This is a genomic window from Deltaproteobacteria bacterium (genome assembly GCA_012522415.1).
In the GTDB taxonomy this organism is placed as follows: Bacteria; Desulfobacterota; Syntrophia; order Syntrophales; family JAAYKM01; genus JAAYKM01.
In genome coordinates this window covers 1-57,671 of sequence record JAAYKM010000032.1, presented here as the reverse complement: position 1 = coordinate 57,671, position 57,671 = coordinate 1, and the positions used below count along the sequence as shown (strand labels likewise).

Annotated in this window: 59 protein-coding genes and 1 pseudogene (1 of these 60 running past the window's edge); 16 read left to right on the top strand and 44 right to left on the bottom strand. The window is 51.6% G+C overall.

The features are described from left to right. Together GX147_02850 and hisI are read right to left on the bottom strand one after the other, a co-directional pair. On the bottom strand, positions 1-30 hold the 5' end (the start) of the coding sequence (locus GX147_02850; GenBank protein NLN59648.1) for an ATP phosphoribosyltransferase. 849 nt of this gene lie to the left of the window's left edge; the window shows 30 of its 879 coding nt (coding positions 1-30); its start codon is at positions 28-30; its stop codon lies beyond the left edge, outside the window. Next, on the bottom strand, positions 27-401 hold the full coding sequence (gene hisI, locus GX147_02845; protein NLN59647.1) for a phosphoribosyl-AMP cyclohydrolase: 375 nt from the start codon (positions 399-401) through the stop codon (positions 27-29). The genes GX147_02850 and hisI overlap by 4 nt, the downstream gene beginning before the upstream one ends. 830 nt (positions 402-1,231) lie before the next feature. On the opposite strand from hisI, the gene GX147_02840 reads away from it, so the two are divergent. The 4 genes from GX147_02840 (at position 1,232) to GX147_02825 (ending at position 6,310) form a co-directional block, all read left to right on the top strand. Further along, positions 1,232-2,269: a TRAP transporter substrate-binding protein gene (locus tag GX147_02840; protein ID NLN59646.1), complete on the top strand. Its 1,038-nt coding sequence runs from the start codon at positions 1,232-1,234 to the stop codon at positions 2,267-2,269. A gap of 80 nt (positions 2,270-2,349) precedes the next feature. Continuing rightward, on the top strand, positions 2,350-2,832 hold the full coding sequence (locus GX147_02835) for a TRAP transporter small permease (protein ID NLN59645.1): 483 nt from the start codon (positions 2,350-2,352) through the stop codon (positions 2,830-2,832). After that, a complete protein-coding gene (locus GX147_02830; protein ID NLN59644.1) occupies positions 2,829-4,130 on the top strand; it encodes a TRAP transporter large permease in 1,302 nt (433 codons plus the stop codon). Before GX147_02835 ends, GX147_02830 begins: the two co-directional genes overlap by 4 nt. Before the next feature lie 74 nt (positions 4,131-4,204). Beyond that, positions 4,205-6,310: an acetate--CoA ligase family protein gene (locus GX147_02825; GenBank protein ID NLN59643.1), complete on the top strand. Its 2,106-nt coding sequence runs from the start codon at positions 4,205-4,207 to the stop codon at positions 6,308-6,310. Here the strand turns inward: GX147_02825 and GX147_02820 are convergent, their stop codons facing one another. The 18 genes and pseudogenes from GX147_02820 to GX147_02735 all read right to left on the bottom strand — a co-directional run bounded on the left by GX147_02820 (position 6,311) and on the right by GX147_02735 (position 21,774). Further along, entirely contained in the window at positions 6,311-6,523 is a 213-nt protein-coding gene (locus tag GX147_02820; protein NLN59642.1) for a hypothetical protein, read from the bottom strand. Next, positions 6,513-6,668: a hypothetical protein gene (locus GX147_02815; protein ID NLN59641.1), complete on the bottom strand. Its 156-nt coding sequence runs from the start codon at positions 6,666-6,668 to the stop codon at positions 6,513-6,515. Before GX147_02815 ends, GX147_02820 begins: the two co-directional genes overlap by 11 nt. Before the next feature lie 23 nt (positions 6,669-6,691). Next, a complete protein-coding gene (locus GX147_02810) occupies positions 6,692-6,880 on the bottom strand; it encodes a hypothetical protein (protein ID NLN59640.1) in 189 nt (62 codons plus the stop codon). Between the two features lie 165 nt (positions 6,881-7,045). Further along, entirely contained in the window at positions 7,046-7,531 is a 486-nt protein-coding gene (lspA, locus tag GX147_02805; GenBank protein ID NLN59639.1) for a signal peptidase II, read from the bottom strand. A gap of 3 nt (positions 7,532-7,534) precedes the next feature. After that, positions 7,535-10,336, bottom strand: a complete 2,802-nt coding sequence (ileS, locus tag GX147_02800) for an isoleucine--tRNA ligase (GenBank protein ID NLN59638.1) — start codon at positions 10,334-10,336, stop codon at positions 7,535-7,537. 135 nt (positions 10,337-10,471) lie between these two features. Beyond that, positions 10,472-12,106, bottom strand: a pseudogene (gene groL / locus GX147_02795) (chaperonin GroEL). A 24-nt stretch (positions 12,107-12,130) separates the two neighbouring features. Then, on the bottom strand, positions 12,131-12,424 hold the full coding sequence (locus GX147_02790; GenBank protein ID NLN59637.1) for a co-chaperone GroES: 294 nt from the start codon (positions 12,422-12,424) through the stop codon (positions 12,131-12,133). Between the two features lie 326 nt (positions 12,425-12,750). After that, positions 12,751-13,188: a SoxR reducing system RseC family protein gene (locus GX147_02785; GenBank protein NLN59636.1), complete on the bottom strand. Its 438-nt coding sequence runs from the start codon at positions 13,186-13,188 to the stop codon at positions 12,751-12,753. A 119-nt stretch (positions 13,189-13,307) separates the two neighbouring features. Further along, positions 13,308-13,748, bottom strand: coding sequence for a (deoxy)nucleoside triphosphate pyrophosphohydrolase (locus tag GX147_02780; protein ID NLN59635.1), 441 nt, complete (start codon positions 13,746-13,748; stop codon positions 13,308-13,310). Beyond that, a complete protein-coding gene (locus tag GX147_02775) occupies positions 13,738-14,349 on the bottom strand; it encodes a hypothetical protein (GenBank protein ID NLN59634.1) in 612 nt (203 codons plus the stop codon). Before GX147_02775 ends, GX147_02780 begins: the two co-directional genes overlap by 11 nt. Before the next feature lie 126 nt (positions 14,350-14,475). Continuing rightward, on the bottom strand, positions 14,476-15,195 hold the full coding sequence (locus GX147_02770) for a DUF4197 domain-containing protein (GenBank protein ID NLN59633.1): 720 nt from the start codon (positions 15,193-15,195) through the stop codon (positions 14,476-14,478). A 231-nt stretch (positions 15,196-15,426) separates the two neighbouring features. Next, entirely contained in the window at positions 15,427-16,752 is a 1,326-nt protein-coding gene (locus tag GX147_02765; protein ID NLN59632.1) for a transglycosylase, read from the bottom strand. Further along, on the bottom strand, positions 16,749-17,207 hold the full coding sequence (locus tag GX147_02760; protein ID NLN59631.1) for an N-acetyltransferase: 459 nt from the start codon (positions 17,205-17,207) through the stop codon (positions 16,749-16,751). Before GX147_02760 ends, GX147_02765 begins: the two co-directional genes overlap by 4 nt. 200 nt (positions 17,208-17,407) lie before the next feature. Next, a complete protein-coding gene (gene recN, locus GX147_02755; protein NLN59630.1) occupies positions 17,408-19,102 on the bottom strand; it encodes a DNA repair protein RecN in 1,695 nt (564 codons plus the stop codon). Next, positions 19,096-19,986, bottom strand: a complete 891-nt coding sequence (locus GX147_02750) for an NAD(+)/NADH kinase (GenBank protein NLN59629.1) — start codon at positions 19,984-19,986, stop codon at positions 19,096-19,098. The genes recN and GX147_02750 overlap by 7 nt, the downstream gene beginning before the upstream one ends. 57 nt (positions 19,987-20,043) lie before the next feature. Beyond that, positions 20,044-20,736 carry a 7-cyano-7-deazaguanine synthase QueC gene (gene queC, locus GX147_02745; GenBank protein ID NLN59628.1) on the bottom strand — a complete coding sequence of 231 codons (693 nt, stop codon included), beginning with the start codon at positions 20,734-20,736 and terminating at the stop codon, positions 20,044-20,046. Between the two features lie 9 nt (positions 20,737-20,745). Further along, complete coding sequence (locus GX147_02740) at positions 20,746-21,393, bottom strand: radical SAM protein (GenBank protein ID NLN59627.1); 648 nt, start codon at positions 21,391-21,393, stop codon at positions 20,746-20,748. Further along, entirely contained in the window at positions 21,394-21,774 is a 381-nt protein-coding gene (locus GX147_02735; GenBank protein ID NLN59626.1) for a 6-carboxytetrahydropterin synthase, read from the bottom strand. Positions 21,775-21,949: 175 nt separating this feature from the next. Between GX147_02735 and GX147_02730 the strand changes: the two genes are divergently transcribed. Both GX147_02730 and GX147_02725 read left to right on the top strand, forming a co-directional pair. Further along, positions 21,950-22,894: a D-alanyl-D-alanine carboxypeptidase gene (locus GX147_02730; GenBank protein NLN59625.1), complete on the top strand. Its 945-nt coding sequence runs from the start codon at positions 21,950-21,952 to the stop codon at positions 22,892-22,894. Positions 22,895-22,955: 61 nt separating this feature from the next. Then, positions 22,956-24,047: a recombination-associated protein RdgC gene (locus tag GX147_02725; protein NLN59624.1), complete on the top strand. Its 1,092-nt coding sequence runs from the start codon at positions 22,956-22,958 to the stop codon at positions 24,045-24,047. Positions 24,048-24,091: 44 nt separating this feature from the next. Here GX147_02725 and GX147_02720 read toward each other — a convergent pair whose 3' ends face one another. After that, a complete protein-coding gene (locus GX147_02720) occupies positions 24,092-26,227 on the bottom strand; it encodes a PAS domain S-box protein (protein NLN59623.1) in 2,136 nt (711 codons plus the stop codon). 481 nt (positions 26,228-26,708) lie between these two features. Between GX147_02720 and GX147_02715 the strand changes: the two genes are divergently transcribed. Together GX147_02715 and GX147_02710 are read left to right on the top strand one after the other, a co-directional pair. Beyond that, entirely contained in the window at positions 26,709-27,143 is a 435-nt protein-coding gene (locus GX147_02715; protein NLN59622.1) for a peptidylprolyl isomerase, read from the top strand. Positions 27,144-27,248: 105 nt separating this feature from the next. Then, a complete protein-coding gene (locus GX147_02710; GenBank protein ID NLN59621.1) occupies positions 27,249-28,415 on the top strand; it encodes a metallophosphoesterase in 1,167 nt (388 codons plus the stop codon). A 17-nt stretch (positions 28,416-28,432) separates the two neighbouring features. On the opposite strand, the gene GX147_02705 is transcribed toward GX147_02710, so the two are convergent. From GX147_02705 to GX147_02685, 5 genes are all read right to left on the bottom strand, one after another. Next, on the bottom strand, positions 28,433-29,461 hold the full coding sequence (locus GX147_02705; GenBank protein ID NLN59620.1) for an adenylate/guanylate cyclase domain-containing response regulator: 1,029 nt from the start codon (positions 29,459-29,461) through the stop codon (positions 28,433-28,435). Beyond that, on the bottom strand, positions 29,458-31,677 hold the full coding sequence (locus GX147_02700; GenBank protein NLN59619.1) for a hypothetical protein: 2,220 nt from the start codon (positions 31,675-31,677) through the stop codon (positions 29,458-29,460). The genes GX147_02705 and GX147_02700 overlap by 4 nt, the downstream gene beginning before the upstream one ends. 108 nt (positions 31,678-31,785) lie before the next feature. Next, a complete protein-coding gene (locus GX147_02695; protein ID NLN59618.1) occupies positions 31,786-32,346 on the bottom strand; it encodes an arginine decarboxylase, pyruvoyl-dependent in 561 nt (186 codons plus the stop codon). Positions 32,347-32,522: 176 nt separating this feature from the next. Further along, positions 32,523-33,347 carry a UDP-2,3-diacylglucosamine diphosphatase gene (locus tag GX147_02690; protein NLN59617.1) on the bottom strand — a complete coding sequence of 275 codons (825 nt, stop codon included), beginning with the start codon at positions 33,345-33,347 and terminating at the stop codon, positions 32,523-32,525. A gap of 129 nt (positions 33,348-33,476) precedes the next feature. Further along, positions 33,477-34,463, bottom strand: coding sequence for a LysM peptidoglycan-binding domain-containing protein (locus tag GX147_02685; protein ID NLN59616.1), 987 nt, complete (start codon positions 34,461-34,463; stop codon positions 33,477-33,479). A 240-nt stretch (positions 34,464-34,703) separates the two neighbouring features. On the opposite strand from GX147_02685, the gene GX147_02680 reads away from it, so the two are divergent. The 4 genes from GX147_02680 (at position 34,704) to GX147_02665 (ending at position 37,409) form a co-directional block, all read left to right on the top strand. Continuing rightward, positions 34,704-35,708 (top strand): KpsF/GutQ family sugar-phosphate isomerase, encoded by a 1,005-nt coding sequence (locus tag GX147_02680; GenBank protein NLN59615.1) that lies wholly within the window; start codon positions 34,704-34,706, stop codon positions 35,706-35,708. A 12-nt stretch (positions 35,709-35,720) separates the two neighbouring features. Then, positions 35,721-36,176 carry an iron-sulfur cluster assembly scaffold protein gene (locus GX147_02675; GenBank protein NLN59614.1) on the top strand — a complete coding sequence of 152 codons (456 nt, stop codon included), beginning with the start codon at positions 35,721-35,723 and terminating at the stop codon, positions 36,174-36,176. Between the two features lie 198 nt (positions 36,177-36,374). Then, entirely contained in the window at positions 36,375-36,929 is a 555-nt protein-coding gene (locus tag GX147_02670; protein NLN59613.1) for a hypothetical protein, read from the top strand. A 15-nt stretch (positions 36,930-36,944) separates the two neighbouring features. Then, complete coding sequence (locus GX147_02665; protein ID NLN59612.1) at positions 36,945-37,409, top strand: PaaI family thioesterase; 465 nt, start codon at positions 36,945-36,947, stop codon at positions 37,407-37,409. Positions 37,410-37,574: 165 nt separating this feature from the next. On the opposite strand, the gene GX147_02660 is transcribed toward GX147_02665, so the two are convergent. Genes GX147_02660 through GX147_02635 form a run of 6 tightly spaced genes read right to left on the bottom strand, consistent with a single transcriptional unit; the run spans position 37,575 to position 42,640 of the window. Next, positions 37,575-37,937 carry a hypothetical protein gene (locus GX147_02660; protein NLN59611.1) on the bottom strand — a complete coding sequence of 121 codons (363 nt, stop codon included), beginning with the start codon at positions 37,935-37,937 and terminating at the stop codon, positions 37,575-37,577. Between the two features lie 45 nt (positions 37,938-37,982). After that, positions 37,983-38,564, bottom strand: coding sequence for a hypothetical protein (locus GX147_02655; GenBank protein NLN59610.1), 582 nt, complete (start codon positions 38,562-38,564; stop codon positions 37,983-37,985). Next, positions 38,561-40,855 carry a molybdopterin-dependent oxidoreductase gene (locus tag GX147_02650; GenBank protein ID NLN59609.1) on the bottom strand — a complete coding sequence of 765 codons (2,295 nt, stop codon included), beginning with the start codon at positions 40,853-40,855 and terminating at the stop codon, positions 38,561-38,563. The genes GX147_02655 and GX147_02650 overlap by 4 nt, the downstream gene beginning before the upstream one ends. Next, positions 40,842-41,324 carry a (2Fe-2S)-binding protein gene (locus GX147_02645; GenBank protein ID NLN59608.1) on the bottom strand — a complete coding sequence of 161 codons (483 nt, stop codon included), beginning with the start codon at positions 41,322-41,324 and terminating at the stop codon, positions 40,842-40,844. Before GX147_02645 ends, GX147_02650 begins: the two co-directional genes overlap by 14 nt. Before the next feature lie 10 nt (positions 41,325-41,334). After that, on the bottom strand, positions 41,335-42,051 hold the full coding sequence (locus GX147_02640) for a YggS family pyridoxal phosphate-dependent enzyme (GenBank protein ID NLN59607.1): 717 nt from the start codon (positions 42,049-42,051) through the stop codon (positions 41,335-41,337). Continuing rightward, a complete protein-coding gene (locus tag GX147_02635; protein ID NLN59606.1) occupies positions 42,023-42,640 on the bottom strand; it encodes a septum formation inhibitor Maf in 618 nt (205 codons plus the stop codon). The genes GX147_02640 and GX147_02635 overlap by 29 nt, the downstream gene beginning before the upstream one ends. A 723-nt stretch (positions 42,641-43,363) precedes the next feature. Between GX147_02635 and GX147_02630 the strand changes: the two genes are divergently transcribed. Further along, positions 43,364-43,948: a YIP1 family protein gene (locus GX147_02630; protein NLN59605.1), complete on the top strand. Its 585-nt coding sequence runs from the start codon at positions 43,364-43,366 to the stop codon at positions 43,946-43,948. A 123-nt stretch (positions 43,949-44,071) separates the two neighbouring features. Here GX147_02630 and sfsA read toward each other — a convergent pair whose 3' ends face one another. From sfsA to mtaB, 4 genes are all read right to left on the bottom strand, one after another. After that, the gene (gene sfsA, locus GX147_02625) at positions 44,072-45,238 is read right to left on the bottom strand and encodes a DNA/RNA nuclease SfsA (GenBank protein NLN59604.1); all 1,167 of its coding nucleotides are present in this window, start codon (positions 45,236-45,238) and stop codon (positions 44,072-44,074) included. A 137-nt stretch (positions 45,239-45,375) separates the two neighbouring features. Beyond that, positions 45,376-47,061, bottom strand: coding sequence for an energy-dependent translational throttle protein EttA (gene ettA, locus GX147_02620; protein NLN59603.1), 1,686 nt, complete (start codon positions 47,059-47,061; stop codon positions 45,376-45,378). Positions 47,062-47,117: 56 nt separating this feature from the next. Beyond that, positions 47,118-47,816 carry a ribonuclease III gene (gene rnc / locus GX147_02615; protein NLN59602.1) on the bottom strand — a complete coding sequence of 233 codons (699 nt, stop codon included), beginning with the start codon at positions 47,814-47,816 and terminating at the stop codon, positions 47,118-47,120. A 16-nt stretch (positions 47,817-47,832) separates the two neighbouring features. Continuing rightward, on the bottom strand, positions 47,833-49,170 hold the full coding sequence (gene mtaB / locus GX147_02610; GenBank protein ID NLN59601.1) for a tRNA (N(6)-L-threonylcarbamoyladenosine(37)-C(2))-methylthiotransferase MtaB: 1,338 nt from the start codon (positions 49,168-49,170) through the stop codon (positions 47,833-47,835). Between the two features lie 294 nt (positions 49,171-49,464). Here mtaB and GX147_02605 point away from each other — a divergent pair, with 294 nt between their 5' ends. After that, entirely contained in the window at positions 49,465-49,815 is a 351-nt protein-coding gene (locus GX147_02605; GenBank protein NLN59600.1) for a hypothetical protein, read from the top strand. Positions 49,816-49,819: 4 nt separating this feature from the next. Here the strand turns inward: GX147_02605 and GX147_02600 are convergent, their stop codons facing one another. Further along, the gene (locus GX147_02600) at positions 49,820-50,230 is read right to left on the bottom strand and encodes a 4Fe-4S binding protein (protein ID NLN59599.1); all 411 of its coding nucleotides are present in this window, start codon (positions 50,228-50,230) and stop codon (positions 49,820-49,822) included. Positions 50,231-50,455: 225 nt separating this feature from the next. Continuing rightward, positions 50,456-50,956, bottom strand: a complete 501-nt coding sequence (locus GX147_02595) for a hypothetical protein (GenBank protein NLN59598.1) — start codon at positions 50,954-50,956, stop codon at positions 50,456-50,458. A gap of 809 nt (positions 50,957-51,765) precedes the next feature. Here GX147_02595 and GX147_02590 point away from each other — a divergent pair. Then, positions 51,766-51,993, top strand: a complete 228-nt coding sequence (locus tag GX147_02590; GenBank protein ID NLN59597.1) for a DUF4911 domain-containing protein — start codon at positions 51,766-51,768, stop codon at positions 51,991-51,993. Between the two features lie 87 nt (positions 51,994-52,080). After that, complete coding sequence (locus tag GX147_02585; GenBank protein ID NLN59596.1) at positions 52,081-52,899, top strand: hypothetical protein; 819 nt, start codon at positions 52,081-52,083, stop codon at positions 52,897-52,899. Here the strand turns inward: GX147_02585 and GX147_02580 are convergent. From GX147_02580 to GX147_02555, 6 genes are all read right to left on the bottom strand, one after another. Then, on the bottom strand, positions 52,867-53,064 hold the full coding sequence (locus GX147_02580; GenBank protein NLN59595.1) for a 50S ribosomal protein L28: 198 nt from the start codon (positions 53,062-53,064) through the stop codon (positions 52,867-52,869). The two genes, GX147_02585 and GX147_02580, sit on opposite strands and share 33 nt — an antisense overlap. Positions 53,065-53,129: 65 nt before the next feature. Then, positions 53,130-54,428, bottom strand: coding sequence for an ATP-dependent 6-phosphofructokinase (locus tag GX147_02575; protein ID NLN59594.1), 1,299 nt, complete (start codon positions 54,426-54,428; stop codon positions 53,130-53,132). A gap of 558 nt (positions 54,429-54,986) precedes the next feature. Then, entirely contained in the window at positions 54,987-56,015 is a 1,029-nt protein-coding gene (locus GX147_02570) for a hypothetical protein (protein ID NLN59593.1), read from the bottom strand. 89 nt (positions 56,016-56,104) lie between these two features. Continuing rightward, entirely contained in the window at positions 56,105-56,560 is a 456-nt protein-coding gene (locus GX147_02565) for a hypothetical protein (GenBank protein NLN59592.1), read from the bottom strand. Positions 56,561-56,634: 74 nt separating this feature from the next. Continuing rightward, positions 56,635-56,931, bottom strand: coding sequence for a hypothetical protein (locus GX147_02560; GenBank protein ID NLN59591.1), 297 nt, complete (start codon positions 56,929-56,931; stop codon positions 56,635-56,637). 30 nt (positions 56,932-56,961) lie between these two features. After that, positions 56,962-57,510, bottom strand: coding sequence for a hypothetical protein (locus GX147_02555; GenBank protein ID NLN59590.1), 549 nt, complete (start codon positions 57,508-57,510; stop codon positions 56,962-56,964). Positions 57,511-57,671 lie beyond the last annotated feature (161 nt).

The window sequence follows — 57,671 nt, the reverse complement described above, 5'->3', positions numbered from 1 at the left end:
AAGACCAATCCTTAGTACATGATTATTCATTTGTATACATCTCCCGGGTCAAAGACAGGTTCCCCGATGATTTCCATATCGCCGCCGACTATCCTCCGGTAAAAGCAGGAACGATAACCGGTATGGCAGGCAGCCCCACCGATCTGATTCACGCGAAGAAGAATCGTGTCATCGTCACAATCAATATAGACGGATTTGACAATCTGGACATGACCCGATGTTTCTCCCTTTAGCCACAAGGAATTTCGGGACCGGCTCCAGAAGGTCGCTTTTCCCGACTCCAAGGTTTTAAGCCAGGCTTCCCGGTTCATATAGGCAAGCATCAGCACGTCGCCTGTTTCATCATCCTGGACAACTACAGGCACCAGCCCGTTTCCTTTTTTAAAATCAGGCTCAATCATCCGAATATCCTCTTTGGGTCGCTTTTCTTGGGTGAAGTGTCCGCTTTTTTTCCGGATCGAACAAACTGGCGCATCGTAGTTGAACATTTCGTTTTAATCAAGTCTTTTTTCTGATCCATCCACGCATTTCATCAATCATCTCCCGAGATTAAACAAAGGATTGATATTGCAAAGGGCCTTCAACTGTGCTACCTGTTCTAAAAAATTATCTCTGAATCTGCGGTTATTTACGAGATACAAATCTCGCAACCAAGCACGCTGAGGTAAAATCATGGCTTGGTTCGTCGGGGGGATTATTTCCACCATTCTGGGTTTGCTTGGCTTCGTGTTGTGGTTCGACGATTTTCTTGTCCTGTTGAGAGGGGGGAATCCCGTTTCTGCTTCTTGCCGGAGGTGTTTTAGTCGCCTGTATCGGCTTCGGTGATCTGCAGAACAGACTTGATCGGAAACAGGAACGGCAGGCAATGGCCGTCCGCAAAGCCCGGGAAGACGCGGAAGCCGCCAAGGTTGAGGCGGAACGCTATCGGAAGGAACTGGAGAAGTTGAAGGAGAGGGGCCAGACACAGTCGGGAAATATTTCTTGACACACAAAGTAAAATACAATAATCCTCGCTCAACTTGGAGTCATACGGGAATTTGTTCGATATCGATGGATAATTTCACTGTACATATGTTTTTTCTGCCTTGCCATATTCTGTTACTCACTTATCTGTATCGGCGCCTGCTTGTCCCCATTCTGGGATGAGCAGGCTTTCCAAGTTTCATCCCGATTCAATTATTCATAGACTCCACCACAACTGTTTTTTAAAAAATAAGGGAGGATCAGTACCATGAGAAAAAACCTGTTGGTAACCGTTTGTCTTGTTTTCATTTTCGCCATGGTTGTGTCACCTTTTCTCTTCACCACCACCGTCAACGCGAAAACCTACAATTTGACATACAGCATCTTCTTCCCGGCCAGTCATGGCCAGGCCAAGGCAGGAGAAGCCTGGGCCAAAGAGGTGGAAAAAAGAACCCGGGGACGTGTGAAGATCACCGTGTTCTCCTCCGGCACCCTAACACAGGCTGATCAATGTTATGACGGCGTTGTCAAAGGTATTTCCGATATCGGCATGTCCTGTTTTGCCTATACTCGTGGTCGTTTCCCCCTGATGGAGGTGTTAGATCTTCCAATGGGTTACCCGAACGGTAAAGTGGCAACCTATGTTGCCAATGATTTTTATAAACAGTTCACCCCTCGGGAACTGGATGATGTTCAGGTAATGTATCTCCATGCCCACGGCCCAGGTCTCTTGCACACAACGAAGCCGGTCAAAACGCTTGAGGATATGAAAGGTCTCAAAATTCGTTCCACAGGGTTGAGTTCGAAGGTTATCAGCAGCCTCGGCGGTGTACCCGTGGCCATGCCCCAGGGTTCCACCTATGAGTCCCTTCAGAAGGGCGTTGTCGGCGGCACCATCGGCCCCATTGAGGTCCTCAAGGGTTGGAAACAGGCGGAGGTCATAAAAAACACCACCAACTGCACGGGTATCGGTTACACCACCGCCATGTTTGTTGTTATGAACAAGACAAAATGGCGTTCCCTTCCGAAAGACATCCAACAGATCATCCATGATGTCAACCGGGAATGGATTCACGTGCACGCGAAAACCTGGGATGATCTCGATGCAGAAGGCAGGGCCTTTACGCTGAGTCTGGGAAATAAAATCATTCCCCTGTCCCCCGCGGAAAATCAGCGCTGGAAGAATGCGGTTATCCCGGTTATTGCTGAATTTACGACCGCTGCCGACGCAAAGGGCCTTCCAGGCACCAAGGCGGTAAAGGAAACAGCGAAGCTCATTATAAAGCGCTCCAAATCAGTTCAATAGCCACACCGGGAATAGATGGCGGGGATGGATGGGTAGGCTTCACATTGCCGCCATCCGTGTTTTAAACCGGAAATGGAATCATGTTGAAACTAGAGAGATTGGTCCACCAAGCAGCCAGAAGCATTTCGATGTTCTCCGGCATCGTGGTCATGATGATGATGCTTCTGACCTGTGCCGACGTAATCCTGCGTTTCTTTGGGCACCCCATTCCCGGCACCTATGAGCTGGTTGGATTTTTCGGGGCTCTGGTCATTTCCTTCGCCATGGCCTATACATCGGTGGAGCGGAGCCATATCGCCGTTGAAATATTCTTTGAACGTCTTCCCCGAAGCGTGCAGGTCTTTCTTGAGGGTGCGGTGACGTCCGTCTCACTGGCCCTGTTCGTCATCATTACCCGACAGTGCCAAATCTATGCCCAGGACATGAAGCATAGCGGAGAGGTTTCTCTCACCCTCGGCATACCGGTTTATCCGGTTGTTGCCGGTATCGCCGTGGGCTGCGCCTTTCTCTGTCTGGCTTTGCTCTTCGACATCGCCAAATCACTTGGAAGGCTCTTCAAATGACTCCGACCGAAGCAGGAATCGCAGGTTTTATCGTTCTGATCATCCTGATGTTTTTGAAGATGCCCGTCGGATTTGTTATGGCTCTGGTCGGATTTGCCGGTTTCGGGATGCTGGTTTCCTGGGATGCGTCCATGAATCTTGTCGCCAGAGATTTTTTCTCCGTATTCAGTTCCTACAATCTGACGGTGATTCCCCTGTTTGTTTTTATGGGCCAATGTGCCTTCCACTCCGGAATCAGCACAAGACTATTCAACGCCGCCCATAAATTCATCGGTCACTTTCCGGGAGGACTTGCCATTGCCACTGTCGGAGCCTGCGCGGGCTTTTCCGCCATTTGCGGCTCCACCAGTGCGACCGCCGCCACCATGGCCTCCGTCACCCTCCCGGAAATGAAAAAATACAACTACGATCCCTCTCTGGCGACCGGGGTCGTTGCCGCAGCCGGAAGCTTGGGGATCCTCATCCCGCCGAGTACCATCTTTATCGTTTACAGCATCATGACGGAACAATCGATCGGCAAGTTATTCATGTCTGGTGTGTTGCCGGGGATCCTTCTGTCATTCATGTTCACCTTGACGATTATCCTGTGGAACCTACTGAAACCGGGTGTGGGGCCACGGGGTCCTAAATCCACGTTGACGGAGAAAATCGCTTCGCTTTCCGGCCTGATTGAAACGCTGATCCTGTTTTTTCTTGTCATGGGCGGGCTTTTCATCGGCCTTTTCACGCCCACCGAGGCCGCCGCTATCGGCGCTTTGGGAACGCTCGTCATTGCGGTCGTCGGACGAAATCTTTCCTGGGATGGGTTTTTGAAAACCCTGGACGATACCGTACGCATCACCTGCATGATCATGGTTATTGTCGCCGGAGCAACGATTTTCGGTCATTTTCTCGCTGTAACCCGCATTCCAACCGATATCGGCGTGTGGGTCGGAGGCCTTCCCCTGCCCCCCTTTGCGATCATGGCCATGATTATCTTGATCTATGTCCTTCTCGGCTGTCTCATGGATTCCCTGGCCATGGTCATGTTGACGGTCCCGGTTTTTTTCCCGGTTGTAACAACACTGGGTTACGATCCCATCTGGTTCGGTGTCATCATTGTGCTGGTGGCTGAAATCGGTGTCATCACCCCCCCCATAGGGATCAACGTGTATGTTGTGGCCGGGGTTGCCCGGGATGTCCCCCTCCATATCATATTCAGGGGCACCATATGGATGATGGCGGCCCTGTTCTCAACTGTTCTCCTGGTCATGATTTTCCCCCAACTCGCCCTTTACCTGCCCAGCCTGATGAAATAGCCCACTCCTTATTGAACAAATAACGGCAAATTATGGTAACATGCCGTAAACGGGTTCCTACCGAAGGATTCGTCATGGAATTTTTTTTTCATCCCAAAAGTATTGTTATCGTTGGTGCTACCCCCAACAAGTCCAAGGGAGGCTATGCCATTCTGCAGAACCTGCAGAATACATTCCAAGGCCCCATCTACCCCGTGAATCCTCGGTACAAAAGTATTGGAAACCTGGTCTGTTATCCATCCGTATATGATGTACCCGGTAAACCGGACCTGGCCATTCTCTTCATTCCCGCAAACCAGACCCCGGATGCAGCCAAGGCCTGTGTTGCCAAGGGTATCCCCGGAGTGATCATCGAATCCGGCGGTTTTTCAGAAATAGGCGGGGACGGGGAAATTAGCCAGACCCGGCTTTCAATGCTGACCGGACAGACAGACACCCGTATTTGGGGCCCCAATTGCATGGGTCTTGTTGACGGGAAAAACGGCTTTGTTTTCTCCTTCACGGATCCTTTGTCCTTGAGTGGTCTGCTTGAGCCGGGCCCCGTGTCTTTGGTCGTACAAAGCGGTATGCTGTCAGCGGGGTTTATCGTCGATCTCCTGTCTCACAAAATATCCGGATTCAATAAAGTCTGCTCCATCGGCAACAGGGTCGATATCAACGAATGCGATCTGCTCGAATACCTGCTTCAGGACAACGATACCCGTGTCATCGGCTTTTATCTGGAATCCTTCGTGAATCTGAAGCGCTTCATCGAAATTTATCGACTCCACCGTAGGGCCAAGCCCGTGGTCATTTTAAAAGGAGGGAAAAGCGAAACCGGCAGGCAGGCGGCGATGAGTCACACGGCCAGTATGGCGGGCAACCATCATATTCTGGCGGATGTCCTGGGGCAGGCTGGAATCCTTGAGGCCCGTGATTTCCATCAAATGGTCGATCTTTGCAGGACCCTGGGAATGGTCTTGCCCCGGCCACACAAATCGGAACAGCCCGGTATCGCCATTCTCACTTTCAGTGGTGCCTCAGGAATTGTTGCGGCCGATTTTCTCGATGGTTTCGGCATCAAAGTGGCCGAATTGGATCGGGCAACCACGGTAAAATTGTCGACTATTTTCCCGGCATGGATGCCACCGGCCAATCCCGTTGACCTTTGGCCGGCTATGGAGCAGCACAGCGGGCAAGGTCTCGACATCTATTCCCTTGCCCTGGATGCCGTCCTTGCCGATACAGGGGTTGACGCTTGCATGGTTCATACCTTTGCCGGGTTTTCCCGGGTCCGACTGAACCTCTCCAATACGGCAGAACTCTCCCGTAAATGGGGAAAACCGGTTTTTATCTGGGCCCTTGGGGAGCGGGATGAAATCTTGAATTTTCAGGTTGAGGCAAGGAAGCTGGGAATACCCGTCTACCATGAACTGTACCGGGCTACGGAATGTATGGTCACGGCGCTCAAGCTGGAGGATACATCGACACACTGGATGGACATGGAAGCCGAAGACTCGTCGAATTTTGCATGGACGGAAGAGATTATCCTCCCCGAGGATGGCGCTATTTTGGATGAACATGTCTCAAAAAAAATTTTGATGAAAGCGGGCCTCCCGACGGTAGAAGAACATCCAGCGCTTTCCGTTGCCGCATGCCTGGAGGCCACGGCCCGCATGGGCTATCCGGTAATTTTAAAGGGGTTGCAACCGGGATGCATCCATAAAACCGAAGCCGGTCTCGTGAGGGCCGATCTGCATGACAAACCCCAATTGATTGCCGCTTTTCATGAACTGAAGAACAGAATGCCTCCGGGAAGCGCCGTTCTGATACAAAGACAGATCAAGGGAACATTGGAACTGATCATGGGTTATATGCGCGATCCGCAGCACGGGCCCTGCGTAATGGTCGGGTTGGGGGGGATTTTCGCTGAAACGGTCAAAGATACCGCTTTCGCGCTGGCCCCCCTGACCGTTCAAAAGGCCGCCTCCCTGATCGGAAGCCTTAAATACGGTCATCTCCTCAATGGATTCCGGGGGCATCCCCCGGCCCCGATCGAAGTGCTTGCCCGCTATCTGGTTATACTGGGACGACTCGGCAATGCATTCCCGTCCATTCGGGAAATCGATATCAATCCACTGATTCTCTCGGAATCCGGCCCGGTCATCGTGGATGCAACAATCATCCAAGACCGTCCCTGATCACTGCGTGCTCTCTCTGATATCTTTTCCCTTGCCGAACACGACCGGAATCCCCCCGTCCTTGATGATGAAACCTGCACGGAACATCATTTTCACTTCATCGGTAATGCTCTCCTTTACCCCAAGAACCTCGATATAGTACTGGCGCCGAAGCTCCAAGGCACGGATGGATTTTCCCAAAAAACTGTTCGGTGGAGCCATCTCAAAAAGCATATGTTTCTCGGACAAAGGGAGAAGGGAGATAGTCAAGTACATTGGGAGAAATCATGCCTTTGGCCACCTTGGCGGCGATCTCTTTGCCCGCTATCAGGACCTCTGTTGCCCCGATTTTTTCGACGATCAGGATGTCCGCAGTCACATCCTCGCCATATACATATGCAATCAGGTATGTGGTGACCCCAGGCGAAGGCAGGCATCCATGCCGGGAAAGATGCCTACAACCCGGGACCGTCGCCCAATCTCGCGATGGAAGCGTTCAATGAGGTTGGTAGAACTGATCTTTCGATGATCAAGAAAGGGAAAAGTCAGAAACGGCGGGGTATCCTTAAGACCTTCCTTCAGAAGCCGTATAGCGTCCGGGTAGCGCCGCTCATACTCCTCTACCCAGCAAGCAGTCCGTGCCGGCTGGTATGGCCGTTCCCTGGTCGTCTGCGGTCAAATGCTTTTGAGCTTTGCCGCAGCTGTTTTTTTAGTTTGATATCACACCGGTTAACCGGTCGAGGCTGGCTTGACCGGTCAAACGCTCGCCTGTCTGCCCCGTTTCCAGAGTTCCCAAACCAGCAAACAGGCCCCCACTGAAATGGAGGAATCGGCCACGTTGAAGGCGGGCCAGTGCAGCGTACCAATATAGAAATCGAGAAAATCAAGGACCTCCCCAAACCAAATCCGGTCGATAAGATTGCCGACCGCCCCCCCCATAATGCACGCCAAGGCGAGAATCAAGCGGAATTCGGTCGTGGCCGCTTTCCGAAGATAGAAGAGGATAAGGGTAATCGCCAGTATATTCACGCCGATAAAGAAAGTGTAACGGAACGCCGGGGAAGTCTGCGCAAGAAAACCAAAAGCCGCACCGGGATTCCGGACATAGGTAAGATTGAAGAACCCCTGCAAGACCGGTATGGAATCGTGGAGCGTCATGGAGGTGTCAATCCAGTATTTGGTCAACTGGTCGGACAGGATAATCAACAACGCCGTCACAACGAACAGACCGTACTTTTTCATATATCAGCCGATTTCAGAAACCGTCTCAGCGCATCGGGCGCAAATCGCGGGATGTTCCGAATTCATCCCCACAGTCGGACTGTAAATCCAGCAACGATCGCATTTTTGCCCCTTTGCTTTCGATACAGAGATCATGAGACCGTCTATGGCTTCACTGACTGTCGGATCGGTCAGTTGTTCCCGATCGACAAATTGCAGTTGCGAAACAATCAGCAACGCACGCATATCCCCCTCACAGCCATGAAGCGCTTCAAGCAGCTTCGGCGGCAAGGATAAATCCACGGCGGCGTCCAGGGAATGCCCGATTATTTTACCCTGCCTGGCCGTTTCGATTACTTTGGAAACTTCCGCCCGGACGGCAATCATGGTTTTCCAGCGTTCCGCCAACTCTGCGTCATGAAAGCGTTCGTCTACCGATGGAAACTGCGTCAAATGGACACTTTTTGCTTTACCCGCGCATTCCGGTAAGGCAGCCCAGATTTCTTCCGCAGTGAAGGCCAGGATAGGCGCCAACAGGCGAACCATGGTATCGAGAATCCGGTATATCGCCGTCTGGGCTGAACGTCTTGCCTTCGATTTCGTCCCGGATGTGTAGAGCCTGTCCTTCAGCACATCCAGATACAGGGCGCTCAGATCGACGGCACAGAAATTATAGAGGGTGTAGTAAGCCACATGGAACTGGAACTCCTCGTAAGCGCCCCGGACCCGGCGGATGACTTCCTGCAAACGATGAAGAATCCACCGATCCATTTCCTGGAGATCATCGATCTCCAATAAATCCTTATCGGGATCGAAACCATTGAGATTACCCAAAATATAGCGTCCCGTATTGCGGATGCGTCTGTAGGCGTCGACAAGCCGCTTCAAAATTTCATCCGAAACACGGATATCTTCGGTATAATCTTCAGAAGCCACCCAGAGCCGGAGGATTTCCGCACCATACTGATCAATGATCTGCTGCGACTCAATGACATTGCCGACCGACTTGGACATTTTTTTCCCTTCGCCGTCCACGACGAACCCATGTGTCAGGACGCTTTTATAGGGTGCCCGGCCCCGCGTGCCGACACACTCCAAAAGCGACGAATGGAACCATCCCCGATGCTGATCGTTGCCTTCCAGATACATGTCCGCCGGCGACGACAGGTCGGGCCATCTCTCCAGCACGGCGGCATGGCTTACACCGGAGTCAAACCATACATCCAAAATGTTTGTTTCCTTCCGGAAATGTTCATGGCCGCATACCGGGCAGACCGTACCGGGAAACATCAGCTCCTTCGTGTCTTTTTCAAACCAGACGTCGGCGCCATGCTCTTTAATCAGGGCAACCAGCCGATCCAGAAGTTCTTTCGTCAACAATTCCTGGTTGCAGTGTTCGCAGTAAAAAATCGTGAGGGGAACACCCCACAGGCGCTGGCGGGAAATACACCAGTCGGGGCGATTTTCGATCATCCCATAGATCCGGCCGTGACCCCAACCGGGAATCCACTCGACCTTATCAATACATTGAAGGGCCTTTCTTCGCAGATCGTTTTTCTCCATGGAAATGAACCACTGTTCTGTGGAACGAAAAATGATCGGCTGTTTACATCGCCAGCAATGTGGATAGGAATGCTCAAAATCAATGTTACCGAGAAGGCTCCCCAGCTCTTCGAGTTTCGCATTGACCGCCTCGTTGGCATCAAAGACAAACTGACCGGAAAAGAACTCGACGTCGGGAGTAAACCTGCCGTCCACATCGACGGGCGCGTAATTATCCAGCCCGTATTGCATACCGATTTCATAGTCTTCCTGGCCGTGGCCGGGGGCAATGTGGACACAGCCGGTTCCGGCATCAAGGGTGACAAAGGGCGCGATAATGATGATGCTTTCCCGGTCATACAATGGATGACGACAGCGCTGTCCCTCTGCCTCCACTCCAAGAAACTCATCCAGGATATCGTGGGGTTCATTACGCCAGCCGAAAGCGTCCAGACAATAGTCGAGGAGTTCCTTGGCCACGATGAGTACCTCGCCGCGGACCTTTACAGCCGCATAGAGGAACTTTTCATGGAGAGCGATGGCCAAGTTGGCCGGAATGGTCCAAGGCGTGGTGGTCCAGATGACAAAATGGACCTTTTCCCCCGCCAGCTTCGGGCGAACGGCGGCTATATCGGAAACCACAGCAAATTTGACATAAATCGACGGCGTATGATGTTCCGCATATTCGACTTCGGCTTCCGCCAGGGCGGTTTTGCAGGTGGCACACCAGTAAACGGGTTTCTTCCCTTTATAGACACTGCCATTGAGGTAGAGTTTTCCGAATTCTTCAACCGTCGTCGCCTCATAGTCGTATTCCATGGTGAGATAAGGTTTTTCCCAGTCCCCGAACACACCGAGGCGTTTGAACTGCTTCCGCTGCAAGTCAACAAATTTTCCGGCATAACTCCGGCAGGCCAAGCGTTTTTCAACCTGCGACAGGGTTCCTTTTTTCTCCCCCAGTTCTTTATCCACCTGATGTTCTATAGGAAGGCCATGGCAATCCCACCCCGGAACATAAATACAGTCAAAACCGGACATATTTTTGGACTTGATGACGATATCTTTGATGACTTTGTTCAGTGCCGTGCCGAGATGAATGTTCCCATTGGCGTAAGGAGGACCGTCATGCAAGATGTATGGTGTCATCTTCCGGGAAGCGCCCCTGATGCAGGTGTAGATGCTCATATCTTCCCAAAGCCCGAGGATCTCCGGTTCTTTCTGGGAGAGATTGGCCTTCATGGGGAAGCCCGTTTTAGGCAAATTCAAGGTACTTTTATAATCCATTCAAAACGCCTCCAGGAGATTTGGCTGCCTAACTACCACATAAACCATAGTCTTTCAAGAAGAAGTAAGAAAGGCCTCCGATTTGCAACAATCGGAGGCCCTTCTTGACCATTTGCCTATGTCTCCAACAATCAGTTACATACCCATACCGGGATAACCTCCCCCGGGAGGCATGGCCGGCATGGCTGATTTATCCTCCGGTTTGTCGGCAATCATGCACTGGGTCGTAAGCATCAGCGACGCAACACTGGCTGCGTTCTGCAGGGCAAAGCGAGCCACCTTGGTTGGATCAATAACACCGGCGCCAATCATGTCTTCGTATTTTTCCGTTCTGGCATTGAATCCGAAGGCCCCCTTCTTCTCCTTGACCTTCTCAACAACAATGCTTCCCTCCATGCCCGCGTTCTGTGCGATCAGCCGGAGGGGCTCCTCGAGAGCCTTTTTCACAATACTCACACCGATCTGTTCGTCGCCAGAGAGTTTAAGCCCATCCAACGCCCCCAGTGTCCTCAGGTAGGCGACGCCGCCGCCAGGAACGATCCCTTCTTCAACGGCTGCCCGGGTCGCATTGAGCGCGTCTTCGACCCGTGCCTTTTTTTCCTTCATTTCCGTTTCCGTCGCGGCACCGACTCTGATTACAGCAACACCACCGACAAGTTTCGCCAATCTCTCCTGAAGTTTCTCGCGGTCGTAATCGGAGGTTGTCTCCTCAATCTGAACACGAATCTGCTTGACACGGCCTTCAATATCCTCGCGGCTTCCGGCACCATCGATAATGGTCGTGTTGTCCTTGTCTATGGTGATGCGCTTGGCCTTCCCCAGATCGTCAATCGTGGCGTTCTCCAACTTCGCGCCCATATCCTCGGAGATCAGCTTCCCCCCCGTCAGGGTGGCAATATCCTCAAGCATGGCCTTCCGTCGGTCACCGAAACCAGGTGCCTTCACGGCCGCCACATGGAGGGTCCCGCGGATTTTGTTCACGACCAATGTCGCCAGCGCTTCCCCTTCGATATCTTCAGCGATGATCAGCAGGGGAGAGCCCATTTTTGCGATCTGTTCAAGGATGGGGAGGAGGTCCTTCATGCCACTGATTTTCTTCTCGTTGATCAGGATGTAACAATCAGAGAGACTGACTTCCATCTTTTCCGGATTGGTAACAAAGTAAGGAGAAAGATAGCCGCGGTCGAATTGCATCCCCTCAACGATATCCAGTTCCGTTTCCAGTCCTTTGGCCTCCTCGACCGTGATTACGCCCTCTTTACCAACCTTGCCCATCGATTCGGCGATAATGTTTCCAATATCTTCGTCATTATTGGCGGAAACGGTACCCACTTGTGCGATTTCCTTCTAATCTTTGGTAGGCTTGCTCCGTTTTTTCAGCTCTGCGACCACCGGCTCCGCGGCCTTGTCGGTACCCCATTTGACATCCATGGGATTGCTGCCGGCCGCAACAGCCTTGACCCCCTCCCGATAGATGGCTTGAGCCAGAATGGTGGCCGTTGTGGTTCCGTCACCGGCGACATCACTGGTTTTGCTCGCCACTTCACGAACCATTTGGGCACCCATGTTTTCGAATTTATCCTCCAGCTCAATCTCCTTGGCCACAGTCACGCCGTCCTTGGTGACGGTCGGCGCACCGAAACTTTTATCCAGGATAACGTTACGGCCTCTGGGCCCCAAGGTCACTTTCACGGCATCCGCCAAGGTGTTGACACCCTTCAGGATGGATTTCCTTGCTTCTTCATCGTACTGTAGAATCTTTGCTCCCATTATGACGACTCCTCCTTATCTCGGTTATTTCTTATCAATGATGCCCAGTATATCGTCTTCCCTCATGATGAGGTAATCCACACCGTCAATTTTCACCTCCGTACCGCCGTACTTGCTGAAAAGCACACGGTCACCCACTTTTACGTCCAGTTTGGCGACTTTGCCGTCCTCCAGGATTTTGCCCTTGCCGACCGCGATGACCTCGCCCTCGATGGGCTTTTCCTTGGCTGTATCCGGAATGATGATACCTCCCTTGGTTTTCTCCTCTTCTTCCAAACGCTTCACAATAACCCTGTCTTGTAATGGTCTGATTTTCATCCCCAATCTCTCCTTTCTCAATTATATGATTTCTTGTTATGGATTTTCCCTAGGAATTAAATCGACGCTATAATAAACATCAATTCTATCCTGTCAAGATGGGGATGAAAGATTTTGAATCGCCCCTTCTCAAAGCGCCTACAAGACGATTGCCCATAATCTAGCCGAGGGGAACCACAGTCATTCCCGATCAAAAAACGGCTCTGGCACACCACAACTCTCCAAGATCACGAGGGAAAAAACAATCGACGTATCGGTAAGTGAATCGAACCCGGACCGGTTTCCCTTATCACCTTGATCTCTCGGAGGTCGATACGACCAGACCCCTATACACCGGTCTCCATGATTTTCGTAATGACCGGATGGTATGCACGATTCCGGGAAGTCCGACGATGGTAATTTATAATCAGTTTGTAAGTGATCCCCACGGCAGCACAGGCGGCGACAAAGGCCCACAGATCGGAATGGGTATCACCCAGTAAAGCAGTCGCCGCGAGTTTGCCCATCAACGCCATGGCGATAAAAGCAAGAACGGGAACGCCATAGAGAATTACAGAGGCTTTGAAATACCGCTGCGGCTCCACAACGATTTTTACCCTCTGACCTTTGACCGCCCCCAGGGGATTCTCCACTTCGACATAGTCCTGTGCAGACGGATGACATATAGCGACGGCAGCACAGGTTTCGCAGGCGTTTTTTTTCTCGATCACCACCCTCGCGGTTGTACCGACTGCCTCGACAACAATTCCCTCTTCCTCCAACATGATCGCCTCTCAGCCTCTCCTTCCCGTTCCCGGCAGGTTCCGTAAAAATACGAATTTATGCTCTCATTCCCCATAGCATGGTATCGCTGGATCGGCAAATACCCGCTGCGTAACGTTTCTTAATCTATGCTGATTTCACCATGTTGCAGACATTTTACAAAAGGTAAATCCGCCGGGGAAAACACGTAGCCCCCGAGTTCCTCGATATGAACCCAGGCGAACCGTTCATGGACCCGGCACTCAAGAGAGCCGCCCTTCCAGCGGGCCAGATAGGCGATCAGACAGATCGCACCGTGGTTGTAATGATAGACGCTCTCGCCGACAAAGGTACCCACCTCGATTTCGATGGCGAATTCCTCCCGCAATTCCCTCGCCAGACAGTCTTCGGGGGATTCCCCGACTTCCAAAGTTCCGCCGGGAAATTCCCAGTGACCCGCAAGCCTATCATTTACTCCGCGCCATGCAATCAATATTTTTCCCTCATGGACAAGAATCGCCGCCGTGACTGTTTTTATCACCGGATCGTCCACCCATGGTGATTCCTCTCCATCACACAACATAGGATAAGCACCAGAGTCCTGCCGCCGAAAGAAGCGGCACCGTCAGATTATCATCAACACCGACGGAAAAAAATTCGATCCATGCCCCCACGACGGCTCCGGTAAAAGCCACGACACCGTTTTGAAAAATTATCCACGACAACGGCAGAACCGCTGTAAAGAATCCGGCCATCCCCTCCAGAGAGCGACCCCGGTATCTTTTCCGTCCCCAATTATTGCCGGCTATTTCCGCCGCCGTATCCCCCAAGGTCAGGAACAGCATGGCCGCAACGGCAATGTCCCGGGGAAACAAAAAGACCACGACAAGAAAGGACAGGCAGGTATAAGTCGCACCGGTCATTTTTTTCCTTTCGGTCTCACGAATCAAGCCAGAAAAATGCTTCATGATCCAGCGGTTTACAGGGGGAAACAGAAGTCTTGTCGTGTCTAAAACGAGAAAGACGATCAGGGCGAACAAGAGTACCGTCAATACGAAATCTCGGACTTCCATGACTGGAATCCAGAATGGCAGATACCAGTAAGCAAGCGGGGCGATAGAGGAAACCAGAACGTGAAACAGTTTCCTCAACCCCAGGAAAGGCTTGGCTTTCGGTAAATTCACAGACAAGAGAATCCCTTTCGTAAAAATATTCGTGTGGACCGCATCCGGGTCGAAAGGCTGGCGTACAGAGATGGCATCCGCCCAAAAGGAGCACTCATCGTTTCGCCGCCACGGGAAACAGGGGGCTCACCCACCGAAAACCGTCTTCAACAGATCCGTTACACGGGCTGCTGGGTTGGCCCTGATTTCCTTTTCCTCTTCCCCGATCATATAGAAAACACCGTCCAAAGCCTTATTGGTCACGTACCGATCAAGATCAAGGGATTCGAGGTTGATAAAAGGAAGTGTTTTGCTGTAGGTCCCGATCAATGACTCGTAGCGCCGGGTAACATCGTAGTTATCCATGGCTTCGGCAATGATTGGATTGAAACGATCCGCAAGAGAACTGTACGTTTTCGATTTCAAATACTCCGTGGCGGCTGTCTGATCACCCCTGAGAATATTTATGGCCTCTTCGAACGTCATCTGTCGCACGGCACTGACAAAAATATCCTTGGCCTGCGGCGCAGCCGCTTCCGCCGCCCGGTTCATGCTCAGGACAAACTCATCAACCTGTTGCCGATACCCGACTTTAACCAGGACATCCGCCACCTTCTGAATCTGTTTCGGTACAAGGATCTTCACCATATGATTCTCGAAATATCCATCCTCCCTTGAGAGCAGTCCGACCGCCTTCTCTGCACCGACTGTCAGCGCCTCTTTCAGGCCCGATGCCGTAGTCTGTGCGTCAGGAGACGAAACACCCGGTGAAGAGAGCCCTTTTATAAAATCACCAAGCAACCCCGCCTGTCCATTCGCCGCCATAAGGATCATGAAAAAAGACAAAATCATTACTCTCAGTTTCATTGTCCCACCCCCCTCTCTTTTCCTGCGTTCAACTGACGCTTCCCACAGTAAAAAAACCGCCCTGTTTCATCCTTCATCATTCCCCCCGGTTCGTTCGTGATGATCATCAGCAGCAACGGCAAAACCTGACTGAATAATATTCTCCGAAGGGACCATGCGGTAAGTGCCGAACTGACGGGAAGGGATGACCGTCCTCAAAGATGCAGCACCCAAAATAATCAACGTGAACTGTTATCGGGCCGGCTCCATTGCCTTAACCGCCTCAGGTTTTTTGATCAAGAAATACAGACTACCCTTTTCTTTAATGCTGCCGGCAATGTGTTCCGCCCCCTTGCCGGAACCGCAGAAAATATCGATTCTTCCCGGCCCCTTGATCATTCCGCCCGCGTCCTGCAAAAGAGCGAAGCGGCCGAAGGGCTGCCACGACAGAAGATTCCCCTTCTCATTCAGAATGGGTTTACGGGCCCTGATGAAGACAAGACCTCCTTTGGGGAAAATAGCCGGATCCGCGGCCAGGGATCGTCCCGCCGTCAACGGCACGTTGAGGGACCCCAGCGGACCCTCAGGTACGATCTTGAAAAAAATGTAACTTTCGTTCTTATGGAGCAGGTCAAGGTCTTCCGGATGTTCCTGCAGATATCGCTTCACATACCGAAGAGACATCTGGGATGACGTGATTTTCCCGCTTCTCAGCAGACACGACGAGGCGCCTTTGAAAGCCCTGCCGTTGGATTGGGCATAATTGATCCGGATTTCGGTCCCATCGGGAAGAATGATCTTTCCGGAACCCTGGATATGGAGATAAAAAAGTTCCACCGGATCGTCCACCCAAACGATCTCGAGTCCCTTCCCCGCAAGGCACCCTTCGCCATCGATCTCCGCTCTGGCGGGATATGGTAGCAGCTCTCCGTCTTCCAGTCTGCCGATAATTCTTTCCCCTTTGTATTTCGGAAAAAACTTGCCCAGGGAGACCACGACGGCATCATCCGGCACCCGGTAAATGGGGTGGCGGTACTGTTCCGTTCGCTCCATCGAGCCTCTGAGTTCCGGTTCATAGTAACCAGTGAAAACGACTTTGCCCGGCTCGCCATGGGTGGCCTGATAGATATCAAAATTCTCCCGGATTTTCTCATCCCTTTCCCCGATGGAGGCGGAGTTAAGACAGATTCGCAGGAACAGCAAAAGAGATTCCTTCAGGTCCTGGACACTATAAAGGGTGCTTCCGATACGATACTGCAGACCCGGTGACAGACGGTCATAGTAGGCCAAGCTTCTCTCTATGGCCAGTTGCAGCGATGCCATATCCAGATCATCTCCTGTCAATACAATCTCACCAGATCGAACCGGGACAAGAGGGTACACAATCCCCGTATTTCTATAGACGGTTTGTCGTCTCACTGCCGTCTCTGTCGGAAGGGGCTCTTCCATCATGGATTCAACGGGAGGGGGAACGGGCTTCAACGTGTCCTTCCTGAGAACGGGCTCAGAGGCGCACCCGGAAAAGAGTAAAAGAAAAACCAGGACAAAAATGCGACAAAACAACACATACATCGTCATAATTCCAAAATCATGGCCGTTTCATCACAGAAATCCGGATATTTTGAGCAGCGGAAGCAATCAGACCAGATTTTTTCGGGCAGGGTGGAACGGTCCACTTCATGAAAACCCAGGCGTGTAAAAAAGGACGTCTGATAGGTCAAGGTAAATACACGAAAAAGCTCAAGGGTGATGGCTTCAGAAATGCAGGCCTCGACAAGCTTTTTGGCGATACCTCTACGACGATGTTCTTGTTCCACATAAAGAGAACGGATTTCGGCAAGATTTTCCCAAATGATGCTCATGGCGCAAATACCGATAACGGAGCGTTCATCTTTGTCGTAATATACGAAAAAATCCCGCAGGTTGCCGTAGATATCCATAAGGGAACGGGGAAGCATTTCTCCCTTCTGGGAAGACAGGTTGATCATTCTGTGTATGGCCCGGACATCACCGATACGAGCTTTTCTGAGCATGGATCCGAATTCCCTTCATTCATATCCCTCATTGTCTGATGGTGACTGCCTGACCTTTTGTCGCCGTTTTCCTCACACGAAACATCGGTTCCGCCACAGGCCGCCCACTGATCAAAGGTGACAAATATTTTGTCCCGCTGTATATCTCATAACGACACGGGCGTCAAAACAAGATCGCGCAGGAACAACCTCGACCCCGGTTATGCCGGTTCTGTCGATTTTCTTGTCAGGGACCGCCTGTACTCGCCCGCACATTTTCTGGCTATCTCTGTGAAGCTGCCGCCCCCCATCATGTGCGCAATTTCATCAACCCTTTCTTCGTCTGACAAGACACTGAGGCGAACATGGGTCCGGCCCTCTATAACCGCCTTGGAAATACGGAGGTGGTGATCGCCGAAGCAGGCGATCTGGGGCAGGTGGGTAATGCAGAGGATCTGATGGCGGCCGGCCAAGTCCCGAAGTTTCTCACCGATCACCTCCGCCGTAGCCCCTCCGACACCGCTGTCCACCTCGTCGAATATCATCGTTGCAACCGGATCAGTTTGTAGCATGATCCTCCTCATTGCCAGAATAATCCTGGAAAGTTCGCCTCCGGAAGCGATGCGTGTCATAGGCTTCAACGCCTCTCCGACATTGGTGGAGAGGTAAAATTCAACCTGATCCCACCCCTTCGGCCCCAGGGCGAGGCCTTTTTCCGCATGCCAGGCAAACTTGACATGAAAGACAGAGGCAACCATTTTCAAGGTCTTGAATTCATCCTCCATGGCGCCTTCCATCCTGCGGGCTGCGGCCTGACGAGCATCAGACAGAGATTGCGCCTTTTGTTCCAGTTCCTGAAGGCAGAGGGCAACCTGAGCATCCAAGGCTCCCATATCATCTTTCAGCTGCGAAAGTTCGTTCAGTTCCAAGGCAATGGCTTCCCGTTCTTCGAGAATACCGGCAATACTATGTCCGTACTTTCGTTTAAACTCCTGCAGCAGGGCCAAACGCTCTTCGATCGTGTCCAGACGCTGTGGATCGACAATCAATGTCTTGCAATAATCACGCAGGGAAAAGCAGAGTTCTTCAAGTCCGTAATAGATGGCATCCAAGCCCTCGGCTTGGGTCGGGAAGCGATCGTCGATCTCGTTGATCGACTTGATTTCAGTCTGCACGAATCGGAGTTTCTCCAGAATTGACTCGTCCTGTCCATAAAGCGTATCGTAGGCCTTGTTGGCGTGGCTTTCCAGTTTTTGAATATTGGTCAGGAATTTTTTTTCCTCCCGCAGCGCCTCTTCTTCGCCTTCCTGTAGGGAGGACTGATCAATTTCCCGAAGCTGGAAAGTGAGGTAGTCCACTCTCTCGTCTCGATTTTTTGCTCGCTTCTGCAACGCCCGCCGTTGTTCCCGAAGCGTCTGATATTTTCCGTACATCTCCTCATATTCGTTTCTCAAGGGAAACAAGTCGCCAAAGTCATCCAGAAGATCAATGTGATTGTCCGGATTAAGAAACACCTGGTGCTCCCGTTGACTGCAGATATCAATCAGAGGTTCGCTCAGCGTGGTGAGCATCCCCAAGGTGGCGGAGGAGCCGTTGATAAAAACCCGGTTTCGCTCCGACCGGGAAACGATCCTTTTCAGAACAAGTGTATCGGCTGCTTCCAATCCCATCTCCCGAAGCTTCTCTTGAAGCGTAAAACGGCCTGCAATATCAAAAACCGCCTCGACAACGGCCTCGTCTTCATCGGTGCGAATCAAATCGGGGGTTGCGCGATCACCCTGTACGAGGCCAAGGGCGCCCAGAACAATGGACTTACCCGCGCCAGTCTCTCCCGTCAGCACCGTCAGGCCTTCTTCCAAGGAGATCTGTAATTCCCCGATGATAGCAAAATTTTTGATCCTGAGATCGGTCAGCATGGCTTGTTGTTCATTGATCCCCCCGGCAGTCTCCCCCAACCCAGTTTTGATCGGAGAATCTCCCAGTAATCGCGAAGCGGCGAGGAGATCAGGTTTGTCACGTAGGGAGACCGGCAAACGGTTACGGTATCCCCGGTCTTGAGGTCGTAGGATATTTGCCCGTCCAGGGTCACCATGGCCCCCGGTTCACGGGTAATAAGTTTTGCCGTCACCACCACGTCCGCGGGCAGAATAATCGGGCGGTTGGTCAGGGTGTGCGGACACAAAGGACTGATGACCATGCAGGCCATTTTGGGATAAACAATCGGTCCCCCGGCGGAAAGGGAATAAGCGGTAGAACCCGTGGGCGTGGAAACGATGATCCCATCAGCCTTGAAGGTCGTCAGAAACGCATCATTAACGAAAACCTCCAATTCGACCATCCGAGAAAGATGTCCCCGACCGATAACGACATCGTTGAGAACCGCCTGTTCTTCTATTTCGGCATCCTGGCCTTTGATAGCGACATCGAGCATCATCCGTTTCTCCATTTCAAAATTCCCGGATAGAATCCGTTCCAGAGAACAGAACATCTCGCTGAGATTCACTTCCGTCAGATAGCCGAAACCACCCATATTAAGTCCCACGATGGGAATTTCAATTCCCCGGATAAAATGGGCGAGTCGCAGAATCGTTCCGTCACCCCCAAAGGCTATGATCAAATCAACCACCGATGCCAGGTGGCGGCGATCCATACCGTCCCTCTTGCCCACTTTGCGTGCCGTGTGTTTTTCCAGATAGACCTTGAAACCACGGACCAAAAGCCAGTCTCGAAGTTGGATGGTATACTCGTCAGATCTTTCCTTGTCGATATTCGCTATGATGCCGATTTTCTTTATGCCCATGACAAACCCGTCGTTTGTAAAATATTCGTGTTTACTATCATAATTACCGCTGGGTGTCTATTGACGATAGGAAAGCGGATCGCTCATGCCGGCCTCGGCGAAGCCCTTTTTCCGCAACAGGCAGCTATCACATTGCCCACAAGCCAAGCCATCGGGGGACGGGTCGTAACAGGTCATGGTCATGCTGTAGTCGACGCCGAGGCTCAATCCCGTCCGAATAATCTCCCCCTTCGACAAATACATAAGGGGGATACGAATTGATACAGGAATTTTTCCCTCCACGGCGGCCCTGGTTGCAAGGTTCGCCATCTTTTCATACGCCGCGATAAACTCGGGCCGGCAGTCCGGATAACCGCTGTAATCAATGGCATTGACCCCGATAAAAATATCGCCGCTCCCCAGGACCTCCGCCCAAGCCAGGCCATAGCTCAAGAAAATCGTATTCCGGGCGGGTACATAAGTCACCGGTATTTCACCGACAGGGGCAATCGTGTTTCGCTTAGGCACATCGACATTGCCGGTCAGGGCGGAGCCGCCGAACGCACGCAGATCAATATCAACGATGCGATGTTCCTGAACCCGAAAGAATTCGGCCACCCGTTTCGCCGCCTCTAATTCCTGATGATGCCTTTGACCATAACAAAAGGTCAATGCATGAAGGAGATAACCTTCTTCCTTCGCCATGGCAATCAATGTGGTTGAGTCGAGGCCGCCGCTTAAAAGAACGATCGCTTTCTTCCTTTTTGGCATTAATTCCTCCTAGACCCCCCTGACTTCCTGACCCCATATAATTTTTTGGAGTTGCAACTGCATACGCACGGGCAGACCGTCATTGAGAATCCATTCTGCGAGTACTGACGGTTCCAGCATTCCCAAGATCGGCGAGAACAGAGGGGGTTTGGCCGCCGTGCAAACATCCCTGTATCGGGCTAGAATACCCACCGCATAATCGTAATCTCTACGATCCATCATGACAAACTTGATCTCGTCCCGCGAAGTCAGGTGAGAAAAATTCCCGAAGTCATTTTTCTCCGCTTCGCCGCTGGAAGGACACTTGATATCGACAATACGGACACAACGGGAGTCAATGGAGCCGATATCCCTGGTACCGTTTGTTTCCAAGAGTACTTCGAAGCCTCTATCGAGCATCATTTTGATCAAACCCGGGGTTTTCCTCTGCAGGAGCGGTTCTCCTCCCGTCACCTCCACAAGTCGGCAGGGAAAGGCGGAAACACGCCCGATGACCTCCTCCACATCCATCGCCTCCCCTTCATCATAGGCATAGCGCGTATCGCAGTAAGAACAGCGTAGGTTGCATCCTGTCAGGCGGACGAAAACGCAAGGCCGTCCCGCATGGGATGATTCTCCCTGAAGACTGTGGAAGATTTCATTGACAATGAGAGACAACTATTCCTCCCAGTAAAAAGCCCCAGCGTCATCCGTTTCTGAAACCTTCACTTTGGAAATCCAAACCCGGCCGTCATTCAAATCTCGCTGCAAGGCACCGTAAAGATAACGGGCAACAATTTCCGATGTGGGGTTTGTGCCACGAAATATACTCAAATCATTGAGGTTTCTATGGTCCAATCCTTCCAGAATCCGGTTGATCTTTTCCTTAACCGTCCGAAAATCGATCCCAATACCGATGTCATCCAAACCCTTACAGCGTACAAACAATTCAACATTCCAGTTATGACCGTGAAGACGGGCGCAATCGCCGGGATAACCGGTCAAGGTGTGGGCCGCCGAAAAATGCGTTTTGACGTGGATTTCATAAATACCCGCCATGTTGTTCAATCCTTCCATCACTGGTGCGTTTCTTTCTATTCCCAATCATGAATAATTGCAATCCTAAACAGTCCCGCAAGGGCCGTTTACGGCCCTCGATGTCCTGATCGCCTGCTTTTCACCGCCCATGTTCCTTTTCAGGATTCGACGAAGACCTCTTGACAGAGACCGCACAATGGCCTATTTGTGCATTCCGCTTATCGCCCCGTTACAGATGATGTGGAATGGAACGGGAGTCTGCAAAGTTTACGGAATGAATATGCGTAAATACCTTTTGTGCATCGTCCTCGTTTTTGTTTTCCTTGCCGGGTCTCCGGCACATGGCAATAAAACTGGCGACACGATCCATGCCAAATCCTATTGTGTGTTGAATGCGGCAACGGGCACCATCATCAAGGCCAAAAATATCGATGAGCCGATCCAACCGGCATCTCTCGCCAAGGTTCTCTCGCTCTACGTGATCTTCGAGGCAATACAGAACAAGAAAATCCATCTGGACGACCAAGTGAAAATCAGCAAAAAGGCGTGGCAGACAGGCGGGTCGCAGATGTTTCTGGAACCGGACACCGAAGTAGAACTGGAAACCCTGATGAAGGGCATGGCAATCGTTTCCGCCAACGATGCGGCCACCGCCCTGGCGGAGTATGTCGACGGTGATGTACCCACTTTTGTCGCGCGGATGAATCGGACCGCCAGTCTTCTGGGCATGAAGAACAGCCGTTTTGCCAATCCCCACGGGCTGCCTGCCAAAGGTGGAATCACGACCGCCCGCGACATGGCGATCCTCGCAGATATTTATATCCGCCGATTCCCGTGGGCGCTAGACCTGCATTCACAGCGGTCATATTCCTATCACGAAATCACACAACCCAACCGTAACAGGCTTCTAGGAAAATACCCCGAAGTGGATGGATTAAAAACCGGTTTCACCAGGGTGTCGGGTTACCACACAATCGTCACGGCCTGTAAAGGGGAACAGCGTTATATCATTGTCCTGATGGGGGCGAAAACCCCGGAGAAAAGAAATCGGGAGGCCGCGGCCCTGCTGAAAGAAGTTCTGCGCACCGGGCATACTTCCGGTAAGAAGCACGCCTCCCCGCAAATCGGCATGTCCTTGTAGGCGAGGGCATGGGTTCAAACGCCGGATATTGTGACCGCACCTGAATGGAAAGGAGCAAACTATGGGCATTCTCAAGGGCCCCCTCACTTTTACTCGCTATGAAATCGCGGAGAATCTGCCGGACCGTTTCCTCGATTTTGCACGGGAACGTCTGGTTCGCCACGCATTTTCGGGCCTGGAAACTTCAGAACGAACGAAAATTGTGGGCTGGACGGGTCTGGAGGATATTCTGGACACACGGTTCGATGATAGCCGCCATGTAAAGGGTGATTTTCTTCTGTTTTCGCTTCGGGTGGACCGGAAAACGGTTCCAGCTTCGCTGTTGAAGGTGGAGGCTATGACCGCCGAGAGAAGGTATCTTGCCGAAACAGGCAGGGATCGGCTCTATCGGGAACAGAAGCAGGATATTCGGGATCGTCTTCACCTCTCGATCCTCCAGCAGAGTCTCCCCATCCCCTCTTTTTATGATGTCTGCTGGTCTCTGTCAGGGCAGTGGCTTGTTTTCACGTCGTTGGCAGAACTTGCCAACCTGGATTTTCTGGAAATCTTCAAGGAAACATTCGGGTTCATCCCTGTGCCGTATCTTCCCTGGGAACGATCAGGCCGGCATTTAACGTCCAACGATGCAGAGGCACACAATTCCGCCATTGACGTCAAAACGGCAGGCCGTGAATTTCTAACCTGGCTCTGGTTCAAATCAGAGGAAAGAAATGGGGCCATCAACCTCCCCGTTCGGGGTGATGAAATCGAGGTCGTTTTTCTCCGTCGTCTGGTTCTCGAATCGGGAAACGGCACCGATGTCGAAACGGTTACCTGCCATGGAATCAATACCGATTTGAAGGAGGGGAAAGAGGCCCTGCGGCAGGGCAAGAAAATACGTGAAGGACGCATTCGGCTGCGCATTGACGCGGATACCTGGGAATTCACTTTCAAGGCTGATACATACGGTTTTCAGTCTTTGAAACTACCGGAGGTAGTCGAGGCAACCGATGAAAAAGACACCGACAGCAGGTGCCTCGAGCGGATTTATCTCATGGAACGGGCTGTTTCGGCCATGGACAATCTTTTTGCCCTTTTCCTGACGATTCGTCAATCCGAACGCTGGACAAACGAGGAACATCCCCGTATGAACAAGTGGCTGCAGGCCTACTAATCCCATGGCCCTCCGTTGCGGTCCCGTTTAGATTGAATACGACTTTACGACAGGGACATGAGAAACACTCGGAGATTCGTCTTCCGGTGGTTCAGTTTCATCTTTTTCCGGATATTATTCCGGTGAAACTCCACTGAGCGAACCGACAGATTCAGCATTTCCGATATTTCCTTGTTTGTTTTCCCTTCCTTGACAAGATTGGCTATCTGGATTTCCCGTCCAGTCAGGTTGAAATGTGCAAGGGTGATGTTCCGCAGAAAGGGAGAGATAATACTGTTCAGGTTTGATTCCAGGACTTGGAGATACGCCTGTTGTGCCGGTTGGGTCAAACTCTGTTTCAATTTTTCAACGTAGGGCAACACCAGGCTCCGTACGTTTGCAAGGACATCGTCTTCCAAGTCCGATTTATCCTCTTCGCGCCGGCGGAGCAAGACCTTCAATGCGGTGTTCGCCTCTTCAAGATAAGCAGACTTCACTTCCAGTTCCTCCTTGCTCCGTTTCAAATCCAGTTCACTTTGAACGCGTTCAGTAATATCGCGGACCACGGCCTGCACCACTGGATAGCCCCGAAGTTTAAAACGGCTCAACAGAACTTCTGCAGGGAAGAGGCTTCCATCCGTTTTTTTATGCATCCAGGTAAATGAATGGAAACCTTCTTTCATTGAAATATCGATCATACGGTTCGCTTTATCAAAGGAGGATGCACCGTCAGGCTGAAAGGCGGGAGAAAGGTCACCGGGGTGATATTTGATAAATTCTTCCTTGGAACTGAACCCGTAAAGTTCCAAGGTTTTCCCGTTACAATCAAAAAAGGATTGCTTATCCAGCATCATGATCGCGTCATTGGAGGATTCGAAAAGGGTCCGGAACTTCTTCTCCGACTCCAAAACCGCCAGGTCGGTCTGCTTGTGATCCGTAATATCGCGGATCGTTTGAATGGCCCCAATGACCTGATTGTTATGGTCATAGATCAGGCTGGCCTTGGACCACAAGTACCGATTTTTGTTTCCGACTTTCATAGCTTCATCGTTTTCGTAGTAAAGCGATCCTTCAGCCCAATGAATTTTTCGATAGACCTTAAGCGTTTCCGGATCGTTCTCCAGAAGCAGATCGATTAACAGAGGTTTTCTTTTGCCGTAGAAGGGAATGGCATGCTCATAATCGCCTTTTCCCATGATGTCCTGGGTCCGGATTCCCGTCAGATTTTCCATCGCCCGATTCCAGGCAATGATACGTCCATCCAGATCCACGGCGAAGGTTGGATCGGGAAGAAAGTTGATGATTTCAGCAAAACGCCGCTCCGATTTCAGCGCCTCTTCTTCGGCCCGAACCTGATCGGACACATCACGAACCACGGCTTGCACCACATCCCGTCCGGCCATGGAAAATCGGCTCATGTTGACTTCCGCCGGGAACAGTTCTCCTGAAAATTTTTGATGGACCCAGCTGAACGAGCAGGTTCCTTTTTTCATGGTCAGATCAATCATCCGGTTCGCCAGATCAAGGGACTTCTCCTTATTTGGCTGCATCAGCGGTGATAAATCGGCGGGATGAAGGCTCGTGAATTTTTCCTTGCCGGGGCAGGCAAATATTTCCAAAGCTTTCGGGTTACAGTCAAAGAACCCTTCCTTGTCGAGGATCATGATGGCATCGTTGGAAGACTCAAAAAGATCCTGATATCTGCGCTCGATATGGTACAGGGGGTCCTCCAAGTTGTTTTGCCTTTCAATCGTTCTGGCCGCGCCCAAAAAACCCGCCGTGTGCCCCTTTTCATCGTAAAGCATGAACAAACGCATTTCCAATACCAGGATTTCACCCTGAGATGTCGATATGCGCACCTCGAACGGTCTACGTGGAAAGGTTTCCGACAGGGATGCGCCCACAGGCCAGCCCTGTTCCGAAACCACCTGGGCAATAAACTGGACGGATTCGGGAAGAAGAAATTTATCCAGATTCCCATTCAGCAGTTCCGTTGCCGTGTACCCTGTGGTCTCCCACAAGGAGGAATTGCCGTAAAGCAAGAGAAGGTTTTTGTCACCGATCATGACGAGATCTCGGGTGTGATCAAAAAAGACCGTGACCAGGTTCGATGTTTTCAAGATTTGTTCGATACGGCCCGGCAGGCTTTCCGACACCTCGTCTCCTGTCAATCTTTTCTTAGATCCCTTTTGCCTCGCCATTTTTTTCTCCTTCGTCCGACCGGGATAAATGCCCACCTCATCCCGGCTCTTTTCTCGATCCAATTGCTGCCGCGATGAAATTCGGCAAGAGGCGAACATGACCGCACCGTGCCCAACATCATCGAACCGTTTTTTATGTCTCTTCCAAGGCCAGTCTTCAATCTGTTGCGAGTTACCCTGGTTGGTGTGGTAGCTATTGGAGGTTTATATAGCGTGTCACCCATTTCCGCAATAGCGAAGGAATGTCCTCACCGTTCCGGAGGTATCCAAACAGATTGAGAAAACCTCGGCTTGATCCTTCGGTGCGCCTGCCGCGGAAAGGGTTCCATGTGTTCACCTTTTACGCGCAACTTTTTTATTACTTGACAAAGAAAAGATTTTCCTAATAACAGTAATGCCAATGCTCGATCAGTAACCATATGCTGTTGAGGGGATTCAAAAGAAGTATTTTTCAAGTCGCCGGACAGGAAAGGATTTTATCATGGCAAAAGCAAAATTGGGGGACATGATCTGCGTCAACTACACGGGAAAATTCGAAGACGGCTCCATCTTCATGTCAACCCTCATGGGCGACCCTATCAAGTTCGTTCTGGGCGAGCAAAGGCTTATCTCCGGTTTTGAAAAAGCGATCATCGGCATGGAGGTCGGCGAGTGGAAGAGCGTCAAGATCGTGAAAGAGGACGCCTACGGCTCTTATATCGAAAGCTATACCATGGAGGAAGAGCGCTCCCAGATGCCCGAAGGTTTTGAACCGATAGTGGGGGAACAGTTCCAGATCCGCGAAAGGGGTGGCTCGATGCGTCATGCAAAGATTATTTCGTTCACGGACACCCATATTACTTTCGATATGAATCACCCTCTGGCAGGAAAGGATTTAACCTTTGACATCAATCTTGTAGAAATTATCGACAAATAACCTGTTTCCCCAAGCTGGTCCAGCATCGTGCGGCCTGTCTTACATAAAAGATACCGCTGTCCACGTCGTGTAAGTTAATCTAAAATCGCTCCCAGACATGAAGCCATGAGTCTTTTCCTGTTCGCCTTCTTTACAGTTTACGGAAGCATGCACCTGTACTTCTTTCTGAAGTTTCGTCATGCCTGTTCCTCGCTCCCCACCTGGTTTCTGTTTCTTCCCGCCTGCTTCCTGGCCCTGATGTTTCTGTCACCCATTTTGATTCATGTCATTGAAACATACCGTCAAGATGGGTTCACCCGATTTTTTGCCCGGACGACTTACCTGTGGATGGGTTTTATTTTTTTGTTTTTCTGCCTGTCCCTGACCGGTGACCTTTGTTACGCTGTCTCCCGCCTGACCGGGGTTTTTTCTGGGGGTACGCCGCTCATACCGTTCCCCACCGCAAAAACGCTTTTCCTCGGCTGTTCGGCAATGGCCGTTTTAATATGCCTGTACGGCTTTTACGAGGCCTATTCCATCAAAATCGAACGTCTTCTCGTCAAATCCGTAAAAATCCCTCCCGATATAGAACGCTTCCGCATCGTACAGATTTCGGATCTCCATTTGGGTATCACCAGCAGTCCTAAACAAATCACCCGGATTGTTGACGCCGTTGAACAGACGAATCCCGACTTACTGGTATGCACGGGAGACATGATGGACGGCCAACCGGATTCTTTCGCCGCCCAGTTGGAATCTTTTCACCGGCTCAATCCGCCCTGGGGTAAATACGCTATTACGGGAAATCACGAATTCTACGTTGGATTAGAGCGGGCGATCTCCTGGCTCAAATGGGCCGGGTTCAGGGTGCTGCGCGGGCAGACCGTTAATATAAACCGGTTCCTGACCCTGGCGGGCGTAGACGACCATGAGGCCTTTCATCTGTGGCCCTCATCAGCCAAACGGACAAGCAACCCCGTAGTGAAGGCAACGCCTTCTCGCTTCATCCTCTTGCTCAAGCACCGGCCCGTGGTCGATCCAGAAAGCATCAGTATGGCGGATTTGCAACTCTCGGGACATACCCACAAGGGACAGATTTTCCCCTTCGGACTCCTTACGCGACTGTTCTTCCCTTACCATAGTGGTCACTACACTCTGACAAACGGTTTTCAACTCTATGTCAGCCGCGGCACCGGGACATGGGGCCCTCCGATACGGGTTCTTGCTCCGCCGGAGATCACCGTCATCGATCTGGTTCCTGCCAACCCGCGCCATTTTCAAGGAGACGACTGACAACATACCCTGTCCCATCAGCAAGTTCGTGTTACTTCTTTCGGGCCTGTCACATTTATGGTACCGAGAACCTCATAAACAGCTATTCGGCGTTCCACACCCTTTAACAAAGTCAATTCTATCTTCCTGGCGGACACAAAATGCCGGATTTGACGATAGGTTTCCTCACAAACCAGGATCTGGCCTTTTTCCGCCAGACTTTCCAGGCGTGCAGCGAGGATTACCGGGATCCCCATAACCGTGTATTCCTTTTTCCTCGAAGAACCGAAGAAGCCCGCCTGCACTTCTCCCGTGGCAATGCCTATTCCAACGGAGATATGTCGCGTTTCATCCTCGTAACAACCATTTATTGCGGCTAGGGTTTCACGGGCACGGATGGCGGAAATCACGGCCCGCTCGGCGTCGTTGTCGTAAGAAAGCGGGGCGCCAAAAACCCCCATAACGCTGTCGCCAATATGCTTGTCCAGCATGCCGTTCCCTGTACAGATCACATCGTCCAGCGGCGTGTAAAAGGATTTGTTCATCAAATCAGTTAACTCCTCCGGGGAAAGCCTTTCCGCCATGAAGGAAAAACCGCGTATGTCCGCAAAGAGGATCGTCACCTTGCGCCTTCCCGGCAGCAGATTTCCCCCCGTCTGTTGCATTTCGCTGTAGACCTGCTCGGAAACGAATTGCTTCAGACGTTTTTTCAGAATGTATTCTCTTATTTTTGCCCGAAGCTCCGTATTGTCAAACGGCTTTGTCAGGAAACCGTCGATCCCGGCATTAACCGATTCAATGGCGCTGTCCATGGTGGCGTAACCTGTCAGCATGATCCTCGTAATCTCCGGATTGATTCGCCCTATTTCCACCAGGGTTTCCAAACCATTCATTCCGGGCATTTTGAAATCGGAGATGACAGCCTCGATGTCACGCCTATCGCTCCGTACAATGTCCAAGGCCTGATCACCGTTTTCCGCCATCAATACCTGCCAGTCCTCTTTTTCCAGAGCTCTCCTGAGTGACCGCCGCACCCCTTCTTCATCATCGACCGCGAGAATGATCATTTTTCCCTCCCCGTCGTGGGCAGACGGATTGTAAAAGAAGATCCTTCACCCACGCGACTTTCCACGGAAATATTACCGCCATGACGCCTGATCAATTCATGAGACAGATATAAACCCAGACCCGTCCCTTCTCCAACCTCCTTCGTGGTAAAAAACGGTTTGAAAATATCTCTCAAAGACCGTTCCGGAATGCCGTGTCCCGTATCGGCACAGGAAACAATAACGTCTCCCGCTTCTTCGTCGTACCATGTGGACAAAAAGATCCTGCCACCCTTTTTCGGCAGGGACTGAATAGCATTCCTGATAAGATTAACCATGACCTGCCCAAGCGCTGAAAAATTACCATCCATCTCCGGCAAAAATTCGGCATACCGCTTCTCGATATAAACCGGAAAAGACTTGCAGATATTCTGGAGAACCCGCAGAGCGTCATCAATGACGTCATGAATCCTTACGCGCTCCCGATAATTATCCGTTTGTCGTGACAGGTCTAGGAGGCTCCGGACGATATGCCCCGCCCTTCTCAACTCCTTCAGAGAAAATGTGAGATCCTCGATCATGACCTCCCTGTTCGCTTTCGACTCATAGGGAATCATCACGCTTTCCAGGGTGCTCTGAATGAGACTGGAAGCGCTGGACAGGGGATTATTCAGCTCATGAGCGGTGCCGGCGACCAGCTGTCCGATGGCAGCCAGGCTTTCCGAGCGAATCAACTGCGCTTCCGTTCTTTCCTTCTCTGCAAGAGCTTCCCGCAAAGCGGCGGTGCGTTCCGCGACCCGACTTTCCAAATTCTGATTGAGGACCTCGAGACGCTCAAAAAAAAGGGCGTTTTCAAATGCCGTAACGGCCTGGTTGGCCATGGTCATCAGGACCTCCAGGTCCTCATGGACGAAGAGTTCCCCGGAGAACTTTTCACCCAGCAGAATGGCTCCCATCAACCCCTCCTTGGCAACCAACGGAACCACGGCAACAACCCCAAGGGCATGCATCAAAGCCATCGTCCCCTTTTTGTCTGGATGATCTGGAAGGACGCGCTCCAAAGACGTTCGACTCATGGCGGCGGTGGCAGACATGCGTTCCAGACAGGAAAACAGACGTCTTACATTTTCCGGATTTTTTTCAGGATGTGACGGTAATCTGAGATCTCCTTTCTCAAAAAAACGTATTTCCCCAGAAGAACCCTCCTTCATGAGCAGATAAATCGAACGAAGGCGGATGTGATGCAGGATGGAATCAAGCAGAAGATCCCTGACTTCCGTGGTTTTGCGCATCCGATTGAGCCTGCGGCTGGTCTCCTTAAGGATTTCCCTGTAATCATAACGGCCCATGAAGAAAACGTGGTCCAGCCACTTTTTGATACGACCCTTCAACGGATCGACAAGCACAACAATCGTTATCGCCAGTATCAGAGCCAGCATTGAATTGCGATAGCCGGATACCATGAGGAAGTAACTCATGAAATAAAGCAGGGCAAGGTAGATGACGACCAGAACCCCCGTCAGGATAAAGTAAGTGGTGCCACGACGGATCAGGACCCCCATGTCCAGAAGGTCGTATTTGAGGACACCAAAAGCCAAAATGATCGCCGGAACGAAGTTGAAGTGTCCGAAAGGATAAACCTGAAACCCCATCACTGGAAAAACATTGAAGCTGAGAAGGAGCGCACCGAATCCCAGGCCGCCTGTAACATATTTGATCCGGTTTTTCTTCTGGTTATCGACGGCTCGTTTTCCACTGTACACAAGCGTAGCCAGACAGTACAGCACCGATACAATGGCCGCCACGGCGAACAGAAGGAACACGGGCCCCCCACGGGCAACGCGACCGAACCCATGCTCATAGAAGCCGTTGAAGAATAGATCGAACGGCAAGAATGCAATAAATACCGCACTGACACTGAAAGCAATCCTCTCGACTACCCTGCGGGTGTTTATTCCCAAAAACGCGTGAGTAAACCGTATATAAAGTGGCAATGTAAATACAAACGGGCAATAGACCAAACGGTAGACAAGCAGGGCGATGCGGGGTGAATCCAGGAGGGAGACAAGTACAAAATTGCCGTTGAACAGGGCGCCGAGAAAACATACGCCCGCAAAGAAATAGTTGGTCGGATTTTTTCGGCCTAGAAACAGAGAAATCAGCCCCAGACTTACCAGAATCAAAAATCCCAGCAAGGAAGAGACTAAAAAAAAGGCCTTCAGTCCCGACAGAAACACCTCACACCCCCCGTTTTGTGATGGTTTCCTGCATACTCCGACGCGACGTTACTCTGTCAATTTATGATGCCGATATAAGGGGTTTCAGTCATCCCCCCAAGAGAAACTCTAAAAAACAAAGACGGCGGCAGCTAAAACCGTTGTGTATCCGTTATGTTTGACGATGCTGGACTGCGTGATGTTACGTGTTCCGACGATTTTGCCGCTGATTTTGAAAATTTCTTTTTTCTCATCCCAGCTTTCTTCAATATTGAAGTCAATACCCAGGGTGGAGGCGAGCATGGCCGCGGCAAGGTCTTCCGCATAATCGCCCGCCTGGCGTTCCGTCTGACCGTAGGAATGATGCTCGCTGATATAGCCATAGGTTTTCTTGTCCGCCGGAACGGCACAACCAATTGAGGCGGCCAAAAGACGGCGGGGCTCATTGCTGCAGCAGCGGCTCATAACACAATAGACAATAGACCCGGGTTCGATCTCCCTGAGTCCGGCTGTCCTTGAAACAACCTTGCACCCGGGAGGCATAATGCTGGACACCTGAACCAGATTAAATTTTTCTATTCCCGCGTCACGCAGAGCCAGCTCAAAAGAGTGCAACTCCTCTTTGTGATTACCAACGCCTTTGGTAAAAAACATTTTCTTGGGCACATAGATATGGCCTGTTCTTTCCATCTCTTTTATCGTCGACTGCCCGCCGTTTTTTTCTATTTTAATCAATTGTTTCATGCGCGTATATCCCACCTGTCAGATTGCTCGTGTCATGGAGAAACAAGGTATCGGGATCCCGATACTTCAATTATAATTCCGGAAGAAAGATTGTGTTGCTTAACATAACCGAAAACAGATGTCTATACTTTTTGCGGCATTTTCCGTCCCCGAAACGAAAAATAAACATTCTCTTCTCGATCAAGGATTTTATCATTTTCATAGTATTTCAAATGAAATTCCCCATCCCTATAATCCAGGTATGAACGGTATGTAAGCCAATCACCAAGCGTGACCAGAACCTTTTCTTCTCCCGAAATGGAAAACCGCCAAACCAGAGGTTCATGGCTATGTCCCAATATGACCCCGTCATAACCCCCTGCACAAACGTCAAGGGCAAATCGGCACATTTTATCATTCAGGCGTTTTCCGCTCTCCGCCCACATGGTCTTGCTGGTTTCGGACGTAATCATCGCAATCCGCCAAAGCAGCCGGGAGGGCAGTATCTTTTGCAGGGTATAGACGAAACGACTCCGCAGAAATTTGCGTAACAGCAAATAGCCGCGGTTTGACTGATCCACCAGATCACCGTGGGCGAGATAGAAGCGCCGTCCGTCCAGATCGATTGACGCGTCATCACGATAGACAAAAAAGCCCAGACGGTTCGCAAAAAAATCCTCAAGGAAAAAATCGTGATTCCCCTCAAATATGTGTATCTGTACGCCCAATTTTTTTATTTCCTTAAGAGACTGGATAATCCTGTCGAAACCGGGATAATATCGATCCTCTTTACAAAACCAGAAATCAAAAAAATCGCCCATAAGATACAGGGCATCAAGGGACTGTCCACCCGAAGCCGCCGCCCTTTGAATCTCCTCTGTAAGATCACGAAACAATTTCAGAAGAAACCGGTAATTCTCCTCTGTATCCTTGCGGAGATGTGTATCGGAAAGAAAAATCGCCCTCATTTTGAAAAATGATTCCTTCGGTAGTCCATGCCGCGAATTCAATATGGCCCTGCAGCATACGTTTCGACGACAAAAAAAGGGACAGTATTCTGTCCCTTTTTTAACCTGGATAAAATACGTCCGGAGCTCTCAAACGTCGTCAAGGTCCTTGATTCGAACTGCCCTGATAAAATATTTTCCCACATTCGGCGCATTCAGGTGTCCGATTTGAACCTCCCGGTTTCCACTCGGTGATGCATGAACGAACTTGTTGCCACCGATGTAGATTCCGACATAACCCGCCGTGTGATTATCGTGGAAAAAAACCAGGTCCCCTTCCTGCAGGTCCTCCCTGTCCACCCGTTTTCCCACCCGCGCCTGTTCCAACGCCGTTCTTGGCAGCGCAACATCGAAGATTTCATAAATTTTCTGAACGAATGCGGATGAATCCAGTCCCCGAACGGTGTCTCCACCGCTTCGATATGGCGCACCGATGAAACCCAAGGCCACTTTAACCAGAAGCTGTCTCTCCTTCAGGCTTCTCCATTTGCCGAGGAATTCTCCACTTTCACCCTGTTCACGCTCGATTTCCTCCCATTCCTGTTCCGTTATAAATGACAGATCTTCTTCCAGGCTCTCGATATCCTGAGAAGCCGAATCCGTTGCTGCACGCAAGTTCTGCCTCGGCGTCCTCTGTTCTCCTGTCACCGGCCGGGCAATAACCAATCGGCGTCCTATTCTTAGCGACGTTCCCTTAAGCTGATTCATCGCTTTCAGACTGGTAACGGATACGCCTGTTTTTTTTGCGATGCCGTAGAGGGTGTCTCCCTTTCTGACCGTATAATATTCGGGAGTCTTGTTCTTTCCGGCCGTAGAAGCGACCAATTTTTCTTCTTCCCCGCTCTTCGCTTTGGAACTGGGAATGACGAGCCTCTGCTTGATTTGCAGATTGGTCGTCTGGAGATGATTGGCTTTTTTTATGGATTCAACAGATACGCCGTATTTTTTTGCTATCTTGATTAACGTATCGCCCTTTTTCACCTGGTGGATCTGGGCGGAAAAGGCTTGCGTCTGAATTCCAACAACGAGCAGCAGGACCAAAAGGCCCATCCATATGAAAGCCCATCGACGCTTCATGAAGTCCCTCCTTTTGGGTATTCGGAAGTTCTGCCATTCTGTCATGGGGCACACATCAAATGTGTTTTGGGGCAACAGTAAAAAACTGATTTCTGTTTATAAAAAATTCATAGGTCTGTCAAAACTTTTTTCATAAAACCCGCTTGAGTTGTCCTGTATTTTTTGGTAGCGTGCACCGGATATGGGTCGTAATCACCAACGAAGCCATACAAAAAATTAAATGAGGACCTGTTGATAGGCATGTCTGACCACTGTATCGATGAAGAAGATTCCGTCTTGCGGGCCCGCGAAGTATTACGGATCGAAGCGGAGAGCATCACCCAACTCATCCCAAAGCTTGACCGGAACTTCGCCAAAGCAGTAGACCTTATTTTCCGCTCTACAGGCCGGGTAATTGTCACCGGCATCGGGAAATCGGGACTGATCGGCAAGAAAATCGTGGCGACCATGACGAGTACAGGGACACCCGCCATTTTTCTTCACCCGGTGGAGGGTATGCACGGTGATCTCGGCATCGTTACGAAAGACGACGTCATGATTGCTATTTCCAACAGCGGCGAAACCAGTGAGCTGAATCCCGTCGTTGAAAGCATCCGGCGCATCGGCGTTCCCCTGGTCGCCCTCACGGGACAGGCCAACTCGACCTTGGGCCGCTTCAGTGACGTCGTTATTGACGTGGGCGTCAAGCGGGAGGCCTGCCCCTTCAATCTTGCGCCGACTTCCAGTTCCACCGCTTCGCTGGCCATGGGAGATGCCTTGGCCATCGCCCTTATCGGAAAACGCAACTTCAGGGAAAAAGACTTTTTTCGATTTCACCCCGGAGGGAATCTGGGTGCGCGTTTACGGGCAAAGGTGCGTGACATCATGATCAGGGGAGAGGAAATTCCCCGTGTACTCACGGGAACACCCCTTTTGCATGCCATCGAAGTCATGGACAACAAAAACAAGGGGTTCGTCCTGATTGCGGACGATAAAAACCGTCTCCTGGGAATCCTGACGGACGGCGACGTTCGGCGTCTCGTCCGTCAGGGTCGTGATTTTTCGGCCGTAACTGTTGATCGTTATATGAGTCCCAATCCAAAAACCATGGCGGAAGACGCATCCGTTGCGGAGACAATCGAATTTATGCAGCGGATCGAAATCACTGCCCTAGTCGTAATTGATGAACATCGGACAATCCTTGGATACCTGCACCTGCATGACATCCTCGGACGCGGCGGAACCTTAAAAATTTCCATTACCTGAGGGTACCTGCTTATGAATAATGCAAAAACGAATGATTTGATCCACGCGGTCCGAAACGCCCTGACGGAGGAGATGCGGGGGAAGTATTCGGATGAAGTGATCCGCTGTTGGCTCGAACCCACCCGAATGGGCACAATCGACCGACCGGACGGGTACGCCTGCGTGAAACGGGACTGTGGCGACCAGATGGCATTTTCTTTCATGGTAAAAGACGATCGGATCAGCGATGTCCGCTTCCAAACCAACGGATGCATCAATGCCATTGCCGCAGGCAACTCCGGCGCTGAAATGGCTATGGGGAAAACGGTCGGCGAAGCCATGGTGATCACCGGGCGGGATATCCTTAACGTTCTGGGAGGACTACCGGAGGAAAGCCTTCACTGTGCCGAACATACAGTGGAAACACTCCGTCAGGCACTGCGTAACTATCTGGAATTCAAGAATATCCCCTGGCGTTATGACCGGTAACGTTTCCAGAGGTTTTTTTATCGTACATTGGCGGGGCCTGCGTTAAAGTTTGAGATCGCTTTTCAAATCACACCATGCGATGATCCTTCCCCTTGATGATCCTCCTCTTTCCGACACGCCCCCGCAATCGCGACACCTGTATAAGGGAAGAATCAGTAATTTAAAACCCCTGCAAATCTTCAAGGAGACCGTATTATCTTGACCCGGACAGCAATCATCGACATCGATAACACCCTCTGGCCTTTCAGTGACGCCCTGTATTCTGAACTCAAAAAAATAAACACCCGTTTTCCCTCGCCAGATCAATGGTTCAATTTCGACATATGGGAAACATACTGTTCTCAGGAAGATTTCTTTACCGCAATCAATACAATTCATCATGGCCAAGAAAATGATTTGTATCAGCCCTATCCCGAGGCCCGGGATTTTCTCTCCGCTCTCAAGGCAAATGGATACCACCTTACCCTAGCCAGCCATCGTGTACCCTCGACAAGGCCACCAACCGAACAATGGCTTGAAAAGCACAGACTGCCCTACGATGAACTCCATCTCTCTCTGGACAAAACCGTGCTTTTCTCCAGGGCGGATGTCATCGTGGATGACGCGCCGCCCACTCTGAAGACGGCTTTAACCAGTGGTATCCCGGCAACGGGGTTATTATGCCCGTGGAATCAGGTCTGTGCGAACCACGGCTTCAGGCTATTTTCAAACCTGAACGAAGTGCTGGATTACATACTGAAGACGGTTTTATAAAGCAATGGAGATGACATGAATGACAAGGCTTTTCAGAATTATTACGAAGACGCGCACAGTATCTGTTTCGGTTGTGGCCGTCTTAATGATATGGGATTGAAAATAAAGAGTTACTGGGACGGAGATGAATCCGTTTGCCGGTTCACCCCCCATTCCTATCACACAGCAATGGCCGGCTACGTCTACGGTGGCATTCTGGCATCAGTCATTGACTGTCATGGCACCGGAACGGCCGCCGCCGCCGCATACCGTGCGGCTGGCCGAGACATGGGAACGGCACCGCATTTGAGATTTGTCACGGCATCCCTGCACGTGGATTACCTGAAACCGACGCCAATCGACACCACACTGGAGCTTCGCGGCAAGGTTCGGGACATACGGGGCCGCCGTGTTGTGGTCGATATCGTTCTGCGGGCAAAAGGAGAAACCTGTGTCAAAGGCGAGGTTGTCGCGGTCCGTGTTCCAGATCACCTGCTTTAGCCTGACCATCGCCTTGCCCGGACGTTTCCACCACAGGCGAAACAGACCCTGCTCTCTCTGGAAGCTTTTCCAGTCTGCTTACCGGAAACAGGGTCCGACCTAAATCATCGGATGCATTTCCCGACCCTGTCGAAGCCAGTGAGTCCCATGCACCCCTTTTTATTCCTACACATTGATGAGTCTTCCCACCGCCCTCCGGAAGAGAATTCCAGCCATTCGACGACGATGCTCCGGGGACCCCGCCTGATTGCGAACCGGATGCGCTCCCCGGGCCAGACAGGTCATCGCATCTTCCACGACACGTTCATTGTATGGCTCTCCCTCCAAACGGGCCATGCTCTCCCCTGCCAGAATCGGTGAAGAGGCCAGTGCGTTCAGCACGATGCGGATATTCTTGAACTTCCCCTCTTCCAGGCCAAAGGCCACGGCAACACCGGCCAGGGGAAAGTCGATGGAAGCCCGGCGTCGGTATTTCAAATAGGCTGAACGATATCCTTTTCCCTTCAAGGGCAGATGCACCGCCGTCACCAATTCGTCCCGCCACTGAGATAAGGGCTTTACACCGTCGTCCCGCTAGATACTCTCAAGTGAACCCCGACGTTCCGTCACACCTCCCTTTTTCCACCGGACAATTGTGACAGTCGCACCCAGGGCGATCAGTACGGGGGGACAATCTGCACAGAAAGAGGCATAGCAGCGCCTGGCCCCGGGAACCGCAAAACATACGTCGCCGCCGGTTTTCAGACAGCGACCAAGAGAGTCGCGCCAAAATTGGGATTGGTTGAAGTATGAACATCGGGGCGTCAAACAGATGTTACCGCCGATCGTGCCCATATTCCGGAGGTTTGGACTCGCCACGAACCGGGCCGCTTCCGCCAGGCCGGGGTAATCCCTGTTGATCCGGTCGTTACCCGTAATTTCGGTCAAGAGAACGGCGGCGCCGATGCGAAGACTATCGTCCTGCTCCGCGATATCCTGCAATTCGGACAGTCGGCTGACATCAATGAGAGTTTTCGGATTAACCAATCGCTGTTTCATCAGAACCAGCAGATCGGTCCCTCCTGCTATCGGCCGTGCATCGGGATTTTCTCTCAGTAACCGCAGCGCGTCGGCAAGCGTCCCTGGCTTCAGAACATCCAGTTCGGGGAGGGTCATGAAGGAGTCTCCTTGTGATCAAGAGCCGCCAGAACCCGCTCCGCCGTCAGGGGCAGATCGTGAAACCAGCAACCGACCGCATCGTACAGAGCGTTCACAATGGCGGGAAGGCTTGGATGAAGGCTTCCTTCGCCGATTTCCTTCGCCCCGTAGGGCCCTGCCGGATCGATACTCTCAACGAGTGTAACGTCCACATCGGGCACATCGAGACAGGTTGGAATTTTGTAATCCAAAAAGGTGGGGCCATTGTGACGGCCTCCCGGGGAAAAACCGTGATGCTCCAGCACCGCCTCACCGAATCCCATGACGACGGCCCCTTCAGCCTGACCGGATGCAGCCAGGGGGTTGAGGGCAAACCCCAAGTCATGGGCGCAGTGGATTTTCACGACCCGGATTTCTCCGGTTTCCGTGTCTACCTCCACCTCCGCCGCCTGGGCGCCGAAGGAATAGGCCGGAGACGGCCCCACGCCTCCAAGCTTGTAGGAACCGGCCAATTCCGGTGGACGATAACTCCCCAAAGCGCACAAGGCGACTCCGGAGGCCTCCCCCAGAACGGACGCTTCGGCAAAAGTCATCAGGGGCTCCCGAGCTTCCTTTGCGAATAGGTGCCCTTCCCTGAACCTCAGATCTTTCTGGTTTCGTTCCAGTTCTTTCGCGCAGACGGCAAGCAGACGGTCACGGATCTCCAGAGCGGCTTGATGACAGGCGTTCCCAGCCATAAAGGTCACCCGGCTGGAATAGGAACCGAGGTCAACCGGCGTTATTTCCGTGTCGGCGGAAACGACGCGAACCGACGTCTCCGGAATGCCGAGCGTTTCCGCGGTAATCATGACCAGCAGCGTATCTGAACCCTGGCCGATGTCGGAAGCACCGGAAAAAACGGTCACCCCCCCGTTACGATCCACCCTTATTTGTACCTGGGAATGAGGCATGGGATTGGCGTAGATGGGATAGGCCGCCCCTGTCACATAAAATCCCCCGGCCAGGCCTACACCTTTTCCGTAGGGCAGCTTGCCATGCTTGTTCTTCCAATCCACTGTCTCCGCAACCCGGTCCAGGCACGTCTTGAATGCGCAGGACGTAATGCGCAGTTCATTCACCGTGACCGTATCCGCCTCTATGGCATTCCGTCGGCGTATTTCCAGGGGATCGATTCCCAGATCGGCGGCAATCCGGTCCAAATGCACTTCAAAGGCGAAACGCGGCTGTACGCCACCATGGCCGCGTTGGGCACCGCAAGGCGGTTTGTTCGTGAATACACGCACGCTGTCAAAGGCGTAAGCGGGAACCCGATAAGGCGCTGTCAGCAATTGCCCGGAATAGATCATGGTCACAACGCCGTAGGAACCGTAGGCCCCGCCGTCCAACAGACTGCTGAATTGAACCGCCGTGATCGTCCCATCCTGTTTCACCCCGGTTTTTAGAGTCATTTCCATGGGATGACGTCCCCGATGGGTGAGAAACACCTCTTCTCTGCTGTGGATGACCCGGACGGGTCGACCCGTTTTCATGGCCAGAAGCGATGCTGCGAATTCCAGCGGCAGGGGCTCGCCTTTTCCCCCGAATCCGCCGCCCAGGGCAGGCTTGATCACCCGGATTTTCTCCATGGGGATACGGAGAACGCTGGATAGGGAACGATGGACATAATGGGGCACCTGGGTTGAACTCCAGAGGGTGAGTTTGCCGTCCTGATACTGCGCCAGGGCGCTGTGAGGTTCAAGAAAGGCATGACTCGCGGCCTCTTTGAAGAAGCGATCCTCCCGGATATAATCCGCTTCGGCAAAGGCCTGTTCCAGATCACCGAAAACCAGATGCACCCGCCGTTCAATATTGGCTTCCACGGCCCGTTCGTGAATTTTTACATCCTCCCGAACAAGAGCCTCATGGGGATCGAGAATAACGGGGAGCACTTCATAGGTCACCTCAATGAGTTCAAGGGCCCGCAGGGCCGTTGCCTCATCGACGGCGGCCACCGCGGCAACCTCATCACCGACAAACCTCACCTTTTCCACCGCCAGGGGATATTCATCCTGGGAAACCGGCAAAATACCGTATTTGACCGGAGCATCCACGCCGGTGACCACCGCCTTGACTCCCGGAAGGGCCTTCGCCCTTTGCGTATCGATGGAGAGGATCCGGGCATGGGCATGAGGGGATCGGAGAATTTTTCCCACCAGACAACGGTGCACCGGAATATCGGCTGTAAACTGCGCCGCTCCGGTCACCTTGGCCAGGCTGTCGGTCCGCGGCCTGCCCCGGCCGATGCAGTGGTAGACGTTATCCCCGGCCATCGTGTTTCCCCAGCCGCGTTGCCGCCAGCTCAACCGCTTCCACGATTTTTTTGTACCCGGTGCAACGACAGAGATTCCCCGCAAGAGCCGCCTTGATCTCCTCCCGTTGAGGATCCTGCCGCCGATCCAGCAGCGCTTTGGCCGTCAAAACCATCCCCGGAGTGCAGAAACCGCACTGAATCGCCCCAGCCTCTTGAAAGGCCCCCTGAACAGGGTGCAGATTACCGCCCACCGCAAGGCCTTCAATGGTCGTCACCTGGCGTTTATCCACGCGAACTGCCAAAGTGAGACAGGATAAAACGGGTTGCCCATCCAGAAGAACCGTGCAACTGCCGCACTCGCCCTGGTCACAGCCCTGCTTAGTCCCCGTCATGCCCAAACGGTGCCGCAGCACTTCGAGGAGTGTCTCACCGTCTTGAACCCCGATCTCGATTGCATCATCATTCAGGGTGAACTTCAGAAGCCTCATGCAATCTCCATTAAACGTGTTTTGGCGGGCGCTCACCAAAGATGGCCCGCCCAAGCCGAACAATCGTTGCCCCTTCCTCCACGGCAACGACAAAATCATTGGACATCCCCATGGAGAGTTCCGTCATATGAACGCCGGGAACATGCCGCTCCGTAATCCTGTCACGCATTTCCCGCAGAGCCCTGAAATATGGACGGGCCTCCTCGGCTTCCGCAAACCAGGGAGGCATGGTCATAAGCCCCCGAATGGAGAGATTTCCGCATGTTGCAACCGTTTCGACAAAACGAACCGCTTCCTCCGGTCTGATCCCGCTCTTGCTTTCCTCACCTCCCGTGTTCACTTCCACCAGAACCGGCATAACCACGTTCGCAGCCACACAGCGTTTATTCAATTCTCTAGCCAGTTCCATACGGTCAACGGACTGGATCATATGGAAGAGGCGAACGGCATGCCTGGATTTATTTGTCTGGAGGTGTCCGATCATGTGCCATTCGAGATCCTCAGGTAAAATCGGAACCTTTCTCCGGGCCTCCTGTACGTAATTTTCACCGATGAGATGAACCCCGGCCGCAACGGCCTCCAGGATCCGTTCGTCATCAACCGTTTTCGTAACCGCCATCAGACGCACCTCGGAAGGGTCACGTCCACTACGGAATGCCGCTTCCGCAATTTCCTCGCGAATGCAGACAACATTTTTTTCAACCGACCTGTTCACCACAACCCTCATCGAAATGAATGGCTCCGATTTTTTTGAGGATTTCAAAAACCTCATTGATCGGCAGACCGATCACGTTGGAATAGGAGCCGGAAATTCGTCGAACGAACACCCCCCCCTTGCCCTGTATGGCATATCCCCCCGCCTTGCCGTAAGGTTCACCCGTTCGGATATACCACTCAACCTCGTCTTCTCCAACCGAGCTGAAAAGAACCGTTGAACGAACTGTTTTTCGGCGCATCAGGGAAACCGATTTTCTGATGACGGCAAAGCCGGTGTAAACGCGGTGCGTCCGGCCACTCAAAAGCCGCAGCATCCGTCGCGCGTCTGCTGCATTTTTTGGCTTGCCCAATACCTCGCCGTCGACGGCCACAATGGTATCAGCTCCCAGAATCCACGCATCCGGATGGCGCATGGCCAAAGCCCTGGCCTTCATACAGGCAACCCTTCGCACATGGTCAGTCGGGCTTTCGCCGACCCGGCAGCTTTCATCGGCGCCACTGGGCATCGCCGTAAAAGCCAATCCCAGGGTGCTCAGCAACTCAATTCGTCTTGGGGACGCCGAAGCGAGAATAAACGGAGCGGTCGTGATAAGTGCCATGCCGTTTCCAGTTTGCCTTTCAGGAATGCGGCATCCGGGGGATCATCCGTGAAATGCCATCCATATGTCGAACAAACACTGCTGTCCTCGTTTTTTTGAACATCGATGACCTCGTTCTATATTGAATGCCGATCCCCTGTCAAGACGGGATCATTCATTTCACGACAGGTCACGGGAAAACCGTTAGTTTAATCAAATATCTCTGGATTTTTACCTAAAAGACCGCTACATTGCTGACCGTACCGAATTCAAAGAAGGAAATACAAAATATGAATGTCCGGTTCTTTCCCCATGCCTTACTCGTCGCCTTCATGTTCATGCTGACAAACCTCTTCGCCATACCCCTGTATGCGGAAGAACGCGTTGTCCAGCTGGCTATTCCCGGCTACGATTCGTGAGGAGGTCACGCCAGGGCACGGGTTGTTCTGGAAAATATGCAGGGGATCCGTCATTTCGAGGACGGAGTCGACAATCTGATTATCATTACCTACGATGACGAACAGACTTCCCTCAAAAGAATCATTGACACCTTCCGAAAAAACCAAATGGCACCGAAAGGTGACCCGGTCTCTATAAAATAGTGCAGCGTCGTCTGAAAACCCGACCATGGCCGTCCATGCAATCCGGCCGGAAAAAGAGCCGACCACATCAATAAAGGTTGGAAGGGGAATTTATTTTTTGGGTTGTGAACTGGTCCTTAAAAAATGAATGAAGGAGGTGCGTATGAATCTGGTCGAGAGAGTCAAAAACATCATTTTGTCCCCGGCTTCGGAGTGGGAGGTGATCAAAGGCGAAACCTGCACGACGGCGGATCTTTTCAAGCAATATGCCATGATCCTGGCGGCCATCCCGGCTTTGGGCGGTTTTATTGGATTCAGCGTCATCGGGTTTTCCTTTGGCCTGGGCACGTTCCGTTTGCCCCTCCAGTATGGTCTGGTTTATTGCCTGCTGAGCTATGTTCTGAGCCTGGTCGGCGTATACCTGCTGGCCATAATCATTGATCGTCTCTCGCAAAATTTTGGCGCTACACGGGATATGGGGGCTGCCTTCAAAATCGCGGTTTTCTCCATGACCCCTTTCTGGATCAGCGGCGTTTTCCTGATTGTTCCGGCTCTGGGGGTGATCACCCTGATCGCCGGGCTCTACGGTCTTTATCTCCTTTACCTGGGCATCAAGCAGTTGACGGATGCACCTGCCGAAAAACACCTCGGCTTCTTCGTTACCACCCTTCTGGTTGCCATCATCATTCAGGTAATCATGAATGGAATCGTCCGGGGCATCGTCTTCCGGGGACCAATGATGATGTAGCGGTTTCATCCCTTGCCAATTACTGTCGTGCAAATCACATACAAACAAAGGGGGTCGTGTTTCACATGGCCCCTTTTTTTCCGGATGGCCCAGACGAAAAAGTTTTCTTACATTCCAGATTGATCATCGACTCACCTCTACCAGATCCTCCAGGCGATCCATCCGGTAAGTTTGTAAAAGGGCGATGAACGGCCGATACCGCAACGGGTGACACGGCAAGCTGAAAAGATGGGTTGGGCAGCGGCAATCCGACGAACCGAAATCCGGGATCTGCCGCCCACAGATTTTACCCAAAGCCCCTGCCAATTCATGTTCCAGGTTTTCACTGGATCGAATGGGCACGGCAACACAGCTGTCAGCATGATTTCTCAAGTAATCGATGTGCCAGAAGGGCTTCTTTTTACGGCGCAGATGGCGGTTCACACGCTGAGACAAGTTTTTTTGAGCCGATCCGACGTAAATATAATAACCTGCCGGGAAAAATATTGACCCCAGCCTCCCGACATCAATCGAACGATCTGAAGCCAGATTGAGGATCAACAGGTAGCTTCCCCGGTTACAGTCTTCCCGTTCCAGAACGGACCAAGGGATATCCACCTCCCTTACCGGATCAAGCAGGTGAAGCGACGAAGACCAACCGACGGACAGGGGACAGAAACGGACCCTGTGGCGCACCTCACGGAAAATCCGAGAAAAATCAGGGTCCGTGTGAAAATCCGGGAGAAAGTAACGGGCGCCGGACCAGTGGATAAGGTAAATGACGACACAGTGGAAGCCCCGGTCCGCCAGTTCCGCCAGTTCCATCAGATGACGCCTCCCCCGTTCCGTCACGGCGTCGGGAAACATGGCGAACGATTTACCGAAGAGGGTGCAGGACTTGACTTCGCAAAGAATGTCACATCCCCGTTGCAGAAGGTGGAAATCGAACCGGCTATGTCCGACCGTCGCCTCCGCCTTGACAATCTTCGTATCCTCGAGCCCGGGAACCCGATTTGACTCAAGAAGATGTCGAGCAACCCGATTGGCCATCTGGGTGTGCAGCAGTATCGGAACGCCGTCCCGTTCCACGGCTACGGCGCTGTACATGAGGCCGCCCGCCGTCACGCTTCCCCGTCGAATAAGGAAAACTGTGGCCCCCGGCAGAAGCAACTCCCACAGACGACCCGGATTGGCCAGATGGGCCGAGACGGGCCGACCGTTCAAGTCGCATTCAACGACGAAGCGGTTGAGCCGACGCAGGAAAACCCCCCGGACCGGGTCCGTTGCCCAAGGAGAAAAGAGATTCGACATGGATGTCCCCCGCTGATTTCGTGTTTGTCCCCTCTTCGTTCAATCGTTTCTTACAATCATACCGGAATAGCTGGCCCGCCCTGAAGGGCATTCCCTTAAGGGGTTCCTGCTCCGCATCACAACCTGACACCCCCGTATCACGCCCGGGTCAACTGGCGGTACTTGATCCGGCGGGGACGGTCGCTTGCCGCGCCCAGCCTCATTTTCCGGTCCGCCTCGTAATCGGAATAACCGCCCTCGAACCAGACGACGCTGCTGTCACCCTCAAAGGCCAGGATGTGGGTGGCCACACGATCCAGGAACCACCGGTCATGGCTGATCACGACGGCGCAACCGGCGAAATTCTCCAGGGCCTCCTCCAGGGCACGCAGGGTATTCACATCGAGGTCGTTTGTGGGTTCATCCAGGAGGAGGACGTTGGCCCCTTCCTTCAGCATACAGGCCAGGTGCACCCGGTTCCGTTCCCCACCGGAGAGGTTGGCCACCTTTTTCTGCTGGTCCGCCCCGGAAAAGTTAAACCTGGCCACGTAAGCCCTCGACTTAACCGATACATCCCCCAACTGCAGCGTATCCCGGCCGCCGGAAATAACCTCCCAGATCGACTTTTCCGGGTCGAGACTGGCCCGGCTCTGGTCCACGTAGGCCAGTTTGACCGTCTCGCCGACGCGGATCTGACCGGCATCCGGTGTTTCCTGTCCCGTGATCATCCGGAACAGAGTCGTCTTTCCGGCGCCGTTCGGGCCGATGATCCCGACAATTCCGCCCGGCGGAAGCAGAAAATTCATCCTCTCGAAGAGGAGACGGTCCCCGTAACCCTTTGATACATCCTCGGCTTCCACAACGACCCTACCCAAGCGAGGCCCCGGGGGAATATAGATTTCCAGTTCCTCGGAGCGGGCCTCGCCCTGCTGAGCAAGGAGTTCCTCGTAGGCGCTGATCCGGGCCTTGGATTTCGTCTGCCGCGCCTTGGGGGACATGCTGATCCATTCGAGTTCCCGCTGCAGGGTTTTCTGGCGCTGGGTTTCGGCTTTTTCCTCCTGTCGCAGACGTTCCTGCTTCTGCTGCAGCCATGAAGAGTAGTTCCCCTTCCACGGGATGCCCCGGCCGCGGTCCAGTTCCAGAATCCAGCCGGCGACGTTGTCCAGGAAATAGCGGTCGTGGGTCACGGCAATGACCGTTCCCTCGTATCGCTGCAGATGATGCTCCAGCCAGGCCACGGTTTCCGCGTCCAGGTGGTTTGTCGGCTCGTCCAGCAGCAGGATATCCGGTTTCTGCAGAAGGAGCCGGCACAGGGCGACGCGACGCCGTTCGCCGCCGGAGAGGATCTCAACCGGCGTGTCTCCCTCCGGGCAGCGCAGGGCATCCATGGCCATCTCCAGACGCTCGTCCAAGTCCCAGGCATCCAGGGCATCCAGTTTTTCCTGCACTTCCCCCTGGCGGGCGATAAGTCGGTCCATTTCTTCATCAGACATGGGTTCGGCGAACCGCTCGTTGATCCGGTTATATTCGTTCACCAGTTCGACTGTTTCCGCAACGGCCTCCTCAACGATGCCCCGCACCGTCTTGGTGTCGTCCAGATGTGGTTCCTGTTCGAGCAAACCGACAGAGTAACCCGGGCTGAAGATGAGCTGGCCGTTGAACTCCTTGTCCACCCCGGCCATGATCCGCAGGAGCGAACTTTTTCCCGAGCCGTTCAGGCCCAAAACGCCGATTTTTGCGCCGTAGAAATACGACAGGGAAATATCCTGGATCACCGGTCTTTTGTCGTAAAATTTGCTCACCTGAATCATGGAAAAAATGATCTTGTTGCCTGGCTCACCCATTCATTGCTCCTTTTCGTTTCGTCTGTTTATTTTGGCTTGTCTCCTTCACATCGCCGTCATTTCGGCTTTTCCCCGCCATCGTCTTCGATCAGCGCCAGGGCCTGGCGCGCCGCCCCCTGCTCCGCTTCCTTTTTGGTCCTCCCGGTGCCCTGCGTAACGATGTTTCCGGTGACAAGCCGGACTTCAAAAAGCTTCCGATGATCAGGGCCGGATGAGCCGATGAGGGTGTAAGCTGGAATATCGCGAAATTTTTTCTGTGCGACCTGCTGGAGCGCCGTTTTGTAATCTGCGTAGCGGAACTTCTCCGGGTTACGTTCCAGGAGAGGAACAAAAAAAGTATGAAACCACCCGGTCAATTCCCTGAGTCCGCCATCCATATAAATAGCGGCCACCACAGCCTCCAGTGTATCCGCAAGGGTGGAGACCCTGGTTTTCCCCCCCGAAGCTTCTTCGCCCTTGCCCAGACGAACATAATCACCCAGGCCAATCATGCCGGCAACGATACTGAGGGAGCCCTCTTTTACCAGGGACGCCCGAGCCTTTGAAAGCTGGCCCTCCGTGAAATGTTCATGAGTTCTAAGCAGCATATCGCTGACGCAGAACCCCAAAATGGCATCGCCTAAAAACTCCATCCGCTCATTGTCTTCCAATGTCGAATCCGGGTTCTCATGGACAAAGGAACGGTGGGTCAGAGCCTGGTCCAGGAGAGCCCTGTTCCTGAACCGATAACCAAGTTTTGCCTCCAACCGCCGCAAAATACGATCCCGTTTCTCAGGCATGATTGACCCTCCCCCTGAGTTGTCCCCTTTCTTCGTCCAAAATCCGGGTAGGGACAATCTGGTTGATCCAATCGGGGTTCCCCTGTTCAAAAATCACGGCCAGGTAATTGTCCGTCCATCCCCTCATGTTTTTTTTATCTCTGCCGCCGTAACCTTCGATCAGAACGGGTAGTTCGGCGCCGACAAACGAGCGGGCGAATTCTTCCTTTTTCCCGGCTCCCAGAAGTCTCAACGCCTCCGCCCGCCCCCTCTTGGCCTTCTCCTCCACCTGTCCCTCCATGACCGCCGCCGCCGTCCCGTGCCTTCGCGAATAGGGGAAAACATGGAGATAGGTTAAAGGCAGGGACGCGATCAAATCAAAGGTATTCTGGAAGGCCGCCTCATCCTCGCCCGGGAACCCTGTCATGACATCGACGCCAATGGCTGCCCGAGGCACCTTCGCCCTAATTTTTTCAATCAAGGCGTGAAAAAAGGCGCGATCATAGGCGCGTCGCATGGATTGCAGCACATCATCGTCCCCACTTTGCAGGGGAACATGGAAATGCGGGCAGATTACGTTCGATCTCCCAACCCAATCAACCAATTCGTCGGATATCTCGGCCGGTTCCAGGGAACTCAGACGGATCCTGGAAACGGGTCGCTCCTTTTCTACAGCCTTCAACATATCGAGCAACCCCATCGGCTCCGGCAAATCCTGACCGTAGGCCCCCAGATGAATCCCCGTCAGAACGACCTCCTGATATCCGCTTTGCCCCAGACGTCGCAGCTCCGTCAACACGCTTTCCCGAGGAAGACTCCGACTCCTGCCTCGGGCCGTCGGCACAATGCAGTAGCTGCAACAGGCGTTGCATCCATCCTGGATTTTGAGAAAGGCCCGGGTGTGATCTGGGAAAAACGAAACCGACCGGAAATTAATATGTTTCACATGCCAGATGTCGCCGACCTGAACCTTCCCGTTGCCGTCACCCATCGCTTCGATGCGTTCCGGCAGGGTCAGCTTTTCATCGTTTCCCACGATGAGGGATACTTCCGGCATCACCGCAAGTTCCTCCGGAGCAACCTGGGCGTAACAACCCGTCGCGACAATGATTGCCCCAGGGTTGGCGCGGAAGGCTCGCCGGATCAACTGGCGGGACTGATAATCGCTTCGGCCCGTCACCGTACAGGTGTTAATGACATAAATGTCGGCCGGCGTACCGAAAGGCACGACTTCGTAGCCCCGCTTCCTAAACTCACCGGCCAGAGCGCATGACTCGTACTGGTTCACCTTACATCCCAGGGTCGTAATCGCCACTTTCTTTCGGTACCCCCACCCGAAATCAGCCTTCATGGCTTGACGCCCCTGTGGCAAAACATGCACCGTTTTTTAAATTCATACCCCCTCGATTGACCGGTTTTACAGGTTCTTTCACGCCCACAGTGAACTGGTATTCATCTAATATACCGTAATATTTCATTATCTTTCTTCTGTCCCTTCGTCGTAACTATTTCATAGGCTCCTGCTTTGTCAAGATGAAAGGAGGGCTGGATTTTCTTGGCGTTTTTCTGTAAATTAGCGCCGTATGATATTGTTTATCCTGTATGGCTCGTCTATAACCATCATCTTTCCAGGAGGTTTAACAGCATGGACGAACTCATCCGTTACATAACCAGTCACCAGCTCACGGTAGCGATAGCCGTTTGCTGCGCCTTTTTTATTACCTGGTTTCTCTTTAAAAAACTCTTCAAAATGGCCCTGCTTGTTCTCCTCATCTTCCTTGGTATCTACGGATACTTTTACTGGAAGAACCCGGAAACGGCTAAACAGAATATCCAATCAACCCTGAAAACAGCGGAGCAGAAAACCATTGAATCCGTAGAAAAAGGCATAACGGGCTACAAAATGGGCAAGGAATATATCGAAAAGGGGAAGCAGAAAATAGAAGAAGTCGATAAAATATGGCACCCGGAACCGGGAAAGGGCACAAAGCCTTAACAGGCTAAAACAGATTGATCTCCATGGCGCGTGCCGAACATGCGGTTACACAGAGTTCGCAACCGTTACACCGCTCGGGATCGAAATGAACCTGCCAGGTTTCCCGGTCGAAATAGAGGGCCCCGGTTGGGCAGAATGCGGTACAAGCTCCGCAGTGAACACAGCGGTCCAGATTTTGGCTGACGCTTTTGGACAGGGATTCAACCTTGAGGCCTTTTTCCTTGAGAAAGCGGATGCCGGAATCAAAGTTTTCCTTTGTTCCCGTCAGTTCAAGGACAATGACACCTTCGCGACGCGGAAAAATACGCGCCTTCAGAATATTGAAGACGAGATCGTGTTTTTTGACCAGCTCATAAATAATCGGCTCTTCTACGATATCGGCACTATAACGGATAACGATTTTGCGTGCGTACATGCCCTGTCCTGTTTTTCCCGGTTACTCAGGGGAGTTACGTTACGGAATGGCTCGTTCCTTGTCAAGGTATTTATAAGTCCCTTCTCCCGGGGAACAAGCACAACCCTCTCACGATCTCCAGGTTTCCAACTCCATACCTTTCCTTTTGTTTCCCCTGACATCCGCCCCTACGCCAACACTTCCCTCGATTCCTTACGAGGAAATTTGATGTAGGGCCGGATCTCTCTACGGACCGAAACACCTGCCGGCGCACATCCAGAAGATCGTATTTTCTCCGGGCCGGACCGACATACCCTTGGTCTCATAATCCCGCCCACACAAAAACCCGAACACCACCGTTTCCCCCTGCACAATTACCTTACAAATCTTGCAGTGATTATGGCAAATCTCACATACCTCATTTTCAACAGGCATCTCTTCCCGACAGAGGGCAAGGCCTCGAAAACCGGAGCGTTGGAGCCCGTTCTCCGCCAGGATCAGGGCGCTCCCAAGGGCACCCGTCAGGTGACAAAATCTGGAGACAAAAACAGGTTTCTTCAACCGGTGTTCCAGAACGGCGACCAGAGCGCGGTCTGCGTATCCCGAAAGAGAAACACCGCGTTTCACGGCCTGTTCCTCAATGAAACCGCCCGTTCCGGCGGCGCAGGAGGTGTTTGACCGATAGCGTTCGTAGTCACCTTCGTCATTGAATGTGATAAGGCCGAAATTCTCACCACCGACAAACATAATGCTGCCCACCTTCTCATGAAAATGGCGGACGGCGGCAATAGTGGAAATCTGGGTGTCATATCGGCTCACCCCTTTGAAAATGGACGGTCCGGTCAGCGTGGCGGCGACAACGGCCCTGTTTCTTAAGGGCCTGGATACTATTCATACGGCGGATCGGCCATAAATGCGAACATTCTATGCAGTCATTTTGCGCCACAATGCCGATTCACTGAACCGGCAAGAGCTATCTTCCCGAAAATACTCATCATAAGGCAAATTACCAATCGTTGGCATGGGAATTGAAATGATCGAGACATATAAAACACAACAAAAGAACGTCATTCAAACAAGACAAGGAGGTAAGGATATGATGAAAACTCTCAGGACAATCTTTGTAACGTTGATGCTTGGGGCAGCGGTCGTGATGCTGCCGAAACCAACCTTGGCCGCCGACATATCGATAGGATTCTTTTTGGGTTTGCCGGTTCCCGTTGTGACATTCGATTCACCGCGTGTGTACCATCCGCCTTCTCCGGTTTTCGTCAAAGCGAAACCCGTTTATTCCCGTTGGCATGCGTACAGTTCTGGTCACAAGCATGGCCACCATGGGTCCGGAAAAAAGCAGCTTCCCCTCAAAAATAGGGGACATGCCCACAACCGTTATGTCGATAATATCCATGGGAACAGACGTTGAGCTGACCCGAGAACCAAGGGAACCAACAAAGTTGATGCGAAAAGCGGCCGGGCTCCCCGGCCGCTTTTTGTCTTGCAGGAAACATTTCAGGGTGCTACTTCTTTACTGATTGAAGCAACTGAAGGCATCATGCATGAAAAATGCGACGATGATTGTAAGGTATTACCGGGTTGATCGCAGGGATATCGCCGCCATTCAGTTTATTATCGAGGGCTACGAAGGAATGGCCGTCGTGACGACCATCGATCCGAAACCGGCTCGCCTTCAGATTTCGATTATCGCGGATCAACAGGAGGATTTTGATTTTTTGCTGAGGGACTTGCAAAGTACTTTTCCCATCGAAGAAGTTCCCTGTACCTGAAAATCCGGGCCGGCAAGAAAAATAAATTTGCCTTCGATAATATCTTGTTGAACCCTTACAAGAAGTAAACTCGAAGAGATGGGTTCTATGTTGATGTTGACGCATACCTGGATCCTGAGGGAACTTCTGGACCTGGCCGGCCTGGAAGTGACGACACCGGATATTTTTGTCTATAATGTCTGTCCCGATATCCTGCCGATACATCGCAGCGTCCATTCTTCCATGACCCACCGCATTCCCCGTTTCATGAAAGTCCCCCCGGAGTTCAGGAAAGCGCACTATGTGCAGATCCATCTTCTGGCCGACGATATTGCCCATCATGGGCGAATCTGCGAAGAGGTGGTCACGGAGTTCAATCCCGATGCCACCGGCTACACTTATGTCATGGGTAAATCCCTGGTTGACCCGATTATGGATTACTGCGCGAGGTTCGGCTGTGCCGTGAATCGGCTGGAGGCCATCTACCGTTCTCATATGATCGTTGAGCTCAGCATAGACGTTTATCTCCGGGAAACAGCGGCCGGGAACGGCCTGATCGACCTTTTTCAGGATGCCATGGCAAAGACGGATAGATATTATATGCCCGAATTCACAAAAACACTGTCTTGGCTGTTCGGGGTCGAAGAATCGGTGATCAGGGAGGCCATGAACCACGCCATGGATTTTTACACGCTGGAGAAAATGATCCGGTTTACGAAAGGGGACGAACGGGTCCCCCGTTATGTCAGGATATTCGGTGCAGATGATGCGAATGAATCGGCCTGCGCGGGGATGGAGGAACTGATGGATCAGGGCATGTCCCTGATCGGCGACCCCACGCCCTATCTCCACGGAGTTGTCCGGGCGATACGGGAATCCCCCTACTGCGGTATATTACAGGGCCTTGGTGACAAAGCCGGAACGTAGGCAGCGGGTGCACACCTTGAGTTTGCTGATGGAACCGGTCTTCTTGTCGATGCAACGCAACTTTTGCAGGTTGGGATACCAGACCTTCTTCGTCTTGTTGTTCGCATGACTGACATTATTCCCTACGGACGGTTTCTTTCCGCATATTTCACATACCCTTGACATGATTTGACTCCTGTTGAATTCAGTATGGCGCCTTCTAAAGCATCCCGTAGGAATTTGCAAGCATTTTATAATTCATTTTTCATATTCGGCTGCCCGGTTGATTCCAGAACACGCAGCCAGGTGGTACTGTCCGGATCGACCTTCTTGCCGAAGGTCACCATCCGGATGGGAATATGCACATATTCGTCCCGGGTCAATCCGACGAGCATTCCTGTTTTCCCGGCCATCGCCGCATGCACCGCGTAAAGTCCGAGAGCACCACAGTAAATACTATCGCCGGCGTTGGCTCGGACGCTCCGAATCATGTAGCTCGGATCAATGTATTTCAGGTTGATTTCCATCCCGATTTTCTTGAAGTACTCCTCAACTTTTGAACGGAGAAAGAACCCGATATCCAGGAGCCGCAGATTCCCCGAAGCATCCGTTTCCACGGGTGATGTATCGACTTGCCTCATCAGTTCCTGGCCTGCTCCTTCCGCAACCAGGATGACACAATGTTTTCTTCTCAACATCCGTTTTTCCAGAGCCCTGAGAAACCCCTTTTCTCCGTCGAGATCAAAAGGCACTTCCGGGATCAGAACAAAATTGGCGTCATTTTGAGCCAGAGCGGCGCCAACGGCAATGTGCCCGGATTGCCTACCCATCAGTTTGACGAGACCGATACCCATGGGCGCGCCTTTGGCCTCGACATGGGCTGATTGAATCGCCTTGACGGCTTCCGAAATGGCCGTATCGAAACCAAACGTTTTTTCAATGAGATTTAAATCGTTGTCAATCGTTTTCGGGATGCCGATCACGCTGATGTTCCACTCTCTCCGCATAATTTCCTCGGCAATCAGTCCCGCGGCGCGCATGGTGCCGTCTCCACCAATACAGAAAAAAATGTCGATGTTCATCCGTTTCAGAGCGGTCACCATTTCCTCAATGTCCTGCTTGCCGCGGGATGAGGCGAGGATGCTCCCGCCGAGGGTGTGGATGTCCTGGACCGTTTCCGGAGTCAGCGTGCGAACCTCGTGCCCGTATTTTGGAATCATACCCTGAAACCCATAACGGATCCCGATGATGTTCGTTACACTGTAACGATGATACAGTCCCATGACAATGGCCCGGATGACATCGTTAATCCCGGGGCAGAGTCCACCGCAAGTCACAATGGCAGCTTTCGTTTTTGCGGGATCAAAGAAGATTTCCTCCCTGGGACCGGCCAGTTCCAGAGAAAGGGGTTGGCCGTCGGCCGTGGTAAAAGCGTTATAACTCTCCAACCCTATGTTGAAGAGAACGCGCTTGTTATCAGAAGTAAATTTACTCGTAAGGACCGGCGAAGGAATCGTATTTTCGCCGAGACTCTCAATATGCAAATTCAGAATATCTTCGGTCACCCCGCGTCTCCCCTGTCACGGCGGTATTACCGCCGGTTTCGTTCAATGGATCATGAGTCAAGCGATTTTCCTTATATCTCACAAATGACGAGAACTGTCAAACACCGCCACCTGTTCGAATTACCTCAAATAAAATGTTACCGCAGGATGGTTTCCCATGGGATCATTGATTCATAACCCATGCTCCTTCATAACCAGGGCATCCGACACAGAGACCTCGTCAAATCCCGCCTCGCGATCTTGATGGAAAGTGTTTCCGGTCGTAATAAAGGGATCTAAAAAGGTCGTACAGAGTTTTTCAGGGATGACTATGTAAGATGTTGGTCACCTTTTTGTTGTCAGCCTTCCTCAACGCCTCGAAGGCCGCACCCGGTTGCCGCTGTAAAATTCGACCGGCGTCTCGGTGTCTGTCAGGATACTTGTCGCACAAAGTCATGCCACCCGGGCTGATGTTTGTTCTCTATCGGCATCGGCCGGCGGGTTTAACCAATGGCCTAACGCTAAAATCAGCGGCGGCTGTAAGACGTCCGCTGGATTTTTTTGTTAGCCATTGCTCTGCAAGGCCCCTTGGAGATTCCAGCCGTTTGAATCCATATCGTCGTTCCAGTTGTCACCAGTAAGGATAAACAGACACTTGGCTATCTCAGGGTTGCTATCGTTCCACTGCGCGTGTACCTGAGAGTCGAATAGACCCCAAACCTCGGTAGGCCTGTGCCACGGATGGATCATTAGCAGAATGCCTGTCACATAGTTGTACTGAGGATCGGAGAGAATACCTGACTTTTCCAATAAGCCTTCTATTCCTGCCTCTCCTTCGAATTCAGGGATGCCGTGTATCAGCATACCCGACTTGCCAAAAGCCACCATCCAAAGATCGCCGGTTACAGCCTTCTTGAATAGGTAGTCATCGCAATATGCCGGGCGAAGGACGTAGTTGTCTGTACGAAACGGCGGAATGATACTCAAGTTTAAAACGAGGAATGAACTGGTGTTTGGGAACTGGTCGCGCTTCAAGTTCTGGCAAGTTTTTTCTATCAAAGTTTCAATTATCGCCGTTATCGTTCCCTTACCTTTTTTGTATGGTCTTTCACCGTATGGTTGAACTACAGAAATACCTGTTGCAATTCTCTTTCCTTTTTTCAATTCGTCTTCAATATCGATTTGGGCCTCTAGAGAATCTTCTAATGATTTTTTTATACCAGAGCTACCAGAGACAACTGATAAAGTTTTTACCTCAAAACACATATCTTGCGCTTCAAACCTAAAATCTGGGGTCTTGGCAGTTCCTGCCTTAATTCTATTGAGAATAATACCTTTATTTTTGCATAACAAATAGAATTGTGCTTCACCGAGAAGTTGAGCAAACTCATTGGTTTTATCAGCATTCAGGGCAAAATTATTCTCTGAGGCTATTTCTAATAGATTTTTGTTATATTCGTAAAGAACATTATCCTCTTGTGATGAATCTGAAACCATTTCAACGGCGCCTTTTAAGAAGGTAAGATAAGAATTGTTTGTCAGACCAATAATGGTTTGCAGTACATTTGTGAAGCAATTTTTTAAACTTTCCATAATGCTATTTCACCCTGATGGCTAACGAAAAGCTCACGGGGAGCCGGCTTTTTCGGCGATCCCGTGCAGCGTCTTGTTCGGAGCCTCTGCTATTCGGGTAAGTTTCTCTCCCATGCGTCTCTAAACTCGTTCTTCGCGATTGTTTTGTATGCTATACCAAACGAAAAGTCAGCATATGGTTTGCCGCGTTTCGCTTCTGATGCCTTTGTCAGTTTCTTCTGTTCCTCAACGACTTCAAGAAATTGCTGATTATTGACGACATAGTATTCCGGCCTCTCTACAGGAGACGATGGCAGAAAGACAAAAACAAAATGCCGTGACTCGTTTGGCTCTAGGAGATGATCTTGGCAGAGATAGTATGTCTTTGAACTCAGTGTCTTAACTTCCAATGAAAATGATTTTTCTCCAAGACTTTGACAGAGCAAATCTGTTCCAGGTGCGTTCCCCGAGGTAAATGCCACCAAGTAGCCACGTCTGACGAGTTCATGAGCAACACCAAATTGGCCAGCCCATTGAGTATGATGTCTGTTACCCTTTGCCTTCATTCTCTTGCCTCCGAACGAAAAAATCAGCCGGAGCGCAGCGATCGGCTGTATTGCCTGATTGTGCAATTTTTAATTTACCACACTAAGCGATCTTCAGGCCACTCGCCATCAAAGCTTGAAAAAATAGCTGCATCCATTACGCATGGAAATACTTCACACGCTTCACATATGATTTGGAAACCATCTAATACGAAATTATAATAATTTTTGTCTGATAATGCCGTAGCTGACAATTTTATAGGGAAACCAAATTCCGTAAGCCATTTTGTTATTCTGCTGTCCACCGGAATTTCATATTTAGTGAGCCCAAGAGATTGTAATAGGTTTCTTGACTGCTTTGGTCCAAACCCTTTAAGATTATTAATTATCATTTCTGCACATTTTCTTTCTACCGAATGGGGTCAAATCTTTATTCTTGACATTTGACCCAGTTTGTTTTGCATCTCCCTGAACCTTTTTCCCCATGCCGGCTCATGTTGCATCTTGAATAGCAATCTTTTGCGCGCCTGGCTTACCGCGCTGTAGTCGATGCCGCCCATCATTCGTCCTATTTCCGGCTGGGTGACGTTACAGTTTCGGTACAGAAACTCCATCAGCATCGCCCGTTCGGTTGATTGCCTGCCCTTCTTTGTTAGTTCTTCACGCTTAATATTTATCAGCTTTGCGTACTTTTCTATCAAATCATCCGGTTTCATTTTCTTGCTCAATTCTCTGAGCGCCGGCTGTTCGCGGGGAGACTTTTTATCCCTCCCGAACAATTGCTTAACTTTCTCGATAAAAACGTACCCGCCAATTACGCCGGTTCCTTTGCCCCTCTCCAGCGGGCTTGGGATTTCCTCCCGAAACCCTTCCTCCACAAATTTCCTATATTCATTTCCGGCTTTTTGCGTGTCACCGCCCAGATAGTCCAAAATCATCTTATAACAAACAAATTCTTTTCTTTTTTTCACGTTCAAATATCCGGCCAGACTCGTTGTTTCGTCGTTTAACAAATTTTCCCATCTTTTCCCTACAGGGTCTTTTGATTTCATGCGCAGTGGATTCAGATGAATATAGCGGGATACTTCCAAGAGATAATTATCCGCGTCGATCAAAAAAGCCTTATATCGAC

What these genes read in the sequence shown, in the direction of transcription:
- GX147_02735 (NLN59626.1), bottom strand. Translation starts at nt 21,774, where the DNA reads ATGGCGGGTATTTATGAAATCCACGTCAAAACGCATTTTTCGGCGGCC.
- GX147_02710 (NLN59621.1), top strand. Translation starts at nt 27,249, where the DNA reads ATGAGTCTTTTCCTGTTCGCCTTCTTTACAGTTTACGGAAGCATGCAC.
- GX147_02560 (NLN59591.1), bottom strand. Translation starts at nt 56,931, where the DNA reads ATGATAATTAATAATCTTAAAGGGTTTGGACCAAAGCAGTCAAGAAAC.
- GX147_02715 (NLN59622.1), top strand. Translation starts at nt 26,709, where the DNA reads ATGGCAAAAGCAAAATTGGGGGACATGATCTGCGTCAACTACACGGGA.
- GX147_02835 (NLN59645.1), top strand. Translation starts at nt 2,350, where the DNA reads ATGTTGAAACTAGAGAGATTGGTCCACCAAGCAGCCAGAAGCATTTCG.
- GX147_02605 (NLN59600.1), top strand. Translation starts at nt 49,465, where the DNA reads ATGGACGAACTCATCCGTTACATAACCAGTCACCAGCTCACGGTAGCG.
- GX147_02590 (NLN59597.1), top strand. Translation starts at nt 51,766, where the DNA reads ATGAAAAATGCGACGATGATTGTAAGGTATTACCGGGTTGATCGCAGG.
- queC (NLN59628.1), bottom strand. Translation starts at nt 20,736, where the DNA reads ATGCCAAAAAGGAAGAAAGCGATCGTTCTTTTAAGCGGCGGCCTCGAC.
- GX147_02655 (NLN59610.1), bottom strand. Translation starts at nt 38,564, where the DNA reads ATGACCCTCCCCGAACTGGATGTTCTGAAGCCAGGGACGCTTGCCGAC.
- GX147_02645 (NLN59608.1), bottom strand. Translation starts at nt 41,324, where the DNA reads ATGAGGCTTCTGAAGTTCACCCTGAATGATGATGCAATCGAGATCGGG.
- GX147_02785 (NLN59636.1), bottom strand. Translation starts at nt 13,188, where the DNA reads ATGTTGGAGGAAGAGGGAATTGTTGTCGAGGCAGTCGGTACAACCGCG.
- GX147_02595 (NLN59598.1), bottom strand. Translation starts at nt 50,956, where the DNA reads ATGTTTGTCGGTGGTGAGAATTTCGGCCTTATCACATTCAATGACGAA.
- GX147_02675 (NLN59614.1), top strand. Translation starts at nt 35,721, where the DNA reads ATGAATAATGCAAAAACGAATGATTTGATCCACGCGGTCCGAAACGCC.
- GX147_02695 (NLN59618.1), bottom strand. Translation starts at nt 32,346, where the DNA reads ATGGAAAGAACAGGCCATATCTATGTGCCCAAGAAAATGTTTTTTACC.
- sfsA (NLN59604.1), bottom strand. Translation starts at nt 45,238, where the DNA reads ATGTCGAATCTCTTTTCTCCTTGGGCAACGGACCCGGTCCGGGGGGTT.
- ileS (NLN59638.1), bottom strand. Translation starts at nt 10,336, where the DNA reads ATGGATTATAAAAGTACCTTGAATTTGCCTAAAACGGGCTTCCCCATG.
- lspA (NLN59639.1), bottom strand. Translation starts at nt 7,531, where the DNA reads ATGAAAAAGTACGGTCTGTTCGTTGTGACGGCGTTGTTGATTATCCTG.
- ettA (NLN59603.1), bottom strand. Translation starts at nt 47,061, where the DNA reads ATGGGTGAGCCAGGCAACAAGATCATTTTTTCCATGATTCAGGTGAGC.
- GX147_02685 (NLN59616.1), bottom strand. Translation starts at nt 34,463, where the DNA reads ATGAAGCGTCGATGGGCTTTCATATGGATGGGCCTTTTGGTCCTGCTG.
- GX147_02585 (NLN59596.1), top strand. Translation starts at nt 52,081, where the DNA reads ATGTTGATGTTGACGCATACCTGGATCCTGAGGGAACTTCTGGACCTG.
- GX147_02570 (NLN59593.1), bottom strand. Translation starts at nt 56,015, where the DNA reads ATGGAAAGTTTAAAAAATTGCTTCACAAATGTACTGCAAACCATTATT.
- GX147_02760 (NLN59631.1), bottom strand. Translation starts at nt 17,207, where the DNA reads ATGCTCAGAAAAGCTCGTATCGGTGATGTCCGGGCCATACACAGAATG.
- GX147_02825 (NLN59643.1), top strand. Translation starts at nt 4,205, where the DNA reads ATGGAATTTTTTTTTCATCCCAAAAGTATTGTTATCGTTGGTGCTACC.
- GX147_02565 (NLN59592.1), bottom strand. Translation starts at nt 56,560, where the DNA reads ATGAAGGCAAAGGGTAACAGACATCATACTCAATGGGCTGGCCAATTT.
- GX147_02725 (NLN59624.1), top strand. Translation starts at nt 22,956, where the DNA reads ATGGGCATTCTCAAGGGCCCCCTCACTTTTACTCGCTATGAAATCGCG.
- GX147_02820 (NLN59642.1), bottom strand. Translation starts at nt 6,523, where the DNA reads ATGCTTTTTGAGATGGCTCCACCGAACAGTTTTTTGGGAAAATCCATC.
- GX147_02635 (NLN59606.1), bottom strand. Translation starts at nt 42,640, where the DNA reads ATGGCACTTATCACGACCGCTCCGTTTATTCTCGCTTCGGCGTCCCCA.
- GX147_02840 (NLN59646.1), top strand. Translation starts at nt 1,232, where the DNA reads ATGAGAAAAAACCTGTTGGTAACCGTTTGTCTTGTTTTCATTTTCGCC.
- GX147_02790 (NLN59637.1), bottom strand. Translation starts at nt 12,424, where the DNA reads ATGAAAATCAGACCATTACAAGACAGGGTTATTGTGAAGCGTTTGGAA.
- GX147_02580 (NLN59595.1), bottom strand. Translation starts at nt 53,064, where the DNA reads ATGTCAAGGGTATGTGAAATATGCGGAAAGAAACCGTCCGTAGGGAAT.
- GX147_02600 (NLN59599.1), bottom strand. Translation starts at nt 50,230, where the DNA reads ATGTACGCACGCAAAATCGTTATCCGTTATAGTGCCGATATCGTAGAA.
- GX147_02630 (NLN59605.1), top strand. Translation starts at nt 43,364, where the DNA reads ATGAATCTGGTCGAGAGAGTCAAAAACATCATTTTGTCCCCGGCTTCG.
- mtaB (NLN59601.1), bottom strand. Translation starts at nt 49,170, where the DNA reads ATGAAGGCTGATTTCGGGTGGGGGTACCGAAAGAAAGTGGCGATTACG.
- GX147_02830 (NLN59644.1), top strand. Translation starts at nt 2,829, where the DNA reads ATGACTCCGACCGAAGCAGGAATCGCAGGTTTTATCGTTCTGATCATC.
- GX147_02665 (NLN59612.1), top strand. Translation starts at nt 36,945, where the DNA reads ATGAATGACAAGGCTTTTCAGAATTATTACGAAGACGCGCACAGTATC.
- GX147_02650 (NLN59609.1), bottom strand. Translation starts at nt 40,855, where the DNA reads ATGGCCGGGGATAACGTCTACCACTGCATCGGCCGGGGCAGGCCGCGG.
- hisI (NLN59647.1), bottom strand. Translation starts at nt 401, where the DNA reads ATGATTGAGCCTGATTTTAAAAAAGGAAACGGGCTGGTGCCTGTAGTT.
- GX147_02765 (NLN59632.1), bottom strand. Translation starts at nt 16,752, where the DNA reads ATGACGATGTATGTGTTGTTTTGTCGCATTTTTGTCCTGGTTTTTCTT.
- GX147_02780 (NLN59635.1), bottom strand. Translation starts at nt 13,748, where the DNA reads ATGTTGTGTGATGGAGAGGAATCACCATGGGTGGACGATCCGGTGATA.
- GX147_02720 (NLN59623.1), bottom strand. Translation starts at nt 26,227, where the DNA reads ATGGCGAGGCAAAAGGGATCTAAGAAAAGATTGACAGGAGACGAGGTG.
- recN (NLN59630.1), bottom strand. Translation starts at nt 19,102, where the DNA reads ATGCTGACCGATCTCAGGATCAAAAATTTTGCTATCATCGGGGAATTA.
- GX147_02750 (NLN59629.1), bottom strand. Translation starts at nt 19,986, where the DNA reads ATGGGCATAAAGAAAATCGGCATCATAGCGAATATCGACAAGGAAAGA.
- GX147_02770 (NLN59633.1), bottom strand. Translation starts at nt 15,195, where the DNA reads ATGAAACTGAGAGTAATGATTTTGTCTTTTTTCATGATCCTTATGGCG.
- GX147_02640 (NLN59607.1), bottom strand. Translation starts at nt 42,051, where the DNA reads ATGAGGGTTGTGGTGAACAGGTCGGTTGAAAAAAATGTTGTCTGCATT.
- GX147_02680 (NLN59615.1), top strand. Translation starts at nt 34,704, where the DNA reads ATGTCTGACCACTGTATCGATGAAGAAGATTCCGTCTTGCGGGCCCGC.
- GX147_02730 (NLN59625.1), top strand. Translation starts at nt 21,950, where the DNA reads ATGGCCTATTTGTGCATTCCGCTTATCGCCCCGTTACAGATGATGTGG.
- GX147_02705 (NLN59620.1), bottom strand. Translation starts at nt 29,461, where the DNA reads ATGATCATTCTCGCGGTCGATGATGAAGAAGGGGTGCGGCGGTCACTC.
- GX147_02690 (NLN59617.1), bottom strand. Translation starts at nt 33,347, where the DNA reads ATGAGGGCGATTTTTCTTTCCGATACACATCTCCGCAAGGATACAGAG.